Source organism: Devosia sp. 2618 (assembly GCF_040546815.1).
GTDB lineage: Bacteria > Pseudomonadota > Alphaproteobacteria > Rhizobiales > Devosiaceae > Devosia.
On the sequence record NZ_JBEPOO010000001.1, the window covers coordinates 1792718 to 1850388 of the forward strand.

Below are 57671 nucleotides of genomic sequence, written 5' to 3' on the forward strand. Positions count from 1 at the left end.
CACATTCGCCGAAATTGGAAGAGAACTTGGCTGCAGCAGACAGCGAGCCAAGCAAATCATCGCGCATGGCGATCAAAAAAAATTCCCCCCGGCCCAACAACAACCCGGCACTGTCAGCGCTCGTACGACTAACGCAATAATAAAACTATTATGCTTGAGCTCAAACACGATCACTAAACAACATCTCATGCGAGCTGCTATTCGTATAGAAGAACTGAAAAGAATGCCAAATTTTGGAGAAAAATCTACAAATGAGCTTCTACGTGCAGCGGCGATCGCATCCGGATCGGGAACTACTGAAGATAAACTGAATAAACAAAAACCATAGTAACTTCTTTTATTTTAGCACATCTGACAAGGTACGTCAGGGGCCAATCTAATTTACAGCACAGTGATCGACCGTCCCTCACGAACGCTGTCATCTGCTGCCAGGCATACGTCAAGGGACGAAATGGCGCTCTTGAGGTTGGGCGTTAGGTCGAGGTCGGTAGTGATGGCGTGGTGCAGGTAGGATTGTTGCAGGGCGCAGAGGTCGTCGCGGTTTGGCTGGGTTCGACAAACTAGGCGCTGGGGTGAGTCGCTGCCCACTGGTGACACGGTGACGTGGCGGGTGCCGTTTTCCTCGATGATCGAAACGGAGCCACCGGGGCTGAGAATGTCGAAGATCGTTTCGGCGTTATGGGAGATCATGGGGCCCCAGCCGGCTTCGAACCAGCCGATGGATGTGTCTTCAAAAAGGACCTGGAACTGGCCGTAATTGTACATGGTGGGGGCGATGTCGTTGGATAGTCGAAGTCCCATGCCGCGTACTTCGGTGGGTGAGGCATCGACGATCTGGTACATCACGTCGACATAGTGAACGCCTGCATCGACGATGGGCGACAGCGTTTCCATCAAGGCTTTGTGCGTTTCCCAGGCGGCGCCGGATGACGGCTGGTTGAGCGCCACGCGGAACACGTAGGGGCCGCCGAGCTTGCGCGCCTCGGCGATGAAGCTTTGCCACAGTGGGTGATGACGCAGGATATAGCCGACCAGCACCTTGCGGTTGAGACGAGCCGCGACGTCGGCAACGCGCTGGGCGTCGACGACGTTGGTGGCCAATGGCTTTTCAACGAAGACATGGGCGCCAGCTTCCATGGCCTTGATGGCGTAGTCGGCATGGGTTTCCGAATAGGTGCTGATGGCGACGACATCGGGCTGGGTGGCCGCCAGCGCTGCCGCGTATTCAGACCAATGCGGGAACGACTGGAACTCGGCAGGAACCGAATTGGGGTTGCGCGTGACGACACCGACGATCTCAAACTGGGCGCTATTGGCATAGGCTCGCGCATGCGAGCGGCCCATATTGCCGAGGCCGACGACGAGAACGCGCAACGGCTTGCTCATGGCAATCAAGCCACCTTCTCGTCGATGCGCACGACGTGCCCAGGGGCAACTTCACGATAATTACGGACCGGTGGGGTATAGTCGCCCATGCGGATCGGGCTGAGGATTTCGTCATTGCTGATCGCGCGGCGCAGCGTGCGTCGGGCGGGATCGGGCACAGGAACGGCGGCCATGAGCTTTTTGGTATAGGGGTGCTGCGGATTGGCGAACAGCGTTTCGCGCGGTCCGATCTCCACGATTTCGCCGAGATACATCACCGCCACCCGATGGCTAACGCGTTCCACCACGGCCATGTCGTGGCTGATGAACAGGTATGACAGGCCGAGTGTTTCCTGCAGGTCCATCAAGAGGTTAACCACCTGTGCCTTGATCGAAACGTCGAGCGCCGACACCGATTCATCGGCGATGATGATCTTGGGATCGAGCGTCAGGGCGCGAGCGATAGAGATGCGCTGGCGTTGGCCGCCTGAGAATTCGTGTGGATAGCGCTTGAGCATATCTGGGCTCAGGCCCACCTGCCCCATCAGCGAGGCCGCTTTTTCGCGGGCCTGCTTGCGGGTGCCGAGGCCGTGCACCACGAAGGGCTCCATCAGCGCTTCGGAAATTGTCATGCGCGGATTAAGGCTGGCAAACGGGTCCTGGAAAATCATCTGCACCGAACGGCGCAATGTGTTGAGCTCACCGCGCCGCATGCTGCGCACGTCGCGGCCATCGACGGTGATTTCGCCGGCTTCGGAATCGGTCAGACGCATGATCGAGCGACCGATGGTCGACTTGCCGCAGCCAGATTCACCGACCAGCGACAGGGTTTCGCCCTTGAACAGGTCGAACGAGACGTTCTCGACGGCATGCACCGCGCCGGTGCGCTTGCCGAAGAAGTTGTAGCTGATGCCAAAACGCGTGACGAGGTTACGCACTGAGAGGACCGGCGTGGTGCGATCGACCGGCACTGCCAAGGGGACTTCGGGGCCGGACAAACCGGTGTCGCGATCGACGATGGCGAAGCGAAGCGGATCGGACTGACCGATCATCGAGCCCATGCGCGGCACCGCCGACAGCAGCGCCCGCGTATAAGGATGCTTGCCGCCGGTGAAAATCTCGGTCGTCGGACCGCTTTCGACAGCCTCGCCGCGATACATCACGACCGTGCGATCGGCGACTTCCGCCACCACGCCCATATCGTGCGTGATGAAGAGAACCGACATGCCGTCCTCTTCCTGCAGCGTCTTGATCAGATCCAAAATCTGGCCTTGAATGGTCACGTCGAGCGCGGTCGTCGGCTCGTCGGCGATCAGCAGCTTGGGCTTGGAGGCCAGCGCCATGGCGATCATCACGCGCTGGCGCATGCCGCCGGAGAACTGGTGCGGATAGTCCGTCAGGCGCCGCGCGGCATTGGGAATGCGAACTTTTTCGAGCAGGCGGATGGTTTCCGCCCGCGCTTCTGCGGCCGACATCGGCGAGTGGCAGGTCAGCGCTTCAGAAATCTGGCGGCCGATGGTGAAGACCGGATTGAGGCTGGTCATCGGCTCCTGGAAGATCATGGCCACGTCGCGGCCACGCACCTTGCGCATTTCGGTTTCATCGAGCGTCAGCAGATCCCGCCCATTGAGCATGATCGAGCCTTCGATCCGGCTCGACGTGCGCGGCAACAGCCGCATGACCGAGAGCGATGTCACGCTTTTCCCGGAGCCGGACTCGCCGACAATGGCGACCGTCTCACCGGGCATCACGTCGAGCGAGATGTCCCGCACCACTTGGCGCCACTCTCCGTCGACGCGGAAAGATGTCGTCAGCCCCTTGATGGACAAGACGGGCGTTTTGCTCTGGTTGTCTGCCGACATCACTGATTTCCTCCGGCCGTCTGGTTTAGCGTGCCCGCGCCGAAGCGATCGCTGCGGGCGTAAAGGTAAAGTCTTTGTCGAACGGGTAGCTTGGCTGCAGCTTGCGCTTGCGCACCAGCCGTTCGATGTCCTGATCCACTACGCCGGCCGACAGGATCAGCAGGTTGGGATTGGCAATCGGCGCCAGTTCGGGCGACAGATAGCCCGACTTCACGGCGACAATCTTGGCGCTGTTGGGATCGAGGCCGAGCTGGGTGAAGTCGGCGATGTTGTGGAAGGGACGGCGACGTGCCGTGACCACGAGATCAATGCCACCGATGCGCAGCACGGCCTGACCTTCGGCGGGGCTGTCGGTTTCCGCGAGGAAGCGCACTTCAAAGGTACCGGTGAAGGACTTGCTGCCCTCGGTGTCGAGCGTCGCGCCAACGGTGAGGTCCAGCGTCGCACCGACGCCGGCGGAATAGGCCGCTTCGGTTGCCGGACGGTCGGCAATGCCGGCAAACAGCGTGCCCTGTGCATTGGCAGCGACCAGCGCCGCGAAGAGCTCCGCGCGATCACCGACGCCGCCGCCGGTCGGATTGTCACCCGATTCGGCCAGAACGACCGGAGCGGTTGGGCTCGCGACGGCTTTGGCGACGCAATCTTCGATGCTGCCTGTTTCGGCGCCAAAGACGAAGTCGGCGCGAGCGTCCCAATAGGCCTGGGCGATTTCCTGTGCAGCGGCTTCGAGCGCGGCGCGATCCGTGCCGGTCATGATGGCGGCAGCAGTCGAGCGCGGCTCGTCGGCCCAGACGTAACCGACATTGAGCGACGCATCCCAGATGCCGGGGCGCTCATTGATGCCAGGCAGCAGCGCATAAATGCCCTTGGCCGGTTCGTCGACCGTGGAGGTGCGCTCGCCGGGTAGGACGACGGGGATCGGCGCCCAGACAACATGCGGGCGTTCGCCTGTTTCGAGGCACTTCACCAGCATCGCCACCGATCGCTGCATGGTTTCTTCCACGTCGATATGTGGCGCGGTGCGATAGGTGGAATACATGTCGAGCTGGTCGACGATCTTCTGCGACAGGTTGCCGTGCAGGTCGTAGCTGGTGGAGATCGGGATGTCGGGGCCGACCACTTCACGCGCAGAGGCAATCCAGTCGCCTTCGGCGTCTTCCATGCCCTCGACATTCATTGCGCCGTGCATGGCGAGATAGAGGCCATCAATAGGCAGAGCTGCACGCAGGCGATCCAGGAACTCGGCTTTGAAGCCTTCATAGGTCACGCGCTCGACCGGCGCACCGGGAACACAGCGACAATGGATCAGCGGCACGAACTCGGCCGGATAGTCCTTGAGGAATGCAAAGTATGGAGCATCAGAAAGTTCCTGCCCGCGCACGACGCGGAACTCATCGGCCTTGGTAAAGACCGGATTATAGGTGCTGCATTCGATATGGATGCCGCCGACTGCGATACGCATGGATTTACTCCCCCTTCTGGATCAGACCAGCTAGAAATTTGTGTGTGGCCACGCTGGCCGCGCTCTTGACCCAGTCGTCGTCAAACAGGCGACGGAACCGAATCGGCGTCACGCCGGACAGGCTCGGCAGAACATTGGCTTCAATGGTCTGCTGCAGAACTGTGGAAAACAGGCCGCCAAAGGCCTCTTCGCGATGGGTCAGAAGCACCATCTGCGGGTCGTTGATTTGAATGATTTGCGCGATGGCGAGACCCAGAGCCGAACCGGCGCGATGCAACAGCCGGATGGCCGCCGAATTGTTGCCATCTGCCAGCCGCTCCAGCTCGGTCACCGTGCTGACATTGAGCCCCTCGGCACGGGCCAGATCGAGAATCGCCGCCATTGAGGCCAAGGTATCGAGGCAACCAACCTTGCCGCAGCGGCAGGGCGGGCCTTCCGGATCAATTGTGATATGGGCGATTTCGCCCGCACCACCATGGGCGCCGCGATAGAGACCACCATGCACCAGATGGGCAGAACCGATACCGGCGCCGAGCCAGACCAGCGTAAAACTATCGAGGTCGCGCGCTGCGCCAAAAAGGCTCTCGTTGACCGCCAGGGCCTTGGCGTCATTTTCGATATAGGCGGGCAGCCCGGTGGCTTTGCGCACCATTTCTGCCAGCGGCAAATCCTGCCACCCCATCACTGTCGACCGGATGCAGGTTTCCTGCGCCGGGTCGATGAGGCCGGACAAAACAACGCCGATTCCACTGACAGCATCGCGCGTCAGGCCAGCCTGCTCAAGCACCTCAGTCAGGGCTGAGGCGATGCCGGCAACGGTGTCGTCCGGTTTACTGCCGCGCGGGAATTCGGTGCGCGCAACGACGCCACCCTTGAGGTCAATCAGCGCCAAAATCGCGGGATCGGACATCATCGAGACGCCGACGAACAGCGCGCCGGACGGGTCCAGATCGAGCAGCGCAGAGGGCCGCCCCTGCTTCCGCACCATGCTGGTTTCTCTCAGAAAACCACGATCGATGAGGTCCCGAGTGAGGTTGCTCATGGCCGCCTTGCTCAGTCCCATCTGCTCCATGAGTTCAGCGCGGGTGGTGCCTCCACCAGCACTGATCAGGCGCAAAATCTGGAAATGGGTTTGGGTCGTCATACGCACCTCTTGGATGTCTTGACATTAAGTCCACCAAGTGAATTAATCAAGCTATGTTAGTTCACTTTGTGTACTAATGGAGCGGTATGGCGCCGGACGCCATCCCGGGGGAGTTCAGTCTGAAGGAGCATTACATGACCATTCTCTCAACCGCGCGGAAAGTGATCTTCGCGACGGTTCTTGCTAGCGTTTCCGCTTTTGCGATGAGCGCGTCCGCCGAAACCCTGACCGTGATGCAGATCGAAGCACCGCGTTCCATGGATCCAGGTGATCAGAGCGCGACCTATACCAATGCGCTGCTGGCGCCCGTCTATGAAGGCTTGGTGCTGCGTGCATCGGACCTGAGCCTGGCACCGGGCCTTGCCACCGAATGGACGATCGACGAAAGCGGCAAGGTTTACACCTTCAAGCTGCGCGAAAACGTCGTCTTCCACGATGGCACGCCATTCAATGCCGAAGCCGTGGTCTACAATTTCGAGCGCCACCTCAACACCGAGCGCGGTCTTGCCGCTTCGGGTCGTCTGCGCACGATTCTCGACAGCATCGAAGCTGTCGATGACATGACGGTGCAGTTCAACCTTAAGTCGCCCTACCCGGCGTTCCTGAACATCCTCACCACCAACTCCGCTCAGCAGGTCAGCCCCACCGCTGACGCCGCTGGCAATCTCGGTGCAGCTTCGGTCGGTACCGGCCCATACAAGATGGTCGAATACCGCTCCGGTGAATTTGTCGATCAGACCAAGTTTGACGGCTATTGGGGCGACAACTCCAACAGCGTTGATGACATCCGCTGGACCTGGTCCTCGGAGCCATCCGTGCTGTCGATGGCCCTGCAGACAGGCGACGCAGACGTGATCAACCCTGTGCCGCCAGTGTTTGCTGCCACCATTGAAGCCAATCCCGAGCTGAACCTTGCCGTTTCGCCCGGTTCGGCGGTGTTCTGGCTGTCGCTCAATGTCGAGTCCGAGCCGCTCAACGACGTTCGCGTTCGTCAGGCTCTGAACTTTGCGACCGACAAGGAAGGCCTGATCGCTTCGATCATGTCTGGCTACGCAACCCCGGCAAACTCGCCACTGGCAACCGTTGCCGAAGGCTACCGCGCCGACCTGAACCCCTACCCGTTCGATATCGAACGCGCCAAGGCCCTGCTGGCCGAAGCTGGCGTTCCAGATGGCTTCACCATGTCGGTGGTCGTTCAGGAACAGGAAGCCCGCATCGCGGAAATCCTGCAGGCCATGTGGGCCAAGATCGGCGTGACCCTTGACGTGCGTCGTATGGAATCGGGCGTCTGGTCGGCATCGGCATTCGGTGACGAAAAGCAGAAGGCTGAAGAAGGCGTGGATTCGGTTATCGCATCCTGGTCTTCGGGTGTGAACGGTCCGGATCTTCAGTTCCGTCCGCTCTACCACACCGCAAGCTTCTCCCCGACCTCGGCAAACCTGGGCTTCTATTCGAACCCCGACTTTGACCGCCAGCTCGACGAAGCTGCAGCGATGACCGATGTCGATGCCCGCAACAAGGTCTATGGCGACCTGCAGGAGCTCATCAACACCGACGCACCGCACGTGCTGCTCTACGTGACCCAGGACCTCATCGCGACCCGCGATGGCGTTGAGGGCGTGTGGATGATCCCAGGCGGCCTCGTCCGCGTGGACACAGTGACGAAGTAATTATCACGCCGAACCGGGGACATCTCCGGTTCGGCCCTTCTTTCAAGGGACCGACATGCAAGGCTATATCCTTCGCAAGATCCTTTCGCTGCCGCTCATCCTGATCGGCGTTTCTCTGCTGGTGTTTGTGTCTATTCGCATGCTGCCAGGGGAAACGGCTCGGGTGATGGCTGGGCCTGAGGCCACTCAGGAAGCCGTCGAAGCGATGACGACGCGACTGGGCCTGGATAAGCCCGTTCTGGTGCAGTACTGGACCTTCGTCACCAATGCGCTGCAAGGCGACTTTGGTGAATCCATTCGCTCGCGCAAGCCGGTCTGGGACGAGATCGCCGACCGCATGCCCTATACGGTGGCGCTGGCTGTCGTTTCCTACATCTTTGCAATCGGCATCGGCATTCCCGCCGGCATGCTTGCTGCCGTCTGGCGCAACCGCTGGCCCGACTATGTCGTGATGATTTTCGCCATCGCTGGCGCATCCATTGCCAATTTTTGGCTGGCGCTGTTGGCAATGAACTATTTCTCGGTGCAATTGCGCTGGTTACCGCTGCTCGGCGCGAACAGTTGGCAAAGCTATATCCTGCCTGCGGTGACGCTGGCCGTGCTACCCATGGCGGTGCTGGCACGAATGACGCGGTCATCCATGATCGAAGTGCTGAGTCAGGACTATATCCGCACCGCCCGAGCCAAAGGTCTGGCGCCACGTCAGGTCTATTGGAGCCACGCGCTACGCAATGCGCTCATCCCCATCATCACGATCGTTGGCCTCAACTTCGGTGGTCTGATCGGTGGTGCCGTGGTGACGGAATCGGTCTTCAACTGGCCCGGCATCGGACGCCTGATGGTCGACGCCGTGCGCTATCGCGACTACCCGGTTATTCAAGGTGCAACAATGGTTGCGGTTTGCGCGGTCGTGTTCATCAATTTCATTGCCGAAATGACGATCGCCGCACTCAATCCAAGGATCAGGTTTGATTGATGAGCACCCCAGTTTCCACTCAGCCGCAAGTGTCATTCGGCCGGCGCGTCATTCGCGCGCTGGACTGGTCGGGCCGCAACGCCAATGTCGTCATCGGCGGCATTCTGATCGGCATCATCATCCTCGTGGCTGCGTTCGCGCCGCTGATTGCGGGCGCCGATCCCTATGCCATCGATCTCACCAACCTGCTCAAGGCGCCCTCCTGGGAACACCCCTTCGGCACCGATGACAACGGGCGAGACATCTTTGCCCGTGTGATCTACGGCGCGCAGTATTCCCTGCTCGAGGTGGCCCTGTCGGTCGCCATCGCGACCGCAGTCGGCGTACCGCTCGGCATCATTGCCGGCATGGGCGGCCGCTGGGTCGACGAGATCATCATGTGGGTGATGGACGTGCTGTTTGCCTTCCCAGGCATCGTGCTGGCCATTCTGATCGTCTCGATCCTCGGGCCGAGCCTGTTCAACCTGATGATCGCCATCGCGTTGTTTGCCATCCCGGTCTATGCGCGTCTGGCCCGCAACCTGACGCTTGGCCTCAAGCAAATGGAATTCATCGAAGCCGCGCATGCTCTGGGCGTGCCACAGCATCGCATCCTTTTGAACTACATCCTGCGCAACTCGTTCGGTCCCATCATCGTGCAGTCGACCCTGACGGCCGGTACCGTGATCCTCACCGCTGCGTCGCTGTCGTTCCTCGGCTTGGGCGCACAGCCGCCCATTCCTGAATGGGGCGCGATGATGTCTCAAGGGCGCAACTACCTTGGCGTCAACATTTGGATGTCGCTGTTTCCTGGTCTTGCCATCATGATCACCGTTCTGGGATTCAATATCCTGGGAGATGGCCTGCGCGACCTTCTCGATCCAAGGAAATGACCGTGTCTGCAGTTACCACGCATGGTTGGCGTCTGGCGGAGCCGATCGGCTATTGCGTCGATATCGGGGGCTCGTTCATCAAGTTTGGTCGGGCCTACGGTGCCGGCCAGATTGCCGTCGAGGAGCAGGTCCCTACCCCCATCCATTCCTGGATGGACTTTGAGGACGCGCTCGCCGCTTTGATCCGGGACTTTGGCGGCGAGGCAGACAGCCTGCCGCTTGCCATCTCGACCACCGGCCTGTTCGACAAGCGCACCGGCAAGGTCAACGCCGCCAACATTCCCTGCTTTGCAGGGCATGACATGGTGCGCGAGCTTTCGGCGCGCCTTGGCCGCACGGTCCTCATTGCCAATGACGCCGACAGCTTTGCCCTGGGCGAAGCCAATGTGGGCGCCGGACGTGGCCATGACGTCGTCATGTGCATCATTTTGGGTACCGGCGTTGGCGGCGGCCTTGTTGTCAATGGCAAGCTGGTTCAGGGCGCTGGCGGCGTAACGGCGGAATGGGGCCATGGCGCGATCCTCCGCACTCACATCACCCTGCCCAAAACCGGCGAAGACCTCGCCATTCCGCGCTTTGACTGCGGCTGCGGTCAAAGGGGCTGCACCGACACCGTCGGGGGGGCCCGCGGCGTCGAACGGCTGCATCGTCACCTCTCCGGCGAGAACCGCACCAGCCACCAGATCCTTGATGACTGGGAAGCCGGCGACGCCGTCGCCGAGCGCACCGTCGAAGCCTATTTCGAGCTGTTGAGCGAGCCGCTGGCCTTCGCCATCAACATCAGCGGCGCGACCATCGTGCCAGCCGGCGGTGGGCTGTCGGCCCGGATCAAGCTGCTTGAAGGGCTGGACAAGGCCGTGCGTCAGAAGACGCTCAATCCTTATAAGGATCCACTGATCGTACCCGGCCACTTCTTCAAGAATGGCGGCCTGATCGGTGTGTCGGTACTGGCGGCGCAGATGCAGCAGGGAAAAGTCTGATGGGTACCTGCCTGCTCGAAGTCTGTGTCGACGATGCAGCGGGGCTGGAAGCGGCGATTGCCGGTGGCGCCGATCGCATCGAACTCTGCTCGGCGCTTAGCGTTGGCGGCCTGACGCCCCTGCCCGGCCTGATGGCGCTGGCAGCGAATGCCCCGGTCCCGGTCTACGCCATGATCCGGCCTCGCAGCGGCGACTTCGTGTTCTCGTCCGCCGAGATGGACATGATGCGCGCCGACATCGACCTCGTGCGCCACTACGGCCTGGGCGGCGTGGTGCTCGGCATCAGTCGTGAGGATGGCCGTCTCGACGCAGAAGCACTACAGAACCTCATCGGGCACGCACAAGGCCTCGGCCTGACGCTGCACCGCGCCTTTGACCTCGTTCCCGACTTCAACGCCGCAATAGATACCGCTGTCCAGCTGGGCTTTGAACGCATCCTGACCTCGGGCGGCGCGCGTTCGGGCGTTGAGGGCCTGACGGCTCTCGAGGGCATCGTCGCCCATGCGGGAGATCGCATTTCGATCATGCCCGGTGCCGGCGTAAACGCCACCAATGCAGGCGAAATCCTCGCGCGACTTGGCGTGCACGAAATCCATTCCTCGGGCGGCGTAACCCTCCAAGCCGTAAGCGGCAAGGTGGTCGAACTCGGCTTCGACAACCCAACCCGCCGCGTCACCAGCAGGGAAATGGTCGCCGCGATCAAGGCTGCAATTACCTCGCCTACGGGCAACTAAAACCAATCACTTACGCACCTGTCGAGACTGCGACCGGTTTCGACATGCTGCCAGCACTCTTGGAGACAGCATGCAAAACACTGATCGCATCTGGGACATTGTCGAAGAACAGCGCCCCGCCTTTCTCGAGTTGAGTGACCGCGTCTGGGGCATGCCCGAAATCGCCTATACCGAATATCGTTCGGTCGCTGAACACCGCCAGATGCTCGAAGAACAAGGATTCGCCATCACCGATGGCCCGGCCGGCATTCCAACCGCTGTCATCGGTGAAGCGGGCACCGGCGGCCCGATCATCGCCATTCTCGGTGAATACGACGCCCTGCCCGGCCTCAGCCAGGAAGCCGGTATCGCCGAGCCGCGCCCGCTGCCGGGCAATGGCCACGGACATGGGTGCGGCCACAACATGCTGGGTTCGGCGGCGCTGCTCGCCGCCACGGCGGTCAAGAACTATCTGGCCGAAAACAACCTACCCGGCACAGTGCGCTACTATGGCTGCCCCGCAGAAGAAGGCGGCGCGGCCAAGGCCTTCATGGTGCGCGAAGGCCTGTTCAAGGATGTAGACGTTGCCATCTCCTGGCACCCGGCATCGATGACCCGCGTCGACGATGCGCGAAGCCTTGCCAATACCCGCATCGACTTCACTTTCACCGGCCGCTCGTCCCACGCAGCCGCTGCCCCCCATCTGGGCCGATCAGCGCTCGACGCCATGGAATTGATGGCCGTTGGCGTCAACTATCTGCGCGAACACGTGCCGTCGGACTCCCGCATCCACTACGCCATTCTCGATGGCGGCGGCATAGCGCCCAACGTCGTGCAGTCCCGCGCCAAGGTGCGCTATGCCGTACGCTCGCGCGACGTTCACGCCATGAAGGCGCTGAACGAACGTGTCCTCAAGGTAGCGCGTGGCGCCGCCATGATGACCGAGACCGAAGTCGAGATCAAAGTCATCTCCGCCGTCTCGAACCTGCTCGGCAACGCTCCGCTCGAACAGCTGATGTTCGCCAATATGCAGCGCCTCGGTCCCGTCGAATTCTCGGAAACCGATCGCGCCTATGCCCGCCAGATCCAGGCAACGTTGAGTGCCGAGGACATCGAGAACGACTATCGCGCCGTCGGCATTCCGCTGCGCGACGAAACCCCACTCTGCGACTTCATCGTCCCCATCGAAGCCAAGGGCGAACCGATGATCGGCTCCACCGACGTCGGCGACGTCTCCTGGGCTGTGCCGACAGTACAAGCCCGCGTTGCCACCCACGCCATCGGCTCTCCCGGCCACTCCTGGCAGATCACCGCCCAGGGCAAATCCGACGCCGCCCACAAGGGCCTCACCTACGCCGCCAAAATCATGGCCGCGACCGCCACCGACTTGTTCGCCAACCCCGAACTCATCGAACAAGCCAAAGCCGCCCACCGCACCAACCTCGGCAAAAAACCCTACGAAAACCCCATCCCGGCAGACGTAACCCCACCGATCCAGCCGCGACCTATGATCGAATAGTACTTCTTGTTGGGTGCAGCGAAATCAGGAGGCGGACATCGTTCCGCCTCCTGAGCGTAGTTCACTGCTTCGGATACGAAATCGAGGTATCGATGAAGTCGTTGGTGAAGGCGGTCGCTGGATCAAAGGCGGTGATTTCGAAGGCTTCCGACACCAGTTTGTAGTCCTGTGCAACGCGCTCTGGGTTGAATGCGCCGATTGGTAGTGTGTTGCCTTCGCCTGGGATCACTTTGGACGCGTATTCGAGTTCGCGGGCTGCGTCGGCGGCTTTCATACTGACGGCACTGGACAGCGCATGGCTGCATGGTTCCGGCGTCGTTAGGCAGAACTCGAAGGCCTTTTGAGTGACATGCACGACAGAGCGAACGAGTTCCGTTTTGCCGGCGGCCACAGTGCCGTTTGTGAAATAGGTCAACCCGTATGGGTTGAGGCCGTTGTCACGCAGTAGCGCAAAACCGAGATCATCGCCGAATACGTCTTCGTAGATAAAGTGAACGCTATACATGTGCGTCGTGGCGTCGATGGCACCCGACTGCAGCGCGGCCACCTTGGCGGTTGGCTGGATGTTCACCCACTCGACGGAATTGGGATCGATGTCGATGGCTTCGGCAATTGGCCCCCAGATCTGGCGGGCGGCGTCAGACGCTGGCGCTCCGAGTTTGTGGCCGGGCAGGTCGGCGACGGATTCGATGCCGGAGCTCTTCTTCCAATAGATGCCGTTTGCCGAGTCATTGTAGGCGACGAATACACCGAGGATGTCACTGCCCTGCCCCTTGAACTGCAAGGCGGTGGGCATGTCGATGATGGCCATGTCGACCTGGTTGACGCTCAGCGCGGTAGCGGCTGCGCCAGAACCGTTGCCCTGGATGATCTCAAGGTCCACACCAGCGTCGTTGAACCAGCCCTGGCTCAGTGCGTAGTAAAGCGGCGCGTGGTCGCCGCCCGCCTTCCAGTTGAGCATGAGCGAGAATTTCTCCTGCGCGACGGCTGGCGCCGCCAGCATCAAGCCAAGAGCCAAAGTCGATGTCACGAGTTTGCAGTTCATGGTTTCCTCCCTGAATGGACTGCGCCCGGCTGGTTATTCCATGCCGAGCAAGGTGTAGATCTGCTTGGTGTATTCACCGAACTTCTCGCTGGTCTTGACCGACAGCGTTCTGGGCTCGGGTAGGTCGACCTGAAAGTGGGCGGCCATGCGCGCGGGACCGGCGGTCAGCACCGCCACCTGCGAGCCAAGAAACACGGCTTCCTGAATTCCGTGAGTTACGAACAGGATGGTCTTGCCGCTCTCCTTCCAGATACGCATCAGTTCGAGGTTCATGCGCTCGCGGGTCAGCGCATCTAGTGCACCGAACGGCTCATCCATCAGGATCAGTTTGGGATCGTGGACGAGAGACCGGGCGATCGAAGCGCGCTGCTGCATGCCACCGGACAGTTGGGACGGATAGGCGTCACCAAACTTGCCGAGACCCACCATGTCCAGCAGGCCCCTCGCCCGCTCGCGACTGGCCGCCATGGGCAAGCCTAGGATTTCGGCTGGCAGCAGCACATTGTCGAGAATGGTGCGCCACTTCAGCAGCAAGGCCTGCTGAAACACCATGCCGATGTCGCGGCCGGGTGTGAATGGCGAGAGATCATTCCCAATCTGGACAGTGCCGGCATCAAACCCATGCAGCCCCGCTAAAACCTTGAGCAAGGTGGATTTGCCGCAACCCGATGGGCCTACCAGAGCGACGAGTTCGCCTTCCTGGATATCCATGGTCACATCAGAGACCGCCAGAAACTCTTTGCCGCCGAACCTATAAGTCTTGCTGACGCCTTCGAGCCGAATGAAAGGCTTTGATGTTGCAGGATTGGTCATGGCGCAATTCCCTTGCGGGTAACGAAGACGTATTCGAGGGCCGCCACAGCGCCATAGAGCAACACCCCGAGGCCTGTGATCAGCAGCAGCGCCATCATCATGGCTGAGGTGTTGAGCGCGTTCTGTTGCACCAGCAGGAAGTAGCCAAGCCCGCTATCGGAGGCGATGAACTCGCCCACCACAGCACCTGCGACCGCGAGCACCGCTGCCACCTTCATTCCCGAGAACAGGAATGGCAGCGAACCCGGTAGCTGGATCTTGCTGAAGATCTGCCAACGATTACCCTTCAGCGATTTCACCAGGTTCAGCAGGTCAGGCTCCACCTCAACAAGGCCCCGATAGGTGGTGAGCACTATGGGGAAGAAGCAGATGGTGAAGGCGATTAGCATGTTCGGGAAAATGCCGTAGCTGAACCAGATGATGAACAGCGGCGCCATGGCAACTTTGGGCACCATGTTAAGCGTGATCAGCAAGGGCATCAGGGCCGCATTGAGCACGGGAATCCAGACAAACAACACGGCCAACGCAACGCCGACCACCACGGCGATGGCATAGCCGCCAAAGATTTCCGCCGCCGTCACCCAGAGGTGCTTGAGCCAGTTATAGGAGGGTTCACCCAGCGCCATGAAGGTCTCGATCGGACCAGGCATGATGTAGGATGGCACACGGCCAACCGTGACCGCGATCTGCCACAAAACGACAAAACCGACATGTGCAAGGACGGCATAGAGATAGCCTCGCATGACGCTGGGCATGAACAGATCTCCTAGAACTCGCCGGAGCGGACTTGGAACTTGGAGGGCTTGCCGTGGGTGGGCTTGCCGGACTTCACCCACTCGGCCACCCAGCGGATCATTGGATCAATCGAAACAACTGGGTTACCGAAAATGCCGTTGGCCTTGTCGCAATTGACCAGCAGGCAGTTCTCGGCCTCCTCGTTTGCGAACTTTGGCTCGAGGCCGAATTCCTGACCGAACCGATTGGCAAGATATCGGATGCTGAGCGCTTCAGGACCGCCGACATTGATCGGCGATGCCGGGCTTTCGCACTGGCCGAGCATGCGCAGGAATTGCGCATTGGCATCGCCCTGCCACATGACGTTGGCATGGCTGGTAGCCAGCGGCACCGGCTGCCCTGCCAGCACCCAGCTCGCGACTTCCTGCATCACGCCATAGCGCGGATCAATGGCGTAAACGAAGCGCATGATACGGCCCGGCGTGCCATGCTTTTTGGAGAAGTGCTCAAAGGTCCGTTCGCGGCCCACGACGGAGTTGGCGTACTCGCCCGGACGTGCCATCGGCAGGTCGCGCTCGGTTACGCCGCCATGCAGCGGGTTCGACCAGGGATAGACGTGGATGGTCGAGAACGAAACAATCCGGGAGTCCTTGAACGCCTCGGCGGTGATCTGAGGCGCGATAGTGTTCATCGCCCAGAGGAAATCTTCCCGACCGCGATAATCGAACTTGAGGCCGGCCATGTAGATAACATTGGCGACTTTGGGCAGCGCATTGACGGCGTCGCGATCCAGCAGGTCACAGGCGATGGTTTCAATGCCCCAACTATTGAGACGCTCCTGCAGACCTTCCTCGGAAAAGCGCGATACACCGATGATGCGCTTGTGCGGTGCAGCCTTTTTGGCCATGCGGGCCATGGTGACGCCGATCTTGCCGCCGACGCCAAGGATCATAATGTCGCCATCGAGCGCATTGAGGTCGTCAATCACGCCCTGCGTAGGCACGGACATGAAGTCCTCTAGGTGATCAACGTCTACGAAATAATCCGGAAGGTTGGATGCGGTCAGGATTTCGGGAACGGATGGGCGGGTCATAGCAAGTCCTTGTCGATACGGTATGGCTCAGGCGACCAGGGGCAGGTCCTGCCCACGTTCGGAAAGCCAGCGATTGAGATTGTTGGCGACGAAGGCGTCGTCATTCATTTCGGGATACTGGGCATGGACCCGGTCGATGGCCTCGGCCTGGCCTGGGCTCAACACTTCATTGGGGTCGAGACACCAGGTGCCCTCCACCAAGCCCTGCCGGCGCAACACATCGAGGCAGCCCGGAATGCAGCCTTTGAGGTTGTTGTGAGCGTCATAGATCGCGCCATTGCAATCGGTGATGATGGAGTCCAGCGCCAGAATATCTTCCGGGATATCTGCACCATCTGGGACAGCGTGAATGCGATCCAGCATTTCGACTGCCGGACGGACCCAGACGCTCCAATGCCCAAGAAGACCGCCGCGAATACGGGCCCGGCGTTCGGAGCTGCCATCTGCCGAACGCACGACGAAAGGCACCATCAGGTCGAGGCCGATATGGTCGTCATTGCCGGTATAGAGCGTGATCCGGTCCTCGGCTCCGGCGTCGTAGACAGCGCGAACGATGTCGAGCGTCCGGTAGCGATCGAATGGCGCCATTTTTATCGCAATGACGTTTTCCAGTTGCGCAAACCGGCGCCAGAAGTCGTAGCTGAGATGGAAGCCACCAACGGCCGGCAAAAGGGCAAAACCGATGACCGGCATTTCCTGGGTTAGGCGGCGGCAATGCTCGAGGATTTCATCTTCGCTGGCACCACGGAACCGCGCCAGATTGAGTAGCATGGCGTGATAGCCCAGGCCGCGAGCGGTTTCGGCTTCCTTTTTCGCCTGTTCAGTGCGGCCCGTTACACCGGCAATCAGCAACTTGTCCGGCCCGCCCCAGCTGCGCATGGTTTCTGCGGCCAGCTCAAGCACAGGCTCGTATAACCCCACATCGCGGATGGCGAACTGGGTTGTGTGCACGCCGATGGCGAGGCCACCCGCGCCAGCATCGGCATAGTAGCGGGCAATGGCGCGCTGCCGGACTTTGTCGAGTTCACGCGCGCTGTTCAGCACCAGGGGATGCGCAGGCAGGACGCAGCCCTTACGCAAGGCGGTCATAGCAGCAGGGGGAAGTTCAGAAGAGTGGCGATAGGTCATATTTCCTCCTAGACCGCTTCAGCGATTGCAAGTTCTGGGCTTTCGAAATGCTGCTGCGCCATCAGCGGCAGCGGGTCGGCAATGCGAGCGGGTGCAAAATCCATCAGATCGAGGATGTCACGGCGCAGGTCGACGCCCGGCGCTATCTCTGTCAGCACCAGCCCGTCGCCGGTCACTTCAAACACCGCACGCTCTGTGACGATCTTGGCCGACTGCCCGCGCTCGCGCACTCCAGCGGCAACATCGTATGTGATGGAGTCAGCCGTGTTGACGAATTTGCGCACCTTGCCCTCGGTCTGAATGCTCAGCCCGTGGGGGCCGTGGTCAGCCTTGAGGCCATTGGTTGTGAAAGTGCCCGCAAACACCAGCCGCTCGGCATTCTGGGCAATATCGATAAAGCCGCCGGCCCCGGGATTTGCTGCGCCGAACTTGGAGACGTTCACGACGCCGCGCGCATCGAACTGAGCGAACGACAGGGCCGCGAACTTGCACAGGCCACCATCGATCACATCGAACTGGGACACACCGTCAAGGATCGCGTCGGGATTGATGTTGGCGGAGAACTGCCAGCCAGGCATGACGATACCGCCATACGCCCCATGTTCGGTGGTGGCAGGATAGTCAGCCATAGCGTCGCCGTCGAATAGTCCCTGCTCTGCCATCACCAACGGCACGTCGGTCGCGGCGCCGAAGCCATAGATCGCCAGTTCGCCGCGGCGAACTTCCTCGGCAACGCGGCGGGCGATGATCTTGTCGAGCGACATTTGCGGAAATGGCAGATCACTCAGTGGCATGCGGCGGCCCGAGAAATAGGCGGGCTCATAGGGCGTATCGGTGGTCATCATCATGTCGGGATCGACGACGATGCTGTCGACGAAGAGACCGGGTACGCGGACTTGCGACGCGGGACGTCCGTCGACGATCCGGCGAACCTGTGCGATTACCTTGCCGCCGCTGGCTTTGGCCGCGATGGCCAGTGCAAGATTGGACGTCGTCAACGGCTCGTCTTCCCACGACAGATTGCCATGTCGATCGGCGCTCGACGCCCGAATGATCGCTACATCGATCGGCCACGAGGGATAGAACAGGTAATCTTTGCCCTCGAGCTGGATCAGCTTGATCAGGTCGTCCTGCGCCTTGCTGGTGAACTTGCCGCCACCGTGGCGCGGATCGGCATAGGTACCTACGCCAACCGCCGTAATATAACCGGGGCTCTTGCGCGCTACTTCGCGCAGCCAGTGCATTGTCGCGCCAATGGGCCAGGAATAGGCCTCGATGCGGTTCTCGCGTACCAGCCGCATCAATTCAGGACGCTTGCCCGTCGCCGGGTCAACCGGGTTGATGTAGGAGCCTGATACGATGCGCTTCATCAGGCCTTCGCGGGCCACGTGATCCATGCCGCGAATGCCCATGGCATCGCCGGTCCCGCATGGGAAATAGAATGTCAGATCGCGCGGCGACGCTGTGTCGACGAAGCGGTCGCCCAAAGCTTTGAGCACGGCGTCTGGCGTCACCCAGCCGATGACCCCGGCGCTGGCAACGGTCGCGCCGTCTGGAATGGAGGCGACAGCGTCGCGGGCGGAAACGATTTTGCTCATGATCTACCTGCAAATCGCGCCAGCACCGCCTGAGCAGCGGGTGAACCAGCGTCGCGAGAAAACTGAAGGGAAGCAGCAGCGTCGAGCCGTTCGGCATCCTGACGCAGGCTGCGGAAAAATGTCTTGGTGGAGGACACGGCGTGTGGCGGTAGCGCTGCGAGGCGCGCTGCAATCGCAAGCGCAGTCGACAGCGCTTCGCCAGGTTCACTCAGATGGTCGGCCAGCCCGAGACGAAGTGCTTCCATCCCGTCGCAGTCGAACGCACCCCAGGTCATACTCCGTGCGGCGACAAGCCCTACTCGCGCCACGAGCGCTTCGAGGCCCCACGGCGGCAGCCAGCCATTGGCAACTTCGGGCATGGCCCAACGCACATTGCGAGCACTGACCACGAGATCGCATGACAGGGCCAGAATACAGCCCCCGCCCAAAGCATAGCCTTCAACGGCCGCGATAACCGGCATGTCAAGCTTACCAATCGAGCGCGCAACCGCCGCAGTCGCCGCCTCATGCTCGCACATTTCGGCGACCGATAGCCCGGCCAATTCTTTGAGATCGCTACCGGCGCAGAATGCGGGCGCAGTGCCCGTCAAGACAACGACTTGTATATCGGTGTCGGACTGCGCCTCAGCTAACGACACACCAATCTGCTGCATGGTTGCCGTGCCCAGAGCATTGCGACGCTCAGGCCGATTGATGGTGATCAGTCGGCAACCGGCGCTATCGGCGACAAGAACGTGCGGTGCGTCGGCCATCAACCGAGCCTCGCGCCATCGCGATTGAGCACAAGGCGCAAATCGCGGCCGTCAATGGCTCGTGGAGCTAGACCTTCGCGCACGGCTAGCGTTGCGGCATGACCGATGGCGTGGCCATAGCCGAAGCACTGCGCCGTCACGCGGGCCGAGGCCACGGCCTCATGTTCGGCCGAGAGACAGCGACCGGCGACCAGCAGGTTTTCGCCGCGCGTCGGCACAAAGCAGCCATAGGGAATTTCATATACATCATCGAGCAACCACTCGACGCGTGGCTTGCTGCCGGAGTGCAGTTCGATCGGCCACGGCGAGCGCGCGATACCATCAGCAAATTTACGACCAGAAAGAATGTCGCCATTGGCCAGTTTGGACACGCCTTTGACCTGCCGTGTCTGGCGGACGCCAACTTGCACACCGCTGTCGTTGACAAAGGCATTGGCGCAGCCCGGCAGCGCCTCGGCAAAGAAGCGCGCATACTCGCGCATCTGACGCCGGCCTTCGATCTCGGCCTCGGTGAAATCAGCATAGAACAACGTGTTGAGCTCTCGCCCATCGGCGCCGGTAATGCGGGTGCAGTTGCACAACAACTCGTTCGGTCGGGTCGTAGTGAACAACCAGATCTTGGCACGAGGCAATTTGAACCGCCCGGAGGCGTTGGCTTCACCGATCAGGGCGCTGACACTGGGCGGCATGATGGTATCCGCACCATAGGCAGCCGCAAACTGTGCAACATCGACGCCTCCAAGGCGGAAGATCATGGTGGGGTTCTGCACCCTGCCCTGATCGCCAATGAAATTTGGCAAACCAGCCATGGCGACAACGTCTGCGTCGCCCGATGCGTCGATTGTGATAGCGGCACGAATGTCGAGCGGCCCTTGCTTTGACCAAGCAATAACGCCCGCGATTGCCTCGCCGCCGTCCAACAAAACCTGCGTCGCAACTGCGTGATAAATCACGGTAACGCCGGCCTGGGCCAATATGGCATCAGCCGTTTCGCGCCAGACCAGCGGATCATGCACACGGGTGAAAGTCTTGCCGTAGCGCACTGGATCAGTCAGCCCGCCGCGCGCGGCAAGCGCATCCACGAACTCGGCAGCAAAGCCAAACACCACCTGTTCGGGAGGTTTGTCGCCGTCGCTTGCAGCATAAAGGCCGCACACTGTGCCGGATAACCCAGCAACTGCACCGCCCCCACAGAACCCATAGCGTTCCAGAAGAATAACAGAGAGGCCATTGCGCGCTGCTGTCACGGCGGCAGCAACCCCGGAGGCGCCCCCACCAATGATCAGGACGTCAGCTTTGAGCTGCGCGACGTCGCGCCGATCCATCGCCTCAACCGCCATTACAAGTACCTCCCCGCACTCATATACATCTGATATGTCAGATATCGACGAGATGCCTACCAATTGTCTGCAAGCGTGTCAAACGCTATGGTGTCGCCCCAGAACAAGGACAGAGCGCGACACATGACGGACAGCGAAACACGGGCAGCGGCGCCTGAACTGATCTCAGACACTGCCTATGTCGCTATCCAAAACCTCATTGTGACCGGCCGCCTGCGCCCAGGCTCGATGATCTCGGAAAACGAACTCCGCGAAGAACTGAACTGCGGCCGCACCCCGATTCGCGAGGCGCTCCAACGCCTCAAACTGGAAGGGTTCGTTGAAATTCATCCACGCCGCGGCGCGCTGGTGACGACAATCAATCTTCGCCAACAGCTCGAACTGCTCGAAGTGCGCCGCCCACTCGAAGACATTATGGTGCGCCTCGCCGCACGCCGCGCCACACCCGACCAGCGCGAGAGAATGCGCCTTCTGGCCAATGAGCTGGAAGCCGCCGTGGACCGCGATGATCGAGACAAATATTTCGGCATCAACCGCGCGACGCATGAGATCGAGGCGGAAGCGACCAAAAATGCCATGCTGATCAAGACCATCAGCCAAGTGCACACCATGTCCCGTCGGTTCTGGTACTCCTTCATTACTGCCTCTGACTCTTTTGCTGACGCAGCCGGACTCCATTGCAAAGTACTGCGCGCCATCAGCGACGGAGACGGAGACGAAGCGGCCCAAAACGCCCACCTGCTGCTAGACTACCTGGAACGCGTGACCAAGGACGCAATCGAGCGCGCGCTGGACTGAACGACGCTACTTGCTCAGATTACGACCAAAGTTTGCGTACTTTCTGCAATTTGCAGTTTGCGTAAATTGCAGAAATCACGCAAGGTCCCCTCACCTTTAGGAGGAGGGAACAGTGATCCAAAAGAGAACACTCGCCAGTCTGGCTGTGCTCGCGGCGCTCGCATCGCCCGCAGTCGCCGCAGATTTCAAGCAAGCACCGATTCTAGACGAACTGGTCAGCAAGGGCACGCTGCCAGCAGTGGCCGACCGTCTGCCAGCCGAGCCGCTCACCATCACCCCATATGAGAATGTCGGACAGTATGGCGGCACATGGCGCTCCGGCCTGCTAAAGTCAGGCGATGCCGCCTATTTCATGCGCACGGTCGCCTATGATGGCCTGCTGCGCTGGAACCTGGCCTGGGACAGCGCCGTGCCGAACGTGGCAAGCGAGGCTACCGCCAGCGACGACGGCAAGACCTTCACCTTCAAGCTTCGCAAGGGCATGAAATGGTCTGACGGCACTCCATTTACGGCGGCAGACGTTGCGTGGGTGGTCAACGACATCATCTATGATCCCGGCTTTGTCGGCTCCAAGCCAGACACCATCTTTCCCCAGAGCAACCCTGCCAAGGCCGAGGTCATCGATGACCAGACCCTGACCATTGCCTTCGAGAAGCCTCAGGGCCTGTTCCTGCAACAACTGGCTGGCGTGGAAGGCAATTTCCTCGTCACTTACCCTCAAGCCTATTGCGGCCAGTATCATCCCGCGCACAACGCCAATATCGATGCCACGCTCACCGATCTGAAGATGGGTTCTTGGGGAGAGGCGATGCTGTCCAAGTGCGGCCAGATGTATGGCACTGAGCGTTGGGCCAATGCTGAAAAGCCGTCGATCCTGGCCTGGATTTTCGAGAAGGCCTATGTCGGCGGCCAGTCCGAAGTGACGATGATTCGCAACCCCTACTACTTCAAGGTCGATACCGAGGGTAACCAGCTCCCGTATATCGATCGGCTCTACATGTCGGTCAACGAAACGCCGGACGAGATCGTCCTCAAGGCCGTCGCCGGCAATATCGACCTGCAGAACCGTCACATCGCTTCGCTGTCGAACCGCGCCGTGTTTGCGGAAAACCGTGAAGGTGGCAAGTTCGAGCTCCTGCCAGCGCTTGAGACCATCAGCGCGTCCACCATGCTGTCGTTCAACACCACCAGCAGCAATCCAGACCTGCAGGCGGTATTCTCGAACAAGTCGTTCCGCCAGGCCTTGTCGTTAGGCATCGACCGCCAGCGCATCAATGATGTGGTGTTTTTTGGTCAGGCCCAACCGCACCAGATCGCGCCCCGCGAAGCCGATCCATTCTACGACGAAGTCATGGCGACCCAGTTCACCGACTTTGACGCGGACGCTGCAAACGCTCTGCTCGACGAAATCGGCCTGGATAAACGCGACGGCAATGGCACACGTCTTCTGGCCGACGGCAGCCCGCTCACCTTCCAGGTCAATGTGGTGGATGGTGTTTATGCCGACTGGCTGGATACCCTTGGCCTCGTCATTGAGGACTGGAAGGCAATCGGCGTCGACGCCCGCATGAATGTCATCGAGCGCACCCTGTTTGTCAGCCGCTGGGTTGCTTCCGACTATGACGCGTTCGTCTGGAGCGGCGATGGCGGCATTGGCTCGCTGTTCCGTCCTGAGTTCTACGTGCCGGTTTCGACCCAGGCTTCTTCGTTTGGTATGCCCTATGCGCGCTACTTTGCTGATCCAAACAGCGAAGGCGCCATCGAGCCGCCAGCCGAGGTCAAGCAGCAGTTCGAACTCTATCGCGAATTACTCCAGACCAGCGATGCGGACCGCCAGAAAGACCTTTACCGGCAGATCCTCGCGATCAACCGCGACATGTTCCCGGTTATCGGCGTGACGACCGCCCCTGACACGTACTTCGTCAAGAAGACGAACTTCCACAACGTGCCAGCCAACATGCCCAACGCCTGGCCATACCCAACCCCGGGCCCGGCTGCTGTCGAACAATTCTACATCGACGAGAACTAAAACTCCGCCAGCCGGAAGGACTTAACCGATGCTCCGATTCATTCTGAGCCGCTTGTTGGGCATGATCCTCGTGCTCTTTGCGACCTCAATTGTGCTCTTTGCCATCATCCAGCTTCCGGCTGGCGACTACCTCTCGACCATGCTTGCGGAGAACCAGGGTTCGGGCGGCAGCGCCGAGTTCGCCGACCGTCTCCGCGAGCTCTATCGGCTCGATCAGCCCTTCGTGAACCAATATGCGGGCTGGATCTGGGGCATTGTACACGGCGACTTTGGCTATAGCTTTGAGCTCAAGCGCCCGGTGTCTGAACTTATCGCCTCACGCCTTGGAAATTCGCTTCTGGTCGAGGGTCTGGCCGTCGTCCTGATGTGGGGCATCGCGGTGCCCATTGGGATCTACTCGGCTGTGCGCCTCTATTCGGTTGGCGACTATGCCTTCACGATCCTTGGCTTTCTCGGGCTGGCTATTCCCAACTTCCTGTTGGGCCTGCTGATCATGTATTTCACCTTCGTCACCACCGGCCATTTGCTCGGCGGCCTGTTCTCGGAAACCTATTCCGACGCGCCGTGGTCGCTGGCCAAGATCGCCGATTTCCTGTCGCACGCCTGGGCGCCAATCTTCGTCATCGCGACCGGCGGCATGGCCTATCTGATCCGCGTTATGCGGGCCAATCTGATCGATGAACTTAAAAAACCCTATGTCGATTTCGCGCGCCTGCGCGGGCTTTCGGAATGGCGGCTGCTGCTCAAATATCCCGTTCGCATCGCTTTCAATCCGCTGATCTCGACCATCGGCTATATCCTGCCGAGCCTCATATCGTCTTCGATCATTGTCTCGGTGGTGTTCAACCTGCCGACCTCGGGGCCGATGCTGCTACGCGCCCTGATGGCTCAGGACATGTATCTCGCCGGCGCCTTCGTGCTGCTGATGGCTGCTCTCACCATCGTCGGCACCTTCATTTCAGACATCATCCTTGCTGCGGCCGACCCCCGCATCCGGCTGGCTTGAGCGGAGTCCAACATGCAAAACCCCTCACTTGGCGCACAAGCCGTGGGCACCACCGCCCCCATTGATGACGTGCAAACGCGTAGCGATGGCCCATGGGTTCTGATGTGGCGGCGCTTCCGCAGAAACCGCCTCGCCGTTCTCGGCGGAGCGATTGTAATCCTGCTCTATCTGATCTCGATATTTGCCGAGTTTGTAGCGCCCTATAGCGATGCACAGCTCTTCCGGAACTATGGGTTCGCACCACCACAGGCCCTGTCGCTGACCTGGGTCAATGACGCCGGCGATCGGCAATGGGGGCTGCATGTCCGCAAATATGAGTCCGAACTGAACCTCGACACCATGAGCCGCAGCTTTGTGGCTGGGACCGACGACGCATCCATTGTGCCGGTCACCCTGTTCGTTGAATCAGATCCTTACATGCTGGCTGGCCTGATCCCGATGCGGCACCATCTGATTGGGCCCGTCGATCGGGCAGAGCCGATGTTCCTGATCGGCTCCGATCGTCTGGGACGAGACGTGCTCTCGCGCCTGATCTATGGAACCCGCATTTCGCTAAGCATTGGCCTGATCGGCGTCGGCATCAGCCTCTTTCTCGGCATCCTGCTGGGTGGCCTATCGGGCTATCTGGGGGGCTGGTGGGACGTTGCCATCCAGCGCAGCATCGAGTTCATCCGCGCTATCCCGACCATTCCACTTTTCCTCGGACTGGCAGCGGCGGTTCCACCGACTTGGTCACCCCTGCTCGTTTACTTCATCCTGACACTGATCCTTGCCATCGTGGGGTGGACCGAACTGGCGCGTGTAGTGCGTGGCCGCTTCATGGCGATGCGTTCGGAAGATTTTGTACTCTCTGCACGATTGGATGGCGGCAGCGACGTCGGGATCATCCTGCGCCACATGGCACCGTCCTTTGCCAGCCACATCATCGCCGCCGCCACCCTCGCGGTCCCCGGCATGATCCTTGCAGAAACTGCGCTGAGCTTTCTGGGTCTTGGGCTGCGTCCACCCTTCGTGTCCTGGGGCGTGCTGATGCAGGAAGCCCAAAATATTCGCTCGATCGCCACCGCGCCTTGGCTATTTGCCTCTGGCGTCGTGACCGTGATCGCCATTCTCGCAATGAACTTTCTAGGGGACGGGCTCCGCGATGCTGCAGATCCATACAAATAAAGCCGCGCTTGCCGAGAGCCTCGCGCTCGAGGTCAGCAATCTGCAACTCTCGTTCGACACCGACCGCGGTACCGTGCAGGCGCTGCATGATATGTCCCTGCGTGTATCGCGCGGAACAACGCATTGCGTGGTGGGTGAAAGTGGCAGCGGAAAGTCGATCATGGCGCGAGCACTGCTCGGCCTGTTGCCCAGCGCCGCGCATCTGAGCGGCTCTATCCTCTACCATGGCACCAACGGCGCAGTGCCCCAGCAGCTTGTTGGCCTCGATCAATCCAGCAAGACGTTCCGTCGCCTGCGTGGCGCGGAAATCTCGATGATCTTTCAGGAACCGATGGCGGCGTTCAGCCCGGTTCACTCGATTGGCGACCACTTGGTCGAAATGATCCGCAATACCAAGGCATGTTCCCGCAAGGAGGCTGAAGAGCGCGCGATTGCCGGTCTGGATGAGGTCGGCATCCCTAACCCTTCGCGACGGATGAAGAGCTACCCGTTCGAACTGTCCGGTGGCCAGTTGCAGCGCGCCATGATTGCGGTCGCCCTTGCCAGCGAACCAAGCCTGCTGGTTGCCGACGAACCGACCACCGCGCTCGATGTGACCATGCAGGCCCAGGTCCTCGACCTGCTGTCCAAGCTGCGCGAAGAACGCGACATGGCGCTGGTTTTTGTCACCCATGATCTCGGCGTCGTCGCCCAGATCGCTGACGAAGTCACGGTAGTCTATGCCGGCGAGACCGTTGAGAGCGGATCGGTCGAGGAAATCTTCGCTGCGCCGCAGCACCCCTATACCCAGGGCTTGCTCAAGGCCATTCCGAGCCTGCACCCGCCAGCAGGCCGGCGCCATCTGCCCTCGGTGCCAGGCGTCGTTCCAGCTGCTGATCGCCGGCCGGCCGGCTGTGCGCTACATCCCCGCTGTCCCATTGCCACACCGGGACTGTGCGACCGCATCCCGCCACAACTAGAACCAAGCCAAAAAGGCAAAGGCATGGTGCGGTGCCACAATGCCGGGCAACTCGCATTTGATGACGAACCGGCATTAGAGCTGCAACGCGAAGCCATCGCACCGGGCGCAGCTCTTCTGGAGCTGCGTGATCTCTCAAAGACCTATCATGTCCGCTCTGGCCGTTTCGGCAGCGCGCCAATCCCGCTGAAAGCACTTGATGGTGTCAGCCTGACGGTGCGGCGTGGCGAAACCTACGGCATCGTTGGCGAAAGCGGTTGTGGAAAGTCGACTCTGGCCCGCGCCGTCCTGGGTATAGCTGCCCCGAGTGCCGGCCAAATCGCCTTTGATGGTGCCAATGCCACGCCATGGAAGAAGGATCGCAATGCCAATCGCGCCTTCTGGACCCGCGTGCGCTTTATTTTCCAGGATCCCTTTGGCGCACTTAACCCACGCTTTTCGGTGTTCCGCATTCTAGCCGATCCCTTGATCCAGTCCGGTTTGCGCGACCAGGGCGAGATCCGCGATCGCGTCAACGCCGCCCTGTGTGGTGTGGGGCTGTCTCCATCGGCGGGCGAGCGCTATCCGCATGCCTTCTCGGGTGGTCAGCGCCAGCGCATCGTCATCGCCCGGGCGATGATCCTCAACCCGGAGCTGGTGGTTGCCGACGAAGCCGTGTCCGCCCTCGACGTGTCGGTGCGGGCGCAGGTGCTAAATCTGCTGTCAGACCTCAAATCGGAGCGACAGCTTACCATGTTGTTCATCAGCCATGACTTGAGTGTTATCCGCCATGTCTCGGACCGCGTTGGCGTTATGTATCTCGGGCGTCTCGTCGAAGAGGCACCCGCTGCCGAGCTCTACGTTAGGCCGCTGCATCCCTATACCGAGACGCTGCTTTCCGCCGTGCCGCAGGCGGACCCCACACGAGGTCGTTCCAAAGGCACACCGCTGGCACGAGGCGAAGTGCCGGACGCCATGAATGCGCCTTCGGGATGCCACTTCCACCCCCGCTGCCCATACGCCACCGCACTCTGCTCCAGCAAGACGCCAGCATTGACCCAGGTCGGTGATCGCCGCGTTGCCTGCCACTACGCAGACACACTATCGCTCCAGGGAGCATAAGCCGTGATTTTGGATTCATTCGCACAAAACCCATTGCGCACACGGGAAGACGCAGCCCGCTTGCTCGGCGATCTGGTGCGTCCGCTTGAGGCCTATGTCAGTCCCGGCGGCGCCCGCGTCAAACTCGGTGGCCATGGCGTGCTCTACAAGACGTCGGGCGCCGAACTCGAAGGCTTTTCCCGTCGCCTCTGGGGCCTAGTTCCTTTGGCGGAAGGTGGCGCAGCAGTCGACTGGAGTCGGATCAATGCCGGGCTGGCTGCCGGCACCGATCCAAATAACCCGGAATACTGGGGCGGCAATTTCGACAACAACGACCAGCGCTTCGTCGAAATGGCGGCGATTGCCTATGGACTGATCGCCAACCCATCTGGTTTTGCAGCCTTGCAGCCTGAGGCTAAGGAGCGCCTGCTCACCTGGCTTTCCAACATCAATGAACGCGCCATTCCGCCAAATAACTGGCACTTCTTTCGGCTGATCGTGAACAGGGCGTCGGAGGTTCATGGCCGAACGCCAAGCGCCTCCGCTGACACGGATTCGTTGGCGGCCATCGAGAGCTTCTGGCGCGGCGATGGTTGGTATTCGGACGGCAACCGTCCGCAGCTCGACTACTACGTGTCGTTCGCCCTGCACTACTATGGCCTGTTGCTATCCGCCCACCCGACACCCACGACTGCACCAATGCTGGACACCTGGCGCGAACGTGCCCGCGAATTTGCAGCCGATTTCGAACTCTGGTTCGCCCGCGATGGCGGAGCGATCCCATTTGGGCGGTCAATGAACTATCGCTTTGCCCAAGGCGCATTCTGGGGCGCGCTGGCCTATGCCGGAGTGGAGGCCCTGCCTTGGGGCCGGATCAAGAACCTGTGGTTGTCCCATCTGCGCTGGTGGCAGAACCGCCCGATCTTTGATCGCGATGGCGTTCTGTCCGTCGGCTACGGCTATCCAAACCTGATCATGGCCGAGAGCTACAATTCTGCAGCATCGCCCTATTGGGCGACTAAGGTCTTCCTGCCATTGGCACTGCCCGACGATCACCCATTCTGGCAGGCCGAGGAAATAGAAGCAGATGCTGGCACGACCCATCGCGTGCAAAAGCACCCCATGATGATCGTTACGCGCGACGATAGCCACGCCTGGGCGCTTTCCAGCGGTCAGACCAATATCGGCTTTCCCAAATGCATCGAAAAATACGCCAAGTTCGCCTATTCCTCGGCTTTCGGCTTCTCTGTAGAGAACACGGAAGTGTTGGAACAGGCATCCGTCGATTCCATGCTGGCGCTGTCCGATGACGGCCAGCACTTCCGCGTCCGCGAGCGGGTTACCGCGCAACAGACCTTCGATGACGGCCTGCTCTGCCAGTGGGAGCCCTTTGATGACGTGCGCATCACCACGTGGCTTGCTCCCCTCGGACGCTGGCATCTGAGAGCACACCGGATTGAAACCGGTCGCAAGCTGATGACCCGTGAGGGCGGCTTTGCCGTCGCCATATCGGACGAACTGGGCGGCAACTCAATTATGCCGCAGCTTGGCCAGAACTGTATCGAAACCGACGACGGTCTTAGCAGCGTCGAAGATCCTACAGGACTGCGGCAGCAGCAGATTTTTTACGCCCTGCCCAACACCAACCTGATTCACCGTCGCGGGGCCGTGCCGCAATTGCTGGGCACTATCGAACCCGGCAACGTCGACTACTTCACACTCGTCTTCGCCGCGAAAGGCGCCGATGCGCGGGAACGACTGGCAGAACGACCTGACCTTGATGCCGCCCTTGCACGAGCGCGGGAGGCATTAGACCATGCACTCTGACACAAACCTGCCCGTAGCCCTGATGGCTTTTGACGACACTTATCGCCGGCAGGTATTCGGGTCCGCAGAAGAGGCCGCGCTGGGCGAGTTGGTTTTGGCCCGGCCCATCGACCTGTCTCGTCCCGATTTTCTGGGAGAACTCAATGCAATGGGCATCTCCCCGTCCGACGTGCGGGTGCTTATCACCGGCTGGCCGACGCCCAAGATACTTGGCACCACTCTGGCAGCCCTGCCCAATCTTGGCCTGATCGCGCATTCCGGCGGCACCGTAAAGTCGCTGTTACCGGATGGAGGTCTCAGCGACACCATCGCAGTCAGCAGTTGCACTAGCCAAAACGCCATACCCGTCGCCGAGTTCACGCTCGCCACCATCCTGCTGTCGAACAAACGCATTCTGGATCTTGCCCGCACCTATTCCGAGCTGAAAGAGGGGCGCGACGCGGTGCTGGGGCGCTATTGCGAACTTGGAAACTATCGTCGTGTTGTCGGCCTGGTTGGCGCATCGACAATCGGCCGGCTGGTCGCCAAACTTCTTCAGCCATTCGATCTGACCGTGCTTATTGCCGATCCCTACCTTAGCGCCGAAGAGGCCGCTGAAATGGGCGTCGAGAAGGTGTCTCTTGACGCGCTGTTCGAGCGTTCAGATTGCATTTCGCTGCATGCGCCACTCCTGCCGGAAACCCATAATTTGGTCGATGCCAAACGCATAAATTCCATGAAACCAGGCGCAACGCTGATCAACACCGCCCGTGGGGCATTGGTCGATCAGGCTGCTTTGATTGACGCTCTGCAGCGCGATCACATCCAGGCCGTCGTCGACACGACGTGGCCTGAGGTGCCGGATGGGGACAGTCCATTATGGTCCCTTCCCAACCTGCTGCTAACGCCGCACATTGCCGGATCGGGTTCCACGGAGTTGCACCGCCATGGCAATGGTGTCATTTCGGCCATTCGGGCTTTTCTGCAGGGTGAAGCCGTGCCCGGCCGGGTCGAACTTCGCCAGCTTGACCGTATCGCCTGAGCATTCGATTTGAGGGACGCAATGATAAACGATGACCACGCCGTCTCAGACAGTGCGCTTGCCGACGACGCAGCTGAAGCGCCGAAATTGAACCAGATCGATATTGCGCGCCGCGCAGGCGTCTCCGTGTCCACCGTGTCGCGCGTTTTGTCATCGGCACCGGGGGTCGGCGCATCAACCCGTTCGCATGTGCTGAGCGTGGCGCAAGCGGCAGGCTACGTCGCTGACAAGCGTGCACCGCGCGCCGGCGAAGCCAGAGGACCGGTGCTGGTCTTCTGCCCCGGTCATTATCTGTCCGGCGTCTCCAGCTACTACTATCTCGGTTTTCTGCAGGGCATTCGCGCCGAGCTCGACGCTGTCGGCCAGGCAATCGAACTGTGCTGCATACCCGAAGACAACAGTGAAGCCCGCGACCGGATTGTCGACCAGGTGCTCGAAGAAAACCCAGAGTCCGGCTGTATCCTGCTTGGCGAACCTGCAACGCTCCTCTTGGAGCGATTGACCAAAGTCGGCCGCGCCTGCGTGCTACTGAACGTGCAAGGCGGCCCCGATGCCGGCGCTGACCGCTTCGTACCGGACAATCTGGCGGGTGGCCGCGCGGCAGCAGATTGCCTTTACGAACACGGCCATCGCACGTTTTGCTACTTCTCCTTCCCAACCAAATCCCGCACGCTTTGGGCCCGGCGAAGCGGTTTTCTGGAACGTCTTGCAGAGCTTGGCGTGCCTGAAGGTGACTGCGAGATCATCGAACTCGGAGCAAACGACCCGATGGTTGCCGAGACCCAGCTGCGCGCCTTCGTCGCCAAGCATCCTCGCCTACCCACCGGGCTGTTCTGCCTCAATGACCTTATCGCGCTCGGCGTCTATTCGGCGCTGATCGAGGCCGGCGTCCGAGTGCCGCGTGACGTCTCGATCATCGGCTTTGACGACTTTCCGCACGCCTCCATCATCGGGCCAGGCCTGACAACCCTGCACGTTCCCTGCGACGAGATGGGTCGCGCTGCAGCACGTCAGATCATTGACCGCATGGAAAATGCCGAGCTGCATGAAAAGACAGTGATCTTCCGCCCACGTCTGATCCTTCGTGGTTCCGTCGCAACTCCGAGCCCGCGCGCATGAGTCTGATGCCCGGCCTGTGTTCGGTTGCGTTGCGGCACCTTGATCCTCAGCAAGTCGTGAACTGCGCCATAGCCGGCAAGGCGGCTGGCATCGAATGGGAAGCGCGCATTCACGTGCCTCCGGGCGACCGGGACAAAGCCCATCGCGCAGCCGGACTGACGGCCGATGCGGGGCTATCGATCCCCTCCTACGGTGCCTATGCACGGGCCGGCTCAGCCGATGCGCGCGACGATTTTGTTGCGTGCCTGATCAGCGCCGAATCGCTCGGTGCACCAATGATCAGGGTCTGGGCCGGCAGTACCGAAGGGCTGTCAGGCGCAGAACGCGACGATGCGGCTAAGCGCGTCGCTTCGGACCTGGCCGACTTCTGCGACCGCGCGTCAGACATCGGCAAAATAGTCTCGCTGGAGTTTCATCCCGGCACCTTCACCGAGGACGCTCGATCAACGTTGGACCTCATCGAGCGCGTCGGCCGCGCAAACCTACTCTCACACTGGCAACCCGACTACGGCCAATCGCTACCAGCGGCATCAAACGCGCTCACCGCCATCCTGCCTGTGCTCAGTCACCTACATGTCTTCTATTGGACCAAGGAACACCTACGCCTGCCCCTTTCCGAAGGCCGGAGCTACTGGCAGGCTTTGCTAGGCACAACCTCAAAGGCAAGCTCATCGCTTCCGTTCATGCGGTTCGCGATGCTTGAATTCTCGCAGAATGACGACCCGGGCAATGTGGTCGCCGACCTGCTCATACTGCACAGCATTCTGAAGGATTCTTGAGCCTAATGCCCAGCAATGCGCCGGGCATCCTGCAGGACTTCAAGGACTGTGTCGATATCTGACCGATTGTTGTAGCAGTGCAGCCCCATCCGCAACTGGCCACGGCGCAAGGTACTAACGACGCCAGCCTCCGTTAGAACCTCGTGGCACCGCGTCATCCTAGGATCAGCGGAATAGCCATGACCACCAGCGTCGACTTCGCCCAGCGTGATGACGTGCGATGGAAGACGCGGCGCGAAGACCGGCAGGCCCAGACGGTTGAGGCCGTCGCGAAGCTCATCGGCAAGCTCCAGCACATGCGCCTCGATCGCTCGCGTTCCCAACTCCAGCAGCATGGTCAGCGAGGCCTCAGCAGCGTAGGCGCCAGCGAGGTTGTAGCTGCCAAGTTCAAAGCGTCCCGCATCCGGTCGCGGGCGATAATCGTAGGTTCCCATTGCTGAGGCATCGTCGTTTTCGGCGTCAGCGCCTGTGCGCGACATGTGAACAGGCATCAGCCGGTCGAGCCAATTGCGTTTCACATACAGGAAACCATAGCCATAAAGGCCGAGCAGGCCTTTGCTGGTGGACGTAGCGAAGCCATCGATCGGTTCATTGGAAAAGTCATGGTGCAGGATGCCGGCAGACTGAACACCATCGACGAGCAGAAAAATACCCCGCTTGCGACACTCCGTTCCCAACGCAGTGATATCTGTTCGCTCACCGGGGGCAAAACTCACCGAGGCGACCGATACCAATCGCGTTCTGCTATCCATGGCGGCGATCATTGCATCGACGTCAATGCGTCCCGCGACGCCGCGCACGTTGCGCAACTCGATGCCCCGCCGTTGTTGGTGGAGCCATGGGTAGATGTTGTTGGGGTGCTCAGCCCCCAAGGCCAGCAAGACATTATCCCCCTCCGCAAATGGGAAGGCCGTCGCTACGCTATTCAAGCCGTCGGAAACATTGCGCGTCACAGCAATCTCATCGGGAGTGGCACCAACCATTTCCGCAAAGAGGCGGCGAGACGATGTGACTTTCTCTTCGTGTCCAACCCGGTTAGTTGAGGCATGGGTAAGATGATCAAGAAACCTGTCGACGCCCTGGCGTATGGGATCAGCCAAAATCATCTTGTCGCAGATGGACAAATAGGTGGTCTCGGCGACAGCGGGAAAAAGCGCACGCAGTTCAGGAGAACCACATAGGAGCGCAGAATTGTTCGCGAGCACTGGTCTCGATGCGGTCATCGATCATGATCCCCAATCTTAGGTGAGTGTCAGCTGGCTCGCGCAAGAATGGCGCAGGCCTGCTCCAGCATGTCGTCGTGATGGCTCCGGAAATTGGCGCGGCTTACCGGGTAAGGCACATCCGGCACGGCCGGATTGCTTTCGAGAACCTGGCCATTGGGGCGGACGGTGTTGCCGCAGCTCCATTCAAAACCAACAATTGGCTTGCCGGTGGGTAGCGTTAGCACCTCAGTTCCAACCCAGGTCTTGGAGAAACCTCCAAGCGGCATGCCGATATGGGCGACACACATCCTGTTGTCAGAGATTTGGGCGGCAACCTGATCGATATGCGATCCGCTGAAGGGCATGGTCAGCATCACCATCGAGCCCGTGAAATGAACCGGTGCGGGCTCCAGCCAACCGTCCCCAGTCATAGGCTGGTGCGCACACTTGAAAGGCACAAGCGGTGTCGAACCGCCTTCACCCAACGATGCACGCACAGCGTTCAGCAACCAGTCGCGGCGCCATCCGACAGCTTCCAATTGGCCAGCATTCAATTTGCCGCCAGCGACGGCTTCCGCATCCTCGTTCAGGACTTCATCGATGATCGATGGCACTACGTCGCTGCGACGAAGGTCACCTAGATTGATGCGAAAACGCTTCTTTGCCAGCACGCGGAGAAGATAGCCGCCATAGTCGCCGCCGCGGCATCTGGTGGCATCAAAGACTATGTCGTGGGACAGCAGGTCGTGCGTCTCGCAGAATGCCATCAAGGCATCGACGTCGTTGCAGAGGTTTGGTCCAAAGCCAAGCCAATCCAGAGCAATGACACGCGCCGTTCGTGAGCGATAGAGGCGACAGCTCTCCCATTCGGCGACAAGGGTCCAGGCTGAATAGCGTTGGGGCTTTGGAAGCGAGAATGCGGCGGAAGGACCGTATTTCAGGTCCACCCCAATGGGCTCGTCGTCCGTCTCAAAGGTCAGCTTCAGACTTTCACCATAGTGAGGCAGCTCGCTCCCTTGCCGCACCACGTGATGCGGCAGGTGGTACCAGAAAAATGCGGGCACCGAGTAGCAATGATAGGGTTCAACGGCGGTCGCGTAGTCGGCGAATGGTACGTCGTTTACCGCGAGAAGCCGCGCGCCAACGGACAGGTTCTCAGGCAGTGCAACGGACTTGTCCTTCGCTGCCAGAAACAGGAAAGGCTGGTCCTCGGTGAAATCAGTGGCCAGCTCTATGCCAACGCGAAGCGCTTCGCACTCTTGAAGCGCTCCATAGTTGCGTATCTGGTTTCTGCTCAGTTCATCGGGCACGGGCAATCCGTCGGTCACCGGCTGCACGCGGAGATGTCGATCATGCCGCGTATTGGACAGCAGGGTTAGCGCATACCAGAGCTCGGCCGGTGTGCTCGCATCGAGCAACTGGTTGCGGTAGCGCCCCATGTCGCGTGGTACATCAATGTCGAACAGACGGTTTTTCGCCGGAGAAATCGCCTGCCGCCGCAGCGTCGCAGCGACCAGATGGTCAAACATTGCGCTACGGTCGTCGCGAGTGCCAATCAGGTCCGCGCTTTCGGTGTCGTCCCAACGGCTGTCCGTCATGCTGCAACTCCAACAACCGGACAGGCGTGCCGATGCGTTCCCGGTGCGCCGATCAGGGAAGGCACCCGTCCCGCACATTCGGGACGATGCATCCCACACCGCGTATGGAAGGCACAGCCTGACGGCATGTTGAGTGGAGATGGCACCTCACCAGGCACGGGCAGAAACACCTGATTGCGGCGCGATAGCTTGGGCGCGTTCTCGAGCAAGGCGCGGGTGTAGGGATGGCGCGGATTGGCGAAAACTTCGGCAGCAGGCCCCTCCTCCACCACACGGCCCAGATACATCACCATGATGCGATCCGAGATATGCCGTAACACGCCGAGGTCATGGCTGATGAAGGCATAGGTCAGACCAAACTTGTCCTTGAGGTCCATGAAGAGGTTCAGGATCTGCGCCTGGATGGAAACGTCCAGAGCAGCCACGGACTCATCACAGACAATGGTTTCAGGTTGGAGTGCCAGCACACGCGCAATATTGATGCGTTGACGCTGTCCGCCTGAAAACTGGTGTGGGTATCGCGACATCGCGTCAGCCGGCATACCCACTGTCTCCAGTTGTGCCGCGACAAAGTCCTTCAACTCGCGTCGACTGACGAGACCATGCAAAAGGGGGCCTTCGCCAATCAGGTCCTTGACCTGCAAGCGCGGATTGAGCACCGAGCCAGAATCCTGAAAGATCATCTGCAATTTCAGATGTCTCGGGCGCCGCGAGCGCATCACAGGCTCCCCACGATAGGTCACTGTCCCATTCGACGGGCGCATCAGACCAACCATGGCTCGTCCCAGCGTTGACTTGCCGCAGCCGGATTCTCCGGCAATGCCAAGCACCTCGCCGCGGCGAAGGCTCAGGTCAACGCCATTGAGCGCCCGTACACGCGCCGGAGGCTTGCGCTTGCCGCGCAGCAGGCGAACACCTTTGTCGACCCAATCCTCGTGACGGCCAAAGATATGCTGAATGCCCTGCATTTCGAGCAGGGTCTCCATCTGATGTTCGGCCGTCATGACAATGCACTTTCTTGTGGGTTCCAGCACCTGACGGCGCGGCGACCGAGATCGCGCGCCAGCAGGGGCGGCGGCGCTATGCACTCCTGAGTGGCTTTGTGGCAGCGTGGCCGGAAGGCGCAGCCGTCGGGCAGACTAAGCAGCGATGGCGTGTTGCCGGGAATCTGGCGGAGACGGCGATCCGAGGCCACCTCGCCCTCTCCTGGGATCGACGTGATCAGCCCGCGTGTATAGGGATGGTTAGGGTTGTCGAGCAGGGCGTCTGTCTCGCCGAATTCAACAACCTTGCCTGCGTACATCACGGCAACATTTTGCGCCAATCCGGCGACCACTGCCAGGTCGTGGGTGATCCATATCCACGCAGTACCGGTCTCTCGGGCGAGTTTTTGTACCTCGGCCAGAATTTGAACCTGGGTGGTTACGTCAAGTGCGGTCGTAGGCTCATCGGCGATGATCAGGTCGGGTTCGTTGATCAAGGCAATCGCGATGGCGATGCGCTGCCGCATCCCGCCCGAGAACTCGTGCGGAAACGCCTGCATGCGCTGTTCCGGGTCAGGGATACCAACGCGTTGCATGACGTCTACTGCGCGCCGCTCCGCCTCGGACCGGGCGACGGGCCGATGTGCCAAGACCGTCTCGATCAGTTGCGTGCCGATCCTAAGGGACGGGTTCAGCGACATCATCGGATCTTGCATGATCATTGCGATCCGATTGCCACGCAGTTGGCGTAGTTGCTTTTCCGACAGTGCATTGAGCAACAACTCGCCGCCTTGGGCGTCGCGCAGTATGATCTCGCCACCGGTGATCTTACCGGGTTCGTCCAACACACCGAGAATTGAGTAACCGGTGATGGTTTTTCCCGAACCGGACTCCCCGACCAAGCCGAGCACCTCGCCGCGATTGACGGAGAAGCTGACGTCATCGACGGCACGCACCACGCCATTCTTGGTGAAGAAATGAGTTTGCAGGTTACGGACTTCGAGCAGAGGCAAATTCATCGCTTCAACCTCGGATTGAACATGTCCCGCAGACGGTCGGACATGAGGCTCAAGGCAAAAACTGTGAGGCCAAGCGCGATCCCCGGCGCGAGGCTGATCCAGTATTTTCCGCCCAATAGGTAGCCAAAGCCGTTGGAGATCAGCATGCCAAGCGACGGTTGCGTCACCGGCATACCCAGCCCGAGGAAGGACAAGGAGGCCTCGATAGAAACGGCCGAGGCCAGCTGAATGGAGGCGATGACCATGAGCGGTGGCAGGCAGTTTGGTAGAATATGCCGCCATAGAATGCGGAAGGTCGGCACCTGGGCGAGTTGCGCGGCCAGCACATATTCACGGGATCGCTCGACCAGTGCCGAGGCCCGAACGTTGCGGGCAAAATAAGCCCATTGAACCACCGCCAAGGCGAAAATGGTCTTGTCGATGCCACGGCCAAAGGTAACCATCAGCATCATCGCAACCAAAATGGTCGGAAAGCTCATCTGAATGTCGACAATGCGCATGATCAGAGAGTCTACCCAGCGGCCCGCATAGGCAGAGACCAGCCCCATCAGTGTGCCGAAAACCAGCGCGATGCCCAGGCTCGAGAGCGCAACCATGAAACTGGCGCGCAAACCAAACAGCAGCGCCGACAGCATGTCACGACCATTGGCGTCGGTGCCCAGAACATAGACTTGCCCCATGCCGCCGATTGAACCGGGTGGTAGTTCACTGTCCATGAAATCGACCTGCATCAGGTCATAGGGGTTCTGCGGCGCAACAACGGGCGCCAGAAAGGCGATGGCGATCAGGATCACCGTGATCACAATGCCAAAAACCGCAGCATAGCTTTCAGAGTACTCCGCCCAGAACCGACCGATGGGGTGGGCGGCGAGACGCGCGCGCAGCGAGGGAGTGGTGGTCGCAATCATCCTTGCAGCGCCTCGCGCGTCCGCGGGTCGAGCACGATGTAAAGGATGTCAACGATGAGATTGATGATAACGAAAGTGAAGGTGAAGATGATCATATAGGCAACCACAACTGGCCGATCGAGCATGTTGATGGAGTCAATCAGCAGCTTGCCGATACCCGGCCAGGCGAAGACAGTCTCGGTGATGATGGATCCCGCTATCAGCCCGCCAATCTCAAGCCCGATGATCGTAACGATCGGGATCATGACATTGCGCAGGGCATGAACGGTAACGATGCGGCGCGTGGGCAGGCCCTTGATGCGCGCCAGCTTGATGTAGTCGAGCAGCATCACTTCCTGCATCCCCGACTTGGCAAGACGGAACATCAGCGCCATGTTCCCGATGGCAAGCGTCACTGCAGGCATGATCAGATGAACCAGACCATCGCGGGTCAGAAAGCTCCAAGCGACACCGTTAATCTCCACGGTCTGCCCACGCCCAATTGCGGGCAATATAGGCAACCAGACTGCCAGGCAGAGCAGCAGCATCAGGCCGAACCAGAAGTTGGGCAGGCTGAAGCCAAGGACCGAGATGACGCTACCACCACGCGAAAAGCGGCTCTTTGGAAAAACCCCGGCAATGATGCCTAATGGCAGGCCGATACCCACAGAGATCAGCAGCGATGCAATGGTCATTTCGAGAGTCGCCGGCAGACGCTGCAAGATCATCGTCGAGACAGGCAGGCTGGTCACATAGGAGCGACCAAAATCACCGGAGAACAGCCTCTCCATGTAGCGCCAGTACTGCACCCAGAGCGACTGGTCCAATCCGAGGCGCTCAGTGGCTGCCTGGATTTGGGCGGCGGTGGCGGACTCGTCAGCCAACACCTCCATCGGATTGCCGATCATGTAGATGCCGGCAAAGGTAATGAAACTCAACACCAGCAGGGTCAGGACAGACTGAAACAGTCTGCGAATGATCATTTCGGTCATAGAGCCCCCCTGCTCTGCGTGCCTATAGCGGATAGGACGCGGCGCCCATGGCACCGCATCCCGGTTTAATTACTCAGCAGGCCGAGCGAACAGCGCATTGCTGACATTGGCGCGCGATGGGGTGTAGACCACCGAAGCATTGGAGGCCCAAGTGGCCTTGCGGTTGTAAAGCGGGATCAGGCCGTAATCGTCCACGATCACGATCTCCATTGCCCGCTGCAACAGAGCTGCACGTGCAGCATCGTCAACGGTCGCCGAAGCCTCGACCACCAAGGCATCCACCTCAGCGTTCGAGTAACGTCCACGGTTGGACGTCCCGATACCCTTGTCGTGGTCGCGCGTACCTGCAATGCCACGGATCGTATAGGCGGCTTCGCCCGTCGAGGTGCCCCATGAATGGATCATGTGCGCAAACTCGAAATCGTTGGTCTTGGGAATGAAGACCGCATGCGGCATGGTCTCGACAGTTGTCTGCACACCCGCCCGCGTCCACATCTGCGCAACGGCCTGAATGGCGCGTGCCCGCATCGTGTCATCGTTTGAAGTTGTCAGGACGATCTTGAAACCCTCCGGATAGCCCGCCTCCGCCAACAGTGCCTTGGCGCCTTCTACGTTGTAGGGCTCCACCGGAATGTTGGGGTTGAAGCCGAACATGCCCTCTGGCACCAGTTGGCTGGCCGGATAGGCGTCGTTCGAGAGTCCGCGCTCGACCAGACCAACACGGTCAATCGCCATCGAGAGTGCGTGTCGGACACGCTGGTCCAGCATTGGATTGACCGGCAGATCGTTGCCGGAAAGATCGGTCGCCTGGCCAGGAATTGGCTTTTCGTGCTCAACGTCCAGCGCGATGAATGCGATGCTGCTGGTGCCTGTTGACCAGAGCTTCATGTCTGGCTTCGCGCTGATGGCGGCAAAATCTGTGACGGGAACGTCGGAAATGAGATCAACGTCACCTGCCAGAAGCGCTGCGACGCGGGCTGGATCAGACCCGATTACACGCTGGGTGACCGTTTCCCAAGCTGGCGTATCGCCCCAATAGGCGTCGTTACGGGCAAACTCGTAGACTTCGCCGATACGTGCCGAGACAAACTTGTAAGGCCCGGTGCCGATCATGGCTTCGCCAGTGACGTAATCGTCCGTGGCCTTGCCCTCGCCGACTGCGCGCGAAACGATCTGCACGTCCGCCAGGTTGATCGGCAGGTTTGGCGCTGCGCCCTTGGTGACGATTTCCAGCGTGTGCTCGTCTATCGCGCGATAGGACTCGATGTCAGCCAGGCGCGCCGTAAAGGGGCTGGGGCTGTCGGTAATCGTTGGTACGCGCTCAAAGCTGAAGATCACGTCGTCAGCGGTGAACGGCTTGCCGTCGTGGAAGGTCACGCCCTGGCGCAGATGAAAGGTCCAGACGCCGTCTTCGGTCACATCCCAGCTTTCCGCAAGCGCGGCGTGCGGCTGCATGAATTCGTCTTTCCAGGTCAGTCCCTCGAAGACCTGACCAGTCATCGATATATTGGAGCTATTGGCATGGAAGTGCGGGTCGATCGAGGTTGGCGCCGAGGCCATACCCATCACGAGATCCTGCGCCAGCAGTGGCGATGTTCCGAGCGCAGCAAGGAGCACAAGGCCCGATGCGGAGCGCGCTAGACGCTTACGAGAGGAGGCAAAGAACGACATCGTGGGCACCTTTCTGTAACTCAAGCTATTGAAGAAAGCGACGCAGGACCCGGATGTCTGAAACATCCTCCAGTCCAAAAACACAATCGAAGAAGGCATCTGTGCGCTCGCCAAGCAGCGAACCCACAAGGTCTCGCGCCTTGAGCACGACATCAGCGCGATCCATTGGCAGTTCCACCACACCCTTTACGGCGTAGGTGCGGCGCTCGACGGTCCGGCCGTCGACGAGCTTTGCCCGAACGATGGCCTGCCGAATGGGCTTGGCATCAGCCAGCTCCTCTGACGGCAGCAGCGCGATCTTGGCCTTCATCGCCACCACCGCCGGATCAGTCATCCGGGTATAGTCGTGCGATGCGTGGAAGCCAAAACGGCCGTCGACCAACATCAGCGCCAGACAATGGCGGCAGTTGATATCGGGAACGCCGCGATCCTCGACCACATCGAGCACATGCGACGGCAGCAGCACTTCCACCGACACGACGGTGTCGCGGTCAACCCCCTCCTCGGCCATCAAGTACTCAAGCGAGTCCAGCGCCGCCTGAATTGGCGAGCCCACGCACCACTTCTTGATATTGGTCAGTATGATCTCGTACCGGCTCCCCAGCCCGTCAACGAGCAGGTTGCGCTGCGGCGCATCCGAGAATGCATCCATGAAATTGCCGCGCCCGTGGATCACGTCGTCGGTGCCATTGAAACCGTGCGCAATCATCGCAGCCGCAGCCACACCATTCCGCGCCGGCAGACCGCCAAAATGGAATGCCTTTTCCATGTGGTCGACATCGCGCATCCAAGTGGCAATGCCGGATGTCTGCTGTGCGACGTTGGAAAACACGTAACGCATCCGCTCTGCGTCTATGCCGTAAAGCGCGCCTGCAGCTGCCGCAGCGCCCCAGCTCCCGCCAATCGAATAAGGCCCGTGACCTCGGGCATAGATATGGTCTGGGCCAAGGGCCAGGTTCATGCGGGCATAGTAGTCGTAACCAAGCACGACCGCTTTGAGGAAGTCCACGCCTGAACGACCGTTGTGTTCAGCGGCGGCAAGGGCTGCAGGAACGATGGCGCAGCCAGGGTGCCCGATAGCAGCCGGGTGGCTATCGTCGGTTTCATCAGCATGAGCGATCATGCCGTTGATCATCGCTGCGTCTGCGGGGTGTAACAGCCGATCACTGCCCACGACGCTAGCCCCTTCCACTGAGCCGAGCGTATTGGAATACGACAAAGCCATCTCTCCAACATGCAGATGCACGCCGGTGATCATGGCACAGAGGGTATCGAGGATATGATGCTTGGCCTTTTCGACAACAGCGTCTGGCAAAGGCAGCTCCAACGCAACTGCCGCGTAGTTGGCCATCGGAACGATTTCGGTTTCGGTGCCAACGGGGGCAAATTGTGTAGAGGCGAGCATCGTTAGAATGGATTCTCCGTTGGCACACGTCGTGGAGAAAAACCTACTGTGTGTTTGCACGCCTGTTCCAACCCATATATGGAATAGTGTTATTCCAAAAAGTGCATAGACGTGAGTTTCCCCGATAATGGACCTGGGCTGGATCGAAGATTTCCGCACGCTTGTTGAAGCCCGAAGCTTCAGCCTGTCGGCGCGTCAACGCAGCATCAGCCAATCTGCTTTCTCAAAGCGCATACGCTCACTGGAGCGCGTTCTGGGCGGAGAACTGGTCCAACGAAAGCATCTGCCGATTGAACTGACGCCACTTGGCGAGCAGTTCTACAAGGACAGTGAAGCGATCATCGCCGCCATCGGCGTAGCGTTGGACAACGCCACGCGTCTCGAAGAGAAGGGCCAGAATGAGATTACCTTCTCGTCCGCAAGCAGCCTGGCACAGTCATTTTATCCGCAATGGATCACGCACAAGAAGGCCATGATGCCGGGGATCATCCCTTTGATGATCTCATCGCGCAGCTGGAACGAGGACAGCATTGCCTTGCAGCAAGGCCAAGTCGATTTCTTCATGACCTATTGTTCCGACCAGCAGCCAACGGCCTTTGACCGTCCCGAGTTCGACTATCGTGTACTAGGTACCGAGCACATCATTCCAGTCAGTGCCCCAGACCGGAGTGGGCGCCTACCTCTATTTGACCTCGACCGCGACGTACCCGGCGCAATTCCCTATCTGGCCCGCCTGCCCGGTTCTTACATCGGGCATATGGTCGACGTGCTGATAGACAATCTGCACGCCCCCACCGTTCGTGCCTTTGCCGGCACCAACGGGGAAAACCTGCTTGGTCTGTTGATCCACGGCAACGGCATTAGCTGGATGCCCAAGGACCGCATCAGCGCCCAGCTCGATAACCGCACCCTCCTGCCCGCTGGCGGGCCTCGGTGGCACATGAAAGTCCAGGTCCGCCTCTACCGCCGCGCGCGCCGAGAACGCCCGATCCTCGAGAAGTTCTGGAACGCAATTGGCACCGACGGAGACGAATTTCCAGTGCGGCAATAGTGACGCGCCCGATGCTTCATCTGATGTAGCGGCACATTCGCGCGCCGCCACATAGGTTTTGCCCATACGCTCAGTGCGCTTCGGGTTGGGGGACTTTGGTGTCGCTCATTTTGTAGCGGAATTTGGTGTCGGTGAGGCCGGCGGCGTCGGAGAGTTCGGCGGCGAAGAGTTGGGCGGTCAGTATGTCGAGGATGGCCTGGGCGATCAGGTTGTCGACTTTTGGCACCTTGACGACCGTCAGGTATTCGCCGTTCTGCACGCCATCAGCGGTGGTGATGAGGAGCGTTGGGCAGGCGATGCCGTCGAGATGCTGTGCCAGTTCGATCTCACGACCAGCGCCAAACACCACGACACCGGTGCTCGAATCCATCGATTCCATTGGCCCATGCAGGTAGTGGCGGGTGTCGTAGGCCGCCGCTGGGATACGCGAGGCTTCGCGGATCAGCAGTGAAGCGCCATCGGCGGTGCCGAGGGCCGCGCCGGCACCGACACAGTCGATGGCGCGACGGTTGCGGAAGGTTTCGCCGAGGCGGGACATGTGGTCTGCAGCGTCCGACAGCACGTCACGCGCCAGCTCCGGGATCGGGGCAAAGGCGTCGGCGTCTTCGCCGAGCAGCTTCTCAAACGCGATGCCCATGGCCAGCAGCGTCGCGGTGTAGCCCGTGCTTGATGGCGTGGCGTCGCCGCCATTGTTGAGGCGGAGATGAAGGTTGGCTGCCTTGGCGAGCGGGCTCTGCGGATCGTTGGTGATGGCGAGGCGTGCGGCGGCCGGCAGGCGCTCCAGCGCTGCCACCGTCTCGACACTGCGGCCACGATGCGACAGGCCGACCAGCGCGTCGCAGAGATCGCGGCCGTCATACATATCCACCGAGCGGATGGCGAAGGCGCGACGGTCCTTGGTCTGCAGTTCGGCGGCGCCGACGACAGCGGCGACAAAGCTCGCGCCAATGCCGGTGATGCCGATAACCGGTTTGTCCAAAATGGAAACATCGAGACCGGCCAGTTCGGCGCGGCCGGCGCTGTAGGTGTCAGCCAGCGCCTCGGGCTGGCGGGCGATGGTGGCGCGATAGCTCATCAAATATATCCTTGCTTGAGGAGGTCAGGCCTAGTGCGAGCGTCAGTTCGCAGTGGCGTGGGTGGATGACGTGGCGAGACGCGCGGCGAGGCGGCATGCCCCTTCCACTGGTCTGCCGGAAAAAAGGCGTGGCGTGATCTGCGGGGTCGAGGCCGCGAGGCCATCGACGAAGGCCTGCCACAGGCGCGGCTGGGAGACGATGACGCTACCGCCTGCCACCGCGTGGGTGGCGCGGGCACCACGGCGATGTAGATGACCAGCAAGCTCGGCAAGGGCGTTGCCGCCTTGACGGATCACCTCGGCTGCCAGTTCTGAGCCGCTTTCGGCGGCATCGAATACGGCCACGGCAAGTGCGCCGACGGCCGTAGCATTGCCCAACTGCGCCAACACCGTGCCAAGGCGCGGCACCGACTTCAGTTCGAGCGCTTCAATGATCGCTTCGACCAGCGGCTCGCCCCGCGCGCCGCCTCTGTCGAAGTGTGCCGCAACCGTGCGGACTGCGTCGCGGACCAGTCCGCCAGCGCCGCCATCGTCGCTGATGATCCAGCCCCAGCCGCCGGCGGTCATCATTTCGCTATCGGGGCCACGGCAGACGGCAATCGAGCCAGTGCCGGCGACCACGCCGATCTGGCCGGGCAGGTTCAGCGCCAGCGGCATCAATTCGGCGTCGTTGACCACTTCCACAGGGCTCGTTGTGCGGGCCGAAATGGCAGACTGCAACGCGAGGCATTCTGAGGCATCGTCACAACCATGCGCACCGACGCCGATGGCGGCGATGGGTGCGCCGTCGGCCAGTTGCAGCATCATGCCGATCAGGCTGGTTGCGTCATCGTTCCAGCTGCGCACGCGCCAATCGGCGCTCGGCACCAGCAGGTCGCGCTCGATGCCACCCGCCAATGGAATGGCGCGCAGATGGGTTTTGGTGCCGCCGATGTCGACGCCCACGATGAGGGCATCGGCGCCGTGAATAAAGGGAGCGGTCATTACCGAACCAAGCCCCTGCCCCGAAGCCGCAGACCATCGGCCGCAAACAACAGCGCGCGCTCGAAGTCCAAGGCAACGCGCGCCGTGTGGCCAAGGCGACCAGCGTCGCGGCCGGCACGCACGATTATGCGGGTGTTGTCGGGCAGATCGAGATGCACAAAGCTTTCGGCGCCCAGCTCCTCGACGATAACGACTTTGCCTTCAAGGACGAGGCCAGCTGGAGCGGCTCCCTCAGCCACGAGCCGCAAATGCTCGGGGCGAATGCCAATGGACACCGGACCGGGCGTGGCCGCGATATCGGCAATCGGCAATACCGCTGAACCACCACCCCCAATACTTTTGAGATGAGCCCCAGCTGCGTCTGCACTCACCAGCGTCGCTGGCAGGAAGTTCATCTTGGGCGATCCGACAAAGCCCGCGACGAACTGGTTGTCCGGGTCGTCATAGAGGGCTAATGGCGCGCCGGCCTGCTGAATACGGCCACCGCTCATCACCACCATCTTGTCGGCCAGCGTCATGGCTTCGACCTGATCGTGGGTCACGTAGATCATGGTCGTGCCGAGCCGACGATGCAGGTCCATCAATTCGGCGCGCATCTGCACCCGCAGCTCCGCATCCAGGTTTGACAGCGGCTCATCGAACAGGAAAACCCGCGGTTCGCGCACGATGGCGCGGCCAATGGCGACACGCTGCTTCTGACCACCAGAAAGCTGGCCGGGCTTGCGTTCAAGCAGCTTGTCGAGCTGCAGGATGCCGGCCGCCTGCTGCACACGACCGGCAATGAAATCGCGCGTCTTGTGCGCCATGCGCAGGCCGAACGAAACGTTCTGGAACGTCGTCATATGCGGGTAGAGCGCATAGGACTGGAACACCATGGCGACGCCGCGCAAGGCGGGCTCCACGTCGTTGACGACCTCGTTTTCGATCGAGATGGTGCCGGCGCTGACGTCCTCAAGGCCCGAGATCATGCGCAGCAAAGTGGATTTGCCGCAGCCCGAAGGGCCGACGAAAACCACGAACTGGCCCTGTTCGATGTCGAGGTTGATGTCGAGGTTGATGTTCTCTAGAATCTTGGTGTTACCAAAGGTCTTGGAGACGGCTGAAATGTCGATGAAAGGCATGTGCGTGCTCCGATTAGCCCTTGGTTCCCGACATCGCGATGCCTTCGACGATCTTGCGCTGGAAGATCAGGAAGAAGAGCAGCGGCGGGATTGCGGCCAGAAGATTTGCGGTCATCACCGTATCGACGGTGTGGTGCGAAAGAGGCGAATTGAACATGCCAACCACTTGGCCGACCGTGTACATTTCAGGGCGCGTGCCGATGATCAGCGGCCACATGTAGTTGCCCCAGGTCTGGATGAAGGTCAGGATGGCCAGGGTGATCATGGCGTTGCGGCAGAGTGGCAGCGCCACGTGCCAATAGATCTGGAAGTGCCCCGCCCCATCGAGCCGTGCCGCCTCGATCATTTCCTTGGGCACGGCCCGCATGAACTGCACCAGCATGAACAGGCCGAAGGCTGATGCCAGGCCGGGCACGACAAGACCCTGCATGGTATTGAGCCAGCCCAGTCGCGTGGTCAGCAGGTAGGTCGGGATGATCGTGACCGCCGTTGGCACCATCAGCGCGAGCATGACGATGCCGAACATGACGCGGCGACCGGGAAAATTGAACAGCGAGAACTCGAACGCGGCAAGCGATGCGATCACCAGCACGCCGACAATGGTCAGCAGCGCATAAGAGATCGAGATGACGTAGGCGCCCAGATACCCGGTTTCGGTAAAGATCATGCCGATCTTGTCGATGCCGGCGCTGAACGATGTCGGCCACAACCGGGGGTTGAGCGAAACGGGCTCACCGGGCTGCGAAAAAACGACGTTGAACATCCACCAGATCGGGAACACGGCGATGATGGCGATGACGATGGCCAGCGTCCATTTGAGGACAGTCCAGATGGTGATCGGGCTGCGCATGGTGGTGGTGCGGCTCATTTGCGTTCACTCCATGCGCGCAGCGCAAACATCAGTGCGGTGACGAAGACGATGGCGACGGTGAGCAGGAAGCCATAGGCGGCGGCTTCGCCGAACTTCACGCCACCAAAGGCGCGGCCCATCATGTCCATCACCGGGAACAGCAGCGCATTGCGGCGGCCGCCATAGGAGGTGAAGGACGAGCCGGTCAGCAGCCATGGCTTGTCGAACACCTGCATGGCCGAGATCAGGCCATAGGTGAAAACGAAGAACAGCACGGGCCCAAGCATGGGGATGGTGATGTGCCTGATCTGCTGCAGCTTGGTTGCGCCATCGAGGCGCGCAGCCTCATAAAGCTCGGTGGGAATGTTCTTGAGGCCAGCCAGGATGATGACCATGTTGAAGCCCGCCGACACCCAGATATCCACCGCGATCAGCGCGTAGATCATGGTTCCGGTGTCATTGAGGAAGTTGATCGAGGGCACGCCGAACCAGCCCAGGATCATGTTCAGCAGGCCAAAATTCGGGGCGTAGATCCAGCGCCAGATAGTGGCAGCGAGAAAGGCCGGCAGCACCACGGGCATGAAAAAGGCATTGCGGAAGAAGTTCGCCCAGCGGCCGGTAAAACTATCGACCAGCAGTGCCAGACCAAGCGCCACGAAGATGCCGAGCGGCACCGTGATGGCGATGTAAAAGAACAGGTTGCCCATAGCGCGCAGGAACTCGCGCGACACAAGGATGCGGTCGTAATTGCCGAAGCCAACGAATTCCGGCGCCTTGACGCCGTTCCAGTCGTGGAAGCTGTAAAACAGGCCACTGAGGATCGGATAGAGGAAGAATGCCACGAACAATATCATGAACGGGGCAACCATCAGGTAATGCGGCAAGTAGCGACGGAACGACATGAACAGCCTCTGTCTGTGCTGCGGCCGACCGCAAAAGTCGGCCGCAGTTGTGTATTAGACTCGACCGATTAGTTAGCCAGGCAGTCGTTCAGTTCGGCGATCATTTCCTTGGCGCCTTCGGCGGGCGTGTATTCGCCGTCGCTGGTGGCCGAGGCGTAGTCGATCACTGTCGAATTGTAGCAGCTGGGCACGGAGTCCACGAAGTAAGGCGCGGCAAGGTTCATGGCGCCATGGGCGGCTTCAACCGACACCTTGATCAGCGGCAGAGCGCTAACTTCGGGGTCGGCCATGGCTGCGGCGTTTGCATTGTAACGCGACAGCAGCTTGGCCCAACGTGCCATCTGGGTCTTTTCGGTGATGAACGACGCGAACTCAAAGGCGACGTCTTCGTTTGGACCAGGCGCCACACCGACGATTTCGTAGCTCCGCACGCCGCCGGTCTTGCCAGCGGTGTCGCCGGGGATCAGCACGAAGTCATACTTGAGGCCGCTGGTCTTGGCGGCTTCAGCATAGGTTGGGTTTACCCATGGCCCGATAGTGTGAAAGGCCAGCTGGTTGGAGATAAAAAGATCCTTGGTGGCCTGGTCATTGCGGCTGGTGCCGGTGTTGAGCGGAACCATATCGACGAACTTCTGCAGCACCTTGGTCATCGTCGCTTCGTCGATGCGGGTGGTGCGGTTGTCCCAGTTAAAGCCCCAGGTATCCGAGTTGCCCGAGGTCGCGTAGATTTCGCCGATCGAGTTGAACACCAGTGTTTCGTCAGGGATGGCGTACATGCCGGCTTCCTTGACCTTCTGCATCTGGGCAAACCATTCGTCCCAGGTCGCAGGCGGCGTCGTGGTGTCGACGCCGGCCTTTTCGAGCACGGTCAGGTTGCGGAACAGCAGCGAACCAAAGCCGGTATAGGGCAGGCAGTAGAGCTCGTCTGGCTTGGGCATACAGGTGTCGAGCGCGTCCTTGTCGAACTGGTTGCGCACGTCTTCCGGCAGGGCCATGAACTTGTCATAGATATTGGCGAGAGCGCCGACTTCGACGAGCTGCGCGCCGATATGCTGGGCGTTCATGAACACGTCGGGGACGTTGCCGCTGGCAGCACCGGCGACCTGACCGGCGGTGAGATCGTCATCGCCTTTGCCGGTGATGTTGATCTTGACGCCAGGATGGGCGTCGGCAAATTCCTTGATGAACTCCTGCTGCAGGGCAAGCGCGTCGCCCTGGGCGAAATCTGAATAGACCCAATATTCCAGGGTCACATCCTGCGCAAATGCGGCTCCGCCGCACCCGACTGCCAGCAGAGTAGCGCCAGCGATTGCCGCACGCAGTGTGGTGTAGGTCCTCATGAAGTCCTCCTATCGCTCCAGCCGTCTATGGCTCGCCTCCCCGGACGATGAGCGTTAGGCATCCTAACTAATTAATGATCGAGAGCAATAGGCTTCATCAATTGGGCACTGATTTCGCTGTTTCAGATGGTTTCGCCGAGTGCGAGCATCAGCCCGCGTTCAATGGCGAGGCGCTCTATCCCGAGCGCGGTGGCGTCAGAGCCCAAGGTGCTGCTGCGTATCTCGGCCGCGTATGAAAGTCGGGCAACCGTCTCGCTCACACCGGGCAGCAGCAAAGGCGACGACCCAAATCCGCCGCCAAGCACCACGACGCCCGGATCGACCACACTGACGCAGGAGGCAACAATGGCTCCGATATCAGCGGCATGCCTTTCGACATGGCGCTGGGCCCCTGCTCCGCCGCTTGCGGCAAGCAGCAACAGCTCCGGCGTATCGACCGGCGGGTCGCCGTCATCGGCCGACCAATCGGCATGCACGCGCCCCATCAGGGCCTCGGTGCCCAGATAGTGCTCTACCTCGCCCGGCCGTGGCTCCGCGCCGGGTGCGAAGGGGAAGGCAAGATGACCGATTTCGCCAGCAGCCCCATAGCGACCGCGGATCAACTGGCCGCCCAAGATCAGCCCCATGCCAATCTTGAGGCCGATCTGGATATAGGAGAACGTTTCCTCGCCCTGCGCGGCGCCATAGTGCATTTCAGCCACGGCGGCGCAGTTGACGTTGTTCTCGAGCACCACCGTCACATTCTCGGGCGGCGTGAACTCGGTGAAAATAACATTCTGCCGGCTCGCCTCGGCATCCCCATCGGGGCCTACCACGCGCGTCGGCACCGCAATGCCCAATGTCGACAGCGGTCCCCATTCCGGCCGCGTCGCTGCCAGAGCTGCAGCCACCTCAGCGGCCACCACGCGGCTGACCTCGGCGTTGACCTCGAACTGCCGCATCGGCAGGCGCTGCACATGGCTGTAGAGCAGTCTACGATCAAGGGTGGAAACGCGAACCCTTACGGAGGTCGAGCCGGCATCGACCGCCATCACGTGCCCAGCCTGTGGACCAACGCGATATTGCGAAGCGCTGCGCCCCAGCGGCCCGCGCACCGCGCCGATCATTTCGACGTAGCCCAGTTCCTCAAGCTCAGCGATAGCCGCGGACATTGTCGGTCGTGACAGTCCGAGCACCGACCCGATATGCGGCCGGGTCGAGGGCCCATCGAGCACCAAAGTACGGAAAACCGCCTTGGAGCTACCCGTAATCGAAAGACTCGCGGCCACTGCCTCAGTCCACACTAATGGGCTTCCTCAAACTGGAATGATTGCGCGTCCATCCACGTCTGACCAACTTTAGGAGCATTGTCCAGCGCGGGAAGTAGCGATTGTGGCCTTAGCAACGAGACGGGCCGGCCATGCCGTTTCACAATCGGAAGGCCGCCAGCACCTTAGGCGCGAGAAAAAACTCGGCGAAAAACCGCCGAGCTTCATATGCTGGAACCACGAGGAACCCGCTTTTACTTCGCGGCCATCGCCCCGACCTTCGACGGGTCGAGCTGTGATGGCCGCCCTGGCAGGTCCAGTTTGGCAGCCCGCGGTGCGGAGCTCGAAATTACTTTGCCGCCCTTGATCACGGCCAGGCGCGTAGCTTTGAGGCGGATGGCTTCGATGGGGTCGGCGGCTTGGAGGAGGACCATGTCGGCTTTGCAGCCGACGTCGAGGCCGTAGCCGTCGAGATGGAGGATTTTTGCCGGACCGGTCGTTACGGCGGCAAAGCATTGGCGCATGGCGTCGCGGCCGGTCATCTGGGCGACGTGCAGGCCCATGTTCGCGACTTCAAGCATATCGGCCTGACCCAGCGAATACCAGGGGTCCATCATGCAATCCTGACCGAAGGCGGCGATGATGCCATAGGACAGGATTTCGGGGAAACGGTTCATGCCACGCCGCTTGGGATAGCTATCGTGGCGGCCCTGGATGACGATGTTGATATTGGGATTGGCGATGGCGGCGACGCCCGCCTCGGCCATCAATGGCAGGAGCTTGGACACATAGTAATTGTCCATCGAGTGCATCGAGGTCAGGTGCGAGCCGGTCACCCTGCCCCCCAGGTCCAGGCGCTGAGTTTCGTAGCTGAGGGTTTCGATGTGCCGGCTGAGCGGATCGTCCGTCTCGTCACAATGGAGGTCGACCAGCAGGCCGCGCTCGGCGGCGATTTCGCAGAGCGCTTTAACGCTTGCCGCGCCATCGGCCATGGTGCGTTCGAAATGCGGAATGCCGCCAACGACGTCGACACCCATATCGAGCGCGCGGGTCAGCAGATCGACAGCGCCGGGATAGCGGTAATAGCCGTCCTGTGGGAATGCCACCAGCTGCAGGTCAATATAAGGCGCAACAAGCCGTTTGACCTCAAGCAGCGCTTCGACGCCGAGCAGGCGATCATCGCAGATATCGACATGGGTGCGGATGGCTAGCAGGCCCTGCGACACGGCCAGATCGCAATAGGCCAGCGCGCGCTCGATGACGGCTTCCTGCGTCAGCAGCGGCTTGAGTTCGCCCCAGATCTTGATTCCATCGAGCAGCAATCCGCTTTCGTTGAGGCGCGGCTGGCCCAGTGACAGGGTGGCATCCATGTGGAAATGGCAATCAACGAAAGGTGGCGCGACGAGCTGGCCGGCCGCGTCGATGGTCTGGCCGGTGTCGCCACCGAGATTGGCTTCGACAGCGGCAATGCGGCCAGCGGAAACGCCGATATCGACGCCTGTCCGACCGTCAGGCAGCGTGGCATTGGTGATTTTCAGATCGAACAAGACAGCCTCATTTCAATAGATTTCAAAACGCCTTAGTGCCGCTGGCCCTTAAACCAGGGCTGCAGCAAGGCGCGTGGATAGTCAGCCCGACGCGCAACGACGACGAGCGCGACGATAGACAAGAGATAGGGCAGCATCAGGAAAACCTGTCCGGGCACGACCTGCCCGATCTGGGCCTGCAGTCGAATCTGGAAGGCGTCGAAAGCGCCAAACAAAAGCGCGCCGAGCAGCGCCTTGCCGGGCTGCCAGGAGGCGAACACCACCAGCGCGATGCAGATCCAGCCACGGCCATTGACCATGCCGAAAAAGAACGCGTCAAAGGCTGACATGGTCAGGAACGCGCCGCCCAAAGCCATCAGCGCCGAGCCGACGACGACGGCGCCGATGCGCAGGCCGCGCACCGAAAGACCCTGTGCCTCGACGGCTGCCGGATTGTCGCCCACGGCGCGGACCGCCAGTCCGAGCGGCGTCCGATACAGCACGAAGGCCACAACGGCGACGAGCGCCAGCGCGAGGAAGGTCATCGGCGTTTGCTGGAACAGTGCTGGGCCGATGAACGGCAGATCGCTCAGGCCCGGTATCGAGACGGGCTGAAACGGCACGATGCGCGGCGGCGTCGAGACGTTTGGCAATGCGGTGCGGTAGGTGAAATAGCTGGCGCTGGTTGCGAGCAGAGTTATGCCGATGCCCGAGACGTGTTGCGACAGTCCCAGCACCACGGTCAGGATGGCATGCAGCAGTCCAAACAGGCCGCCCGCCAGCGCGGCGACAAGAATGCCGCCCGACAGGCCCGCACCCAGATAGACGGCGAGCCAACCGGCCATGGCGCCGGCGACGAAAATGCCTTCGATGCCCAGATTCAGCACCCCTGCCCGCTCGCAGATCAGTGCGCCCAGCACACCGAAAATCAGCGGCGTGGCGATGCGGATGGCGGCGGCCCAGAAATTGGCGGACATCAGAATGTCGATGGCTTCCATGTCAGGCCCCCGCGACCGGTTTGACGGTTTTCTCGTAGCGCACGCGGAACCGCAGGAAGAAGCTGCCGACCAGAACGCTCAGCAGCGATAGCGCCACCACCAGATCAGCCAGATAGCTGGAAATGCCGGTGGCGCGGCTCATCGAGTCGGCGCCGACGAACACCGCAGCGACAAAGACTGCGGCAAACACCGCGCCGATGGGCGACAGCCCGGCCAACATGGCGACCACGATGCCGGTATAGCCAAAGCCGGGCGACAGATCGGCTGAGAGATAGCCCTTTACGCCGGCCACTTCGCCAACCCCGGCCAGGCCTGCCAGGCCGCCGGAGATCAGCGCGACCTTGAGCATTGTCGCATTGACTGGAATACCCGCGAAGCGGGCGGCGGCGCGGTTTTCGCCGACGGCACGGATTTCAAAGCCGAGTACGGTTTTGCGTACGATGACCCAGAGCACGATGGCGGCAGCCAGCCCGACGATCAGGCCGAAATGCACGCGCATGCGCGGCAGCAGTTTGGGATAATCCGCCGCGTCGATCAGCGCCACCGATTGCGGCCAGCCCATCGACAACGGATCGCGCAGCGGGCCTTCGACCAGCATCTGGATGAAGAGAATAACGACGAAGTTCAGCAGCAGCGTGATCACCACCTCGTCGGCGCCAAAGCGCTGCTTGAGGATGGCCGGAACGACCATCATCAGCCCGCCTGCCACAAAGCCTGCAATCATCACCGTCGGGATCATCAATGCTGGCGGCAGGTGCAGCAGGCCGCTGCCGACCAGAACGGCCGCAAGCGCGCCGATATAGAGCTGGCCTTCAGCGCCGATGTTCCACAGCTTGGCGCGGAAGGCGACGACAGCGGCGAGGCCGGTCAGGATCAATGGCGTGGCGCGATTGAGCGTTTCGGAGAAGGCAAACATCGACCCGAACGCGCCCTGCACGATCAGCAGATAGGCTTCGAGTGGCGAGCGACCGGCCAGCGACACGGGAATGGCGACCAGCAGCAGAGCAGCGAGTGCTGCCAGCAGCGAAACGGTGATTTTGAGCGATACGGGCGCGTCGGCGCGGGGTTCGAGGCGGAAACTCATGCGGAGATTGCCTCGCTGGTTCCGGCCTGTCCGGCCATCAACAGCCCAACCGTTCCGCGATCCAGCGCGTCGGATGGACCGGCATCGGCGACCTCACCGGCATGCACCACCAGGAAGCGGTCGGCCAGTGCAAACAACTCGTCGAGGTCTTCGGAAATCACCATCACGGCTGCGCCGCCGTCTCTCGCTGCGATGATGCGGCGATGCACTTCGGCCTGCGCGCCAACATCGAGGCCGCGCGTTGGTTGATTGGCGAGAATGACACGCGGCGAACGCTCCAGAACGCGGGCAAGAATGAGTTTTTGCACATTGCCGCCCGACAACAGCCGCGCCTCGGCGTCTGGCCCAGGGCAGCGAATGTCATAGCCAGCAATCGCCGCGGTCGCGCGCTCCTGCATGGCCTTGCGATTGAGCAGGCCGAAGCGGGAGAAATCGCCGCCGCGCACATCCTCAATGGCGATATTGTCGGCCACGCTCATGGTGCCGACAACGCCGTCATGCTGGCGATCCTCGGGCATGCGCGCCACGCCCGAAGCGACCAGCGCGCGTGGATCGGCTTTGGTGATGGCCCGGTCGTAAAACAGCACATCGCCGCTATGGGGAATGGCAAGGCCCGACATCAAGGCGGCAATTGCCGCCTGCCCGTTGCCCGAAACGCCGGCAACGCCGACGATCTCGCCAGCCCGCAGGGCAAAGCTGGCATTGGCAAGCGCCGAACGCGCCTCGCCACGCCCGAGCGACACGTCACGAAACTCTACCAGTGTTTCCTTGGGGATCGGCGCGGTGCGGGTCACCTCGGCCACGGCCTTGCCCACCATCAGATCGGCAATCGCGCGGCGATCGGCATCGGCCGTCACCAGCTCACCGGCCTTTTTACCACCGCGAAGCACGACAATACGGTTGGACACCGCCAGCACTTCGCCCAGCTTGTGCGAGATGAAAATGACACCCAGGCCGCGCGCCGCCAACCGCCGCAACACGGCGAACAGGCCGTCGGATTCCTGCGGTGTCAGAACCGCCGTGGGCTCATCGAGAATGAGCACACGCACATCGCGATAGAGCGCCTTGAGGATTTCGACGCGTTGCTTTTCGCCAACCGTCAGCGCGGCGACCTTGCGGTCGAGATCGACCTCAAGCCCGCTTTCCGCAATGATCTGTTCCACCTTGTGGCGAGCAACGCGACCGCTGGTCGGGCGCAGCAGGGACTCGGTTCCGAGGCGGATATTGTCGAGACCGGAGAGGTTCTCAGCGAGGGCGAAATGCTGGTGCACCATGCCGACACCGGCCGCCAGCGCTGCGCCGGGCGATCCGGGTGGCAGCACATTGCCCGCGACGCGGACGGTGCCTTCGTCCTGCACATAATGGCCGAACAGGATATTCATCAGCGTGGTCTTGCCCGCGCCGTTCTCGCCCAGTAGCGCCAGGATTTCTCCACGCTTGAGGTCGAGATCGAGCGCGTCATTGGCCACCAGCGCGCCGAAACGCTTGGTGATGCCCTCGAGCGAGAGCACGATTTCGGCCTGCTGATCCTGCATGTCCGTCCCTAAAGAAAGGCCGGGCGCTGCGAACGCCCGGCCATTTATCCTACATGTTCGATTTTGGTTCGGCGTCGTTGATCTCAACAGCAAAGGCACCCGATTTGATCTCGGCTTCCTTGGCGTCGGCCGCAGCGATGGCTTCAGGCCCGGCCAGTGCGGCGTCGGCCACAAGGCTCGAACCACCATACTTCATGAAGGCGTAGATGCCGTAGTCAGACGCGGTGAAGGTGTCTGCCTTAACATCTGCAATCGCCTTGTCGATCATCGGCTCACCGTGCCAAAGGGCGCTGGCCAGGATCGTACCGGGATAGTCGGTCGCCGTATCGATGACGTTGCCGATGGCCAAAATGCCGCGTTCCTTGGCCGCGTCGGACACGCCGAAACGCTCGGCATAGAGAATGTCGGCGCCGGCATCGACCATGGCGAATGCGGCTTCCTTGGCCTTCGGCGGATCATACCAGGAGTTGATGAAGCTAACCGAGAACTTGACGTTCGGGTTCACCGACAATGCGCCCGCCATGAAGGCGTTCATCAGGCGGTTCACTTCGGGAATGGCGTAGCCGCCGACCATGCCGATCATGTTGGACTTGGTCTTGGAGCCTGCGATCATGCCGGTCAGGTAGCTTGGCTCCTGAATGAAATTGTCGAAAGTGGCAAAGTTCGGTTCGACGGGCGGCAGCGATGAGCCCATCAGGAAGTCGATCTCGGGGTACTCGGCGGCCACCGCGCGGGCGGGCTGCTCTACGCCGAATGCTTCACCGACCATCAGCGCAACGCCCTGCTCGGCATATTCGCGCATGACGCGCTCATAGTCGGTGTTGGAGACGTTTTCTGAGTAGACGTAATCGATCTCGCCGCGCTCCTCGGCAGCTTTGAGCGCGTTGTGCAGGCGGCTCGCCCACTGTTGTTCGACCGGCACGGTCCAGACGGCGGCCACCTTGAGCGCGTCCTGCGCCCAGGCCATGCCGCCCATCGTCAGCGCCGTGCCCAGCGCCAATGCAGCGACCATCGTGCGGCGACTAATCTTTGCAAATTCAGTCATTTGGCTCCCCGATCTGTTTAAAAAAACGCCCATGCTTTCCTGCTGCCTATCTAGCAGGCAAGCCAATAGTCTTGGCAAGTCGGAAAGCATGGTTTTCTGCCTCATGGCAATTGGCAGTGCTTTCTTTCCACACCTGTCTCGGCACGAGCAATGAACACTAGATTGTTGTTGGCTCGGCAACTTCGTCGACCGCAAAGTCAGCAAGCCGTGCCGAACAGGCGTCGTAGAAGCCACCGAGCCCCGGCTCGATCAGGATGGCAGCGGCTCGGCAGCGGACCAGAGCAGCATCACCGCCACTGCGC

Annotated in this window: 50 protein-coding genes (2 of these 50 running past the window's edge); 17 read left to right on the forward strand and 33 right to left on the reverse strand. The window is 60.7% G+C overall.

The features are described 5' to 3' along the window. Positions 1-328 carry the 3' end of a hypothetical protein gene (locus ABIE28_RS09075; protein ID WP_354062129.1) on the forward strand. The gene continues 509 nt to the left of window position 1, outside the view, so 328 of the gene's 837 nt are visible here — the last part of the coding sequence; the start codon falls outside the window, past its left edge; its stop codon occupies positions 326-328. A 53-nt stretch (positions 329-381) separates the two neighbouring features. On the opposite strand, the gene ABIE28_RS09080 is transcribed toward ABIE28_RS09075, so the two are convergent. The 4 genes from ABIE28_RS09080 to ABIE28_RS09095 are packed head-to-tail and all read right to left on the reverse strand — an operon-like array spanning position 382 to position 5833. After that, positions 382-1395: a Gfo/Idh/MocA family protein gene (locus ABIE28_RS09080; protein WP_354062131.1), complete on the reverse strand. Its 1014-nt coding sequence runs from the start codon at positions 1393-1395 to the stop codon at positions 382-384. Further along, a complete protein-coding gene (locus ABIE28_RS09085) occupies positions 1392-3227 on the reverse strand; it encodes an ABC transporter ATP-binding protein (protein WP_354062133.1) in 1836 nt (611 codons plus the stop codon). Before ABIE28_RS09085 ends, ABIE28_RS09080 begins: the two co-directional genes overlap by 4 nt. A gap of 25 nt (positions 3228-3252) precedes the next feature. Next, positions 3253-4689: a M81 family metallopeptidase gene (locus tag ABIE28_RS09090; protein WP_354062135.1), complete on the reverse strand. Its 1437-nt coding sequence runs from the start codon at positions 4687-4689 to the stop codon at positions 3253-3255. A gap of 4 nt (positions 4690-4693) precedes the next feature. Then, positions 4694-5833 carry an ROK family protein gene (locus ABIE28_RS09095; protein ID WP_354062137.1) on the reverse strand — a complete coding sequence of 380 codons (1140 nt, stop codon included), beginning with the start codon at positions 5831-5833 and terminating at the stop codon, positions 4694-4696. Between the two features lie 134 nt (positions 5834-5967). On the opposite strand from ABIE28_RS09095, the gene ABIE28_RS09100 reads away from it, so the two are divergent. From ABIE28_RS09100 to ABIE28_RS09125, 6 genes are all read left to right on the forward strand, one after another. Then, the gene (locus ABIE28_RS09100) at positions 5968-7503 is read left to right on the forward strand and encodes an ABC transporter substrate-binding protein (protein WP_354062139.1); all 1536 of its coding nucleotides are present in this window, start codon (positions 5968-5970) and stop codon (positions 7501-7503) included. Positions 7504-7558: 55 nt separating this feature from the next. Next, positions 7559-8479, forward strand: a complete 921-nt coding sequence (locus ABIE28_RS09105; protein ID WP_354062141.1) for an ABC transporter permease — start codon at positions 7559-7561, stop codon at positions 8477-8479. Continuing rightward, a complete protein-coding gene (locus ABIE28_RS09110) occupies positions 8479-9351 on the forward strand; it encodes an ABC transporter permease (protein ID WP_354062143.1) in 873 nt (290 codons plus the stop codon). The genes ABIE28_RS09105 and ABIE28_RS09110 overlap by 1 nt, the downstream gene beginning before the upstream one ends. 2 nt (positions 9352-9353) lie before the next feature. Beyond that, on the forward strand, positions 9354-10331 hold the full coding sequence (locus ABIE28_RS09115; protein WP_354062145.1) for an ROK family protein: 978 nt from the start codon (positions 9354-9356) through the stop codon (positions 10329-10331). Beyond that, positions 10331-11065, forward strand: a complete 735-nt coding sequence (locus ABIE28_RS09120) for a copper homeostasis protein CutC (RefSeq protein WP_354062147.1) — start codon at positions 10331-10333, stop codon at positions 11063-11065. Before ABIE28_RS09115 ends, ABIE28_RS09120 begins: the two co-directional genes overlap by 1 nt. 70 nt (positions 11066-11135) lie before the next feature. Then, a complete protein-coding gene (locus tag ABIE28_RS09125) occupies positions 11136-12563 on the forward strand; it encodes a M20 family metallopeptidase (protein WP_354062149.1) in 1428 nt (475 codons plus the stop codon). 61 nt (positions 12564-12624) lie between these two features. Here ABIE28_RS09125 and ABIE28_RS09130 read toward each other — a convergent pair whose 3' ends face one another. The 8 genes from ABIE28_RS09130 to ABIE28_RS09165 are packed head-to-tail and all read right to left on the reverse strand — an operon-like array spanning position 12625 to position 21067. Next, the gene (locus tag ABIE28_RS09130) at positions 12625-13608 is read right to left on the reverse strand and encodes an ABC transporter substrate-binding protein (RefSeq protein ID WP_354062151.1); all 984 of its coding nucleotides are present in this window, start codon (positions 13606-13608) and stop codon (positions 12625-12627) included. A 33-nt stretch (positions 13609-13641) separates the two neighbouring features. After that, positions 13642-14421 carry an ABC transporter ATP-binding protein gene (locus ABIE28_RS09135; RefSeq protein ID WP_354062153.1) on the reverse strand — a complete coding sequence of 260 codons (780 nt, stop codon included), beginning with the start codon at positions 14419-14421 and terminating at the stop codon, positions 13642-13644. Continuing rightward, complete coding sequence (locus ABIE28_RS09140; protein ID WP_354062155.1) at positions 14418-15176, reverse strand: ABC transporter permease; 759 nt, start codon at positions 15174-15176, stop codon at positions 14418-14420. Before ABIE28_RS09140 ends, ABIE28_RS09135 begins: the two co-directional genes overlap by 4 nt. Positions 15177-15187: 11 nt before the next feature. Then, positions 15188-16249 carry an NAD-dependent epimerase/dehydratase family protein gene (locus ABIE28_RS09145; protein WP_354062157.1) on the reverse strand — a complete coding sequence of 354 codons (1062 nt, stop codon included), beginning with the start codon at positions 16247-16249 and terminating at the stop codon, positions 15188-15190. Positions 16250-16276: 27 nt separating this feature from the next. Continuing rightward, entirely contained in the window at positions 16277-17377 is a 1101-nt protein-coding gene (locus ABIE28_RS09150; RefSeq protein ID WP_354062159.1) for a dihydrodipicolinate synthase family protein, read from the reverse strand. Positions 17378-17385: 8 nt separating this feature from the next. Then, a complete protein-coding gene (locus tag ABIE28_RS09155; protein ID WP_354062161.1) occupies positions 17386-18975 on the reverse strand; it encodes an acyl CoA:acetate/3-ketoacid CoA transferase in 1590 nt (529 codons plus the stop codon). After that, positions 18972-19727: an enoyl-CoA hydratase/isomerase family protein gene (locus ABIE28_RS09160; protein WP_354062163.1), complete on the reverse strand. Its 756-nt coding sequence runs from the start codon at positions 19725-19727 to the stop codon at positions 18972-18974. The genes ABIE28_RS09155 and ABIE28_RS09160 overlap by 4 nt, the downstream gene beginning before the upstream one ends. Continuing rightward, the gene (locus tag ABIE28_RS09165; RefSeq protein ID WP_354062165.1) at positions 19727-21067 is read right to left on the reverse strand and encodes an FAD-dependent oxidoreductase; all 1341 of its coding nucleotides are present in this window, start codon (positions 21065-21067) and stop codon (positions 19727-19729) included. Before ABIE28_RS09165 ends, ABIE28_RS09160 begins: the two co-directional genes overlap by 1 nt. A gap of 123 nt (positions 21068-21190) precedes the next feature. On the opposite strand from ABIE28_RS09165, the gene ABIE28_RS09170 reads away from it, so the two are divergent. The 9 genes from ABIE28_RS09170 to ABIE28_RS09210 all read left to right on the forward strand — a co-directional run bounded on the left by ABIE28_RS09170 (position 21191) and on the right by ABIE28_RS09210 (position 32851). Then, positions 21191-21865 carry a GntR family transcriptional regulator gene (locus ABIE28_RS09170; RefSeq protein ID WP_354062167.1) on the forward strand — a complete coding sequence of 225 codons (675 nt, stop codon included), beginning with the start codon at positions 21191-21193 and terminating at the stop codon, positions 21863-21865. Positions 21866-21977: 112 nt separating this feature from the next. Then, on the forward strand, positions 21978-23894 hold the full coding sequence (locus ABIE28_RS09175) for an ABC transporter substrate-binding protein (RefSeq protein ID WP_354062169.1): 1917 nt from the start codon (positions 21978-21980) through the stop codon (positions 23892-23894). Positions 23895-23922: 28 nt separating this feature from the next. Continuing rightward, on the forward strand, positions 23923-24900 hold the full coding sequence (locus ABIE28_RS09180; protein WP_354062171.1) for an ABC transporter permease: 978 nt from the start codon (positions 23923-23925) through the stop codon (positions 24898-24900). Positions 24901-24912: 12 nt separating this feature from the next. Continuing rightward, on the forward strand, positions 24913-26067 hold the full coding sequence (locus ABIE28_RS09185) for an ABC transporter permease (RefSeq protein ID WP_354062173.1): 1155 nt from the start codon (positions 24913-24915) through the stop codon (positions 26065-26067). Continuing rightward, complete coding sequence (locus tag ABIE28_RS09190) at positions 26045-28126, forward strand: dipeptide ABC transporter ATP-binding protein (RefSeq protein WP_354062175.1); 2082 nt, start codon at positions 26045-26047, stop codon at positions 28124-28126. The genes ABIE28_RS09185 and ABIE28_RS09190 overlap by 23 nt, the downstream gene beginning before the upstream one ends. 3 nt (positions 28127-28129) lie before the next feature. After that, positions 28130-29932, forward strand: coding sequence for a DUF2264 domain-containing protein (locus ABIE28_RS09195; RefSeq protein ID WP_354062177.1), 1803 nt, complete (start codon positions 28130-28132; stop codon positions 29930-29932). A gap of 22 nt (positions 29933-29954) precedes the next feature. Then, positions 29955-30953, forward strand: a complete 999-nt coding sequence (locus ABIE28_RS09200; RefSeq protein ID WP_354062179.1) for a hydroxyacid dehydrogenase — start codon at positions 29955-29957, stop codon at positions 30951-30953. Between the two features lie 21 nt (positions 30954-30974). Continuing rightward, positions 30975-32072: a LacI family DNA-binding transcriptional regulator gene (locus tag ABIE28_RS09205; protein ID WP_354062181.1), complete on the forward strand. Its 1098-nt coding sequence runs from the start codon at positions 30975-30977 to the stop codon at positions 32070-32072. Continuing rightward, a complete protein-coding gene (locus tag ABIE28_RS09210; RefSeq protein ID WP_354062183.1) occupies positions 32069-32851 on the forward strand; it encodes a sugar phosphate isomerase/epimerase family protein in 783 nt (260 codons plus the stop codon). Before ABIE28_RS09205 ends, ABIE28_RS09210 begins: the two co-directional genes overlap by 4 nt. Before the next feature lie 2 nt (positions 32852-32853). On the opposite strand, the gene ABIE28_RS09215 is transcribed toward ABIE28_RS09210, so the two are convergent. The 8 genes from ABIE28_RS09215 to ABIE28_RS09250 form a co-directional block, all read right to left on the reverse strand. Further along, positions 32854-34074 carry an aminotransferase class V-fold PLP-dependent enzyme gene (locus ABIE28_RS09215; protein WP_354062185.1) on the reverse strand — a complete coding sequence of 407 codons (1221 nt, stop codon included), beginning with the start codon at positions 34072-34074 and terminating at the stop codon, positions 32854-32856. Between the two features lie 29 nt (positions 34075-34103). Continuing rightward, the gene (locus tag ABIE28_RS09220; protein WP_354062187.1) at positions 34104-35654 is read right to left on the reverse strand and encodes a hypothetical protein; all 1551 of its coding nucleotides are present in this window, start codon (positions 35652-35654) and stop codon (positions 34104-34106) included. Continuing rightward, on the reverse strand, positions 35651-36658 hold the full coding sequence (locus tag ABIE28_RS09225; protein ID WP_354062189.1) for an ABC transporter ATP-binding protein: 1008 nt from the start codon (positions 36656-36658) through the stop codon (positions 35651-35653). Before ABIE28_RS09225 ends, ABIE28_RS09220 begins: the two co-directional genes overlap by 4 nt. After that, on the reverse strand, positions 36655-37656 hold the full coding sequence (locus ABIE28_RS09230; RefSeq protein WP_354062191.1) for an ABC transporter ATP-binding protein: 1002 nt from the start codon (positions 37654-37656) through the stop codon (positions 36655-36657). Before ABIE28_RS09230 ends, ABIE28_RS09225 begins: the two co-directional genes overlap by 4 nt. Further along, positions 37653-38564, reverse strand: coding sequence for an ABC transporter permease (locus ABIE28_RS09235; RefSeq protein WP_354062193.1), 912 nt, complete (start codon positions 38562-38564; stop codon positions 37653-37655). The genes ABIE28_RS09230 and ABIE28_RS09235 overlap by 4 nt, the downstream gene beginning before the upstream one ends. Continuing rightward, positions 38561-39535 (reverse strand): ABC transporter permease, encoded by a 975-nt coding sequence (locus ABIE28_RS09240; protein WP_354062195.1) that lies wholly within the window; start codon positions 39533-39535, stop codon positions 38561-38563. Before ABIE28_RS09240 ends, ABIE28_RS09235 begins: the two co-directional genes overlap by 4 nt. Before the next feature lie 69 nt (positions 39536-39604). Beyond that, positions 39605-41206 carry an ABC transporter substrate-binding protein gene (locus ABIE28_RS09245; RefSeq protein ID WP_354062197.1) on the reverse strand — a complete coding sequence of 534 codons (1602 nt, stop codon included), beginning with the start codon at positions 41204-41206 and terminating at the stop codon, positions 39605-39607. A gap of 25 nt (positions 41207-41231) precedes the next feature. Continuing rightward, positions 41232-42611, reverse strand: a complete 1380-nt coding sequence (locus ABIE28_RS09250) for an MmgE/PrpD family protein (RefSeq protein ID WP_354062199.1) — start codon at positions 42609-42611, stop codon at positions 41232-41234. Positions 42612-42738: 127 nt separating this feature from the next. Here ABIE28_RS09250 and ABIE28_RS09255 point away from each other — a divergent pair, with 127 nt between their 5' ends. Next, positions 42739-43662 (forward strand): LysR family transcriptional regulator, encoded by a 924-nt coding sequence (locus ABIE28_RS09255; RefSeq protein ID WP_354062201.1) that lies wholly within the window; start codon positions 42739-42741, stop codon positions 43660-43662. 70 nt (positions 43663-43732) lie between these two features. On the opposite strand, the gene ABIE28_RS09260 is transcribed toward ABIE28_RS09255, so the two are convergent. From ABIE28_RS09260 to ABIE28_RS09320, 13 genes are all read right to left on the reverse strand, one after another. After that, the gene (locus tag ABIE28_RS09260; protein WP_354062203.1) at positions 43733-44737 is read right to left on the reverse strand and encodes an SIS domain-containing protein; all 1005 of its coding nucleotides are present in this window, start codon (positions 44735-44737) and stop codon (positions 43733-43735) included. 42 nt (positions 44738-44779) lie between these two features. Then, complete coding sequence (locus ABIE28_RS09265) at positions 44780-45721, reverse strand: N-acetylglucosamine kinase (protein WP_354062205.1); 942 nt, start codon at positions 45719-45721, stop codon at positions 44780-44782. Beyond that, on the reverse strand, positions 45721-46842 hold the full coding sequence (locus tag ABIE28_RS09270) for an ABC transporter ATP-binding protein (protein WP_354062207.1): 1122 nt from the start codon (positions 46840-46842) through the stop codon (positions 45721-45723). Before ABIE28_RS09270 ends, ABIE28_RS09265 begins: the two co-directional genes overlap by 1 nt. Positions 46843-46855: 13 nt before the next feature. Continuing rightward, positions 46856-47710 (reverse strand): carbohydrate ABC transporter permease, encoded by an 855-nt coding sequence (locus ABIE28_RS09275; protein WP_354062209.1) that lies wholly within the window; start codon positions 47708-47710, stop codon positions 46856-46858. Beyond that, positions 47707-48594 (reverse strand): carbohydrate ABC transporter permease, encoded by an 888-nt coding sequence (locus ABIE28_RS09280; RefSeq protein WP_354062211.1) that lies wholly within the window; start codon positions 48592-48594, stop codon positions 47707-47709. Before ABIE28_RS09280 ends, ABIE28_RS09275 begins: the two co-directional genes overlap by 4 nt. 68 nt (positions 48595-48662) lie before the next feature. Continuing rightward, positions 48663-49934, reverse strand: coding sequence for an ABC transporter substrate-binding protein (locus ABIE28_RS09285; RefSeq protein ID WP_354062213.1), 1272 nt, complete (start codon positions 49932-49934; stop codon positions 48663-48665). Positions 49935-50056: 122 nt separating this feature from the next. After that, positions 50057-51202 (reverse strand): ROK family transcriptional regulator, encoded by a 1146-nt coding sequence (locus ABIE28_RS09290; protein WP_354062215.1) that lies wholly within the window; start codon positions 51200-51202, stop codon positions 50057-50059. A gap of 233 nt (positions 51203-51435) precedes the next feature. Then, entirely contained in the window at positions 51436-52728 is a 1293-nt protein-coding gene (locus tag ABIE28_RS09295) for an amidohydrolase family protein (protein WP_354062217.1), read from the reverse strand. A gap of 32 nt (positions 52729-52760) precedes the next feature. Beyond that, the gene (locus ABIE28_RS09300; RefSeq protein WP_354062219.1) at positions 52761-53705 is read right to left on the reverse strand and encodes an ABC transporter permease; all 945 of its coding nucleotides are present in this window, start codon (positions 53703-53705) and stop codon (positions 52761-52763) included. Position 53706: 1 nt separating this feature from the next. Next, the gene (locus ABIE28_RS09305; RefSeq protein WP_354062221.1) at positions 53707-54789 is read right to left on the reverse strand and encodes an ABC transporter permease; all 1083 of its coding nucleotides are present in this window, start codon (positions 54787-54789) and stop codon (positions 53707-53709) included. Continuing rightward, complete coding sequence (locus ABIE28_RS09310; RefSeq protein ID WP_354062223.1) at positions 54786-56324, reverse strand: ABC transporter ATP-binding protein; 1539 nt, start codon at positions 56322-56324, stop codon at positions 54786-54788. The genes ABIE28_RS09305 and ABIE28_RS09310 overlap by 4 nt, the downstream gene beginning before the upstream one ends. Before the next feature lie 49 nt (positions 56325-56373). Next, positions 56374-57369 (reverse strand): BMP family protein, encoded by a 996-nt coding sequence (locus tag ABIE28_RS09315; protein ID WP_354062225.1) that lies wholly within the window; start codon positions 57367-57369, stop codon positions 56374-56376. A gap of 157 nt (positions 57370-57526) precedes the next feature. Then, positions 57527-57671, reverse strand: the end of a protein-coding gene (locus tag ABIE28_RS09320; protein ID WP_354062227.1) for a CHASE2 domain-containing protein. 1955 nt of this gene lie beyond the right edge of the window; the window shows 145 of its 2100 coding nt (coding positions 1956-2100); the start codon falls outside the window, past its right edge; its stop codon occupies positions 57527-57529.

Excerpts from the sequence above, each read along its gene's own strand:
- ABIE28_RS09245 (WP_354062197.1), bottom strand. The coding sequence starts at position 41,206 with ATGTCGTTCTTTGCCTCCTCTCGTAAGCGTCTAGCGCGCTCCGCATCG.
- ABIE28_RS09180 (WP_354062171.1), top strand. The coding sequence starts at position 23,923 with ATGCTCCGATTCATTCTGAGCCGCTTGTTGGGCATGATCCTCGTGCTC.
- ABIE28_RS09220 (WP_354062187.1), bottom strand. The coding sequence starts at position 35,654 with ATGACGGACAGCCGTTGGGACGACACCGAAAGCGCGGACCTGATTGGC.
- ABIE28_RS09270 (WP_354062207.1), bottom strand. The coding sequence starts at position 46,842 with ATGCCTTTCATCGACATTTCAGCCGTCTCCAAGACCTTTGGTAACACC.
- ABIE28_RS09125 (WP_354062149.1), top strand. The coding sequence starts at position 11,136 with ATGCAAAACACTGATCGCATCTGGGACATTGTCGAAGAACAGCGCCCC.
- ABIE28_RS09280 (WP_354062211.1), bottom strand. The coding sequence starts at position 48,594 with ATGTCGTTCCGTCGCTACTTGCCGCATTACCTGATGGTTGCCCCGTTC.
- ABIE28_RS09265 (WP_354062205.1), bottom strand. The coding sequence starts at position 45,721 with ATGACCGCTCCCTTTATTCACGGCGCCGATGCCCTCATCGTGGGCGTC.
- ABIE28_RS09135 (WP_354062153.1), bottom strand. The coding sequence starts at position 14,421 with ATGACCAATCCTGCAACATCAAAGCCTTTCATTCGGCTCGAAGGCGTC.
- ABIE28_RS09095 (WP_354062137.1), bottom strand. The coding sequence starts at position 5,833 with ATGACGACCCAAACCCATTTCCAGATTTTGCGCCTGATCAGTGCTGGT.
- ABIE28_RS09140 (WP_354062155.1), bottom strand. The coding sequence starts at position 15,176 with ATGCCCAGCGTCATGCGAGGCTATCTCTATGCCGTCCTTGCACATGTC.
- ABIE28_RS09285 (WP_354062213.1), bottom strand. The coding sequence starts at position 49,934 with ATGAGGACCTACACCACACTGCGTGCGGCAATCGCTGGCGCTACTCTG.
- ABIE28_RS09145 (WP_354062157.1), bottom strand. The coding sequence starts at position 16,249 with ATGACCCGCCCATCCGTTCCCGAAATCCTGACCGCATCCAACCTTCCG.
- ABIE28_RS09110 (WP_354062143.1), top strand. The coding sequence starts at position 8,479 with ATGAGCACCCCAGTTTCCACTCAGCCGCAAGTGTCATTCGGCCGGCGC.
- ABIE28_RS09305 (WP_354062221.1), bottom strand. The coding sequence starts at position 54,789 with ATGAGTTTCCGCCTCGAACCCCGCGCCGACGCGCCCGTATCGCTCAAA.
- ABIE28_RS09170 (WP_354062167.1), top strand. The coding sequence starts at position 21,191 with ATGACGGACAGCGAAACACGGGCAGCGGCGCCTGAACTGATCTCAGAC.
- ABIE28_RS09155 (WP_354062161.1), bottom strand. The coding sequence starts at position 18,975 with ATGAGCAAAATCGTTTCCGCCCGCGACGCTGTCGCCTCCATTCCAGAC.
- ABIE28_RS09090 (WP_354062135.1), bottom strand. The coding sequence starts at position 4,689 with ATGCGTATCGCAGTCGGCGGCATCCATATCGAATGCAGCACCTATAAT.
- ABIE28_RS09230 (WP_354062191.1), bottom strand. The coding sequence starts at position 37,656 with ATGAATTTGCCTCTGCTCGAAGTCCGTAACCTGCAAACTCATTTCTTC.
- ABIE28_RS09130 (WP_354062151.1), bottom strand. The coding sequence starts at position 13,608 with ATGAACTGCAAACTCGTGACATCGACTTTGGCTCTTGGCTTGATGCTG.
- ABIE28_RS09235 (WP_354062193.1), bottom strand. The coding sequence starts at position 38,564 with ATGATTGCGACCACCACTCCCTCGCTGCGCGCGCGTCTCGCCGCCCAC.
- ABIE28_RS09310 (WP_354062223.1), bottom strand. The coding sequence starts at position 56,324 with ATGCAGGATCAGCAGGCCGAAATCGTGCTCTCGCTCGAGGGCATCACC.
- ABIE28_RS09215 (WP_354062185.1), bottom strand. The coding sequence starts at position 34,074 with ATGACCGCATCGAGACCAGTGCTCGCGAACAATTCTGCGCTCCTATGT.
- ABIE28_RS09085 (WP_354062133.1), bottom strand. The coding sequence starts at position 3,227 with ATGTCGGCAGACAACCAGAGCAAAACGCCCGTCTTGTCCATCAAGGGG.
- ABIE28_RS09100 (WP_354062139.1), top strand. The coding sequence starts at position 5,968 with ATGACCATTCTCTCAACCGCGCGGAAAGTGATCTTCGCGACGGTTCTT.
- ABIE28_RS09165 (WP_354062165.1), bottom strand. The coding sequence starts at position 21,067 with ATGGCGGTTGAGGCGATGGATCGGCGCGACGTCGCGCAGCTCAAAGCT.
- ABIE28_RS09210 (WP_354062183.1), top strand. The coding sequence starts at position 32,069 with ATGAGTCTGATGCCCGGCCTGTGTTCGGTTGCGTTGCGGCACCTTGAT.
- ABIE28_RS09260 (WP_354062203.1), bottom strand. The coding sequence starts at position 44,737 with ATGAGCTATCGCGCCACCATCGCCCGCCAGCCCGAGGCGCTGGCTGAC.
- ABIE28_RS09120 (WP_354062147.1), top strand. The coding sequence starts at position 10,331 with ATGGGTACCTGCCTGCTCGAAGTCTGTGTCGACGATGCAGCGGGGCTG.
- ABIE28_RS09185 (WP_354062173.1), top strand. The coding sequence starts at position 24,913 with ATGCAAAACCCCTCACTTGGCGCACAAGCCGTGGGCACCACCGCCCCC.
- ABIE28_RS09205 (WP_354062181.1), top strand. The coding sequence starts at position 30,975 with ATGATAAACGATGACCACGCCGTCTCAGACAGTGCGCTTGCCGACGAC.
- ABIE28_RS09160 (WP_354062163.1), bottom strand. The coding sequence starts at position 19,727 with ATGGCCGACGCACCGCACGTTCTTGTCGCCGATAGCGCCGGTTGCCGA.
- ABIE28_RS09315 (WP_354062225.1), bottom strand. The coding sequence starts at position 57,369 with ATGACTGAATTTGCAAAGATTAGTCGCCGCACGATGGTCGCTGCATTG.
- ABIE28_RS09190 (WP_354062175.1), top strand. The coding sequence starts at position 26,045 with ATGCTGCAGATCCATACAAATAAAGCCGCGCTTGCCGAGAGCCTCGCG.
- ABIE28_RS09275 (WP_354062209.1), bottom strand. The coding sequence starts at position 47,710 with ATGAGCCGCACCACCACCATGCGCAGCCCGATCACCATCTGGACTGTC.
- ABIE28_RS09300 (WP_354062219.1), bottom strand. The coding sequence starts at position 53,705 with ATGGAAGCCATCGACATTCTGATGTCCGCCAATTTCTGGGCCGCCGCC.
- ABIE28_RS09225 (WP_354062189.1), bottom strand. The coding sequence starts at position 36,658 with ATGACGGCCGAACATCAGATGGAGACCCTGCTCGAAATGCAGGGCATT.
- ABIE28_RS09250 (WP_354062199.1), bottom strand. The coding sequence starts at position 42,611 with ATGCTCGCCTCTACACAATTTGCCCCCGTTGGCACCGAAACCGAAATC.
- ABIE28_RS09105 (WP_354062141.1), top strand. The coding sequence starts at position 7,559 with ATGCAAGGCTATATCCTTCGCAAGATCCTTTCGCTGCCGCTCATCCTG.
- ABIE28_RS09255 (WP_354062201.1), top strand. The coding sequence starts at position 42,739 with ATGGACCTGGGCTGGATCGAAGATTTCCGCACGCTTGTTGAAGCCCGA.
- ABIE28_RS09150 (WP_354062159.1), bottom strand. The coding sequence starts at position 17,377 with ATGACCTATCGCCACTCTTCTGAACTTCCCCCTGCTGCTATGACCGCC.
- ABIE28_RS09200 (WP_354062179.1), top strand. The coding sequence starts at position 29,955 with ATGGCTTTTGACGACACTTATCGCCGGCAGGTATTCGGGTCCGCAGAA.
- ABIE28_RS09240 (WP_354062195.1), bottom strand. The coding sequence starts at position 39,535 with ATGACCGAAATGATCATTCGCAGACTGTTTCAGTCTGTCCTGACCCTG.